This window comes from Bradyrhizobium retamae, from assembly GCF_001440415.1.
In the GTDB taxonomy this organism is placed as follows: domain Bacteria; phylum Pseudomonadota; class Alphaproteobacteria; order Rhizobiales; family Xanthobacteraceae; genus Bradyrhizobium; species Bradyrhizobium retamae.
Map to the genome: position 1 here is coordinate 112,177 of NZ_LLYA01000203.1, position 54,669 is coordinate 166,845.

The 54,669-nt window shown below is 62.7% G+C and carries 58 protein-coding genes, 2 tRNA genes and 2 pseudogenes (2 of these 62 cut by a window edge); 36 read left to right on the forward strand and 26 right to left on the reverse strand.

What is annotated here, in order from left to right; translation table 11 throughout:
• On the forward strand, positions 1–90 hold the final stretch of the coding sequence (locus tag CQ13_RS35135) for a PAS domain S-box protein (protein ID WP_245309537.1). It extends 1,287 nt beyond the left edge of the window; 90 of the gene's 1,377 nt are visible here — the last part of the coding sequence; the start codon falls outside the window, past its left edge; it ends in the stop codon at positions 88–90.
• A 249-nt stretch (positions 91–339) separates the two neighbouring features.
• Here the strand turns inward: CQ13_RS35135 and CQ13_RS35140 are convergent, their stop codons facing one another.
• The 4 genes from CQ13_RS35140 to CQ13_RS35155 all read right to left on the reverse strand — a co-directional run bounded on the left by CQ13_RS35140 (position 340) and on the right by CQ13_RS35155 (position 4,067).
• Positions 340–1,839, reverse strand: coding sequence for a tripartite tricarboxylate transporter permease (locus CQ13_RS35140; RefSeq protein ID WP_057847348.1), 1,500 nt, complete (start codon positions 1,837–1,839; stop codon positions 340–342).
• Positions 1,839–2,339, reverse strand: coding sequence for a tripartite tricarboxylate transporter TctB family protein (locus CQ13_RS35145; RefSeq protein WP_057847349.1), 501 nt, complete (start codon positions 2,337–2,339; stop codon positions 1,839–1,841). Before CQ13_RS35145 ends, CQ13_RS35140 begins: the two co-directional genes overlap by 1 nt.
• Positions 2,336–3,304, reverse strand: coding sequence for a Bug family tripartite tricarboxylate transporter substrate binding protein (locus CQ13_RS35150; protein ID WP_057847350.1), 969 nt, complete (start codon positions 3,302–3,304; stop codon positions 2,336–2,338). The genes CQ13_RS35145 and CQ13_RS35150 overlap by 4 nt, the downstream gene beginning before the upstream one ends.
• Before the next feature lie 118 nt (positions 3,305–3,422).
• Positions 3,423–4,067: a TetR/AcrR family transcriptional regulator gene (locus tag CQ13_RS35155; protein ID WP_057847351.1), complete on the reverse strand. Its 645-nt coding sequence runs from the start codon at positions 4,065–4,067 to the stop codon at positions 3,423–3,425.
• Between the two features lie 107 nt (positions 4,068–4,174).
• On the opposite strand from CQ13_RS35155, the gene CQ13_RS35160 reads away from it, so the two are divergent.
• Complete coding sequence (locus tag CQ13_RS35160; protein WP_197427544.1) at positions 4,175–4,894, forward strand: glutathione S-transferase family protein; 720 nt, start codon at positions 4,175–4,177, stop codon at positions 4,892–4,894.
• A gap of 29 nt (positions 4,895–4,923) precedes the next feature.
• Here the strand turns inward: CQ13_RS35160 and CQ13_RS35165 are convergent, their stop codons facing one another.
• Positions 4,924–7,947: a PAS domain-containing protein gene (locus CQ13_RS35165; RefSeq protein ID WP_057847480.1), complete on the reverse strand. Its 3,024-nt coding sequence runs from the start codon at positions 7,945–7,947 to the stop codon at positions 4,924–4,926.
• A gap of 291 nt (positions 7,948–8,238) precedes the next feature.
• On the opposite strand from CQ13_RS35165, the gene CQ13_RS35170 reads away from it, so the two are divergent.
• The 6 genes from CQ13_RS35170 to CQ13_RS35195 all read left to right on the forward strand — a co-directional run bounded on the left by CQ13_RS35170 (position 8,239) and on the right by CQ13_RS35195 (position 11,375).
• Entirely contained in the window at positions 8,239–8,622 is a 384-nt protein-coding gene (locus CQ13_RS35170; protein WP_057847353.1) for a phasin family protein, read from the forward strand.
• 258 nt (positions 8,623–8,880) lie between these two features.
• A complete protein-coding gene (locus tag CQ13_RS35175) occupies positions 8,881–9,315 on the forward strand; it encodes a phasin (protein WP_057847481.1) in 435 nt (144 codons plus the stop codon).
• A gap of 212 nt (positions 9,316–9,527) precedes the next feature.
• Positions 9,528–9,604, forward strand: a tRNA-His gene (locus CQ13_RS35180).
• 128 nt (positions 9,605–9,732) lie between these two features.
• A complete protein-coding gene (locus CQ13_RS35185; RefSeq protein ID WP_057847354.1) occupies positions 9,733–10,089 on the forward strand; it encodes a hypothetical protein in 357 nt (118 codons plus the stop codon).
• Positions 10,090–10,187: 98 nt separating this feature from the next.
• Positions 10,188–10,517 carry a hypothetical protein gene (locus CQ13_RS35190; RefSeq protein ID WP_057847355.1) on the forward strand — a complete coding sequence of 110 codons (330 nt, stop codon included), beginning with the start codon at positions 10,188–10,190 and terminating at the stop codon, positions 10,515–10,517.
• A 177-nt stretch (positions 10,518–10,694) separates the two neighbouring features.
• Positions 10,695–11,375, forward strand: coding sequence for a ParA family protein (locus CQ13_RS35195; protein ID WP_057847356.1), 681 nt, complete (start codon positions 10,695–10,697; stop codon positions 11,373–11,375).
• Between the two features lie 120 nt (positions 11,376–11,495).
• Here the strand turns inward: CQ13_RS35195 and CQ13_RS46630 are convergent, their stop codons facing one another.
• Positions 11,496–11,627: a hypothetical protein gene (locus tag CQ13_RS46630; protein ID WP_283807561.1), complete on the reverse strand. Its 132-nt coding sequence runs from the start codon at positions 11,625–11,627 to the stop codon at positions 11,496–11,498.
• 232 nt (positions 11,628–11,859) lie between these two features.
• Here CQ13_RS46630 and CQ13_RS43810 point away from each other — a divergent pair, with 232 nt between their 5' ends.
• Positions 11,860–12,000 (forward strand): hypothetical protein, encoded by a 141-nt coding sequence (locus CQ13_RS43810; RefSeq protein WP_156434095.1) that lies wholly within the window; start codon positions 11,860–11,862, stop codon positions 11,998–12,000.
• 48 nt (positions 12,001–12,048) lie between these two features.
• On the opposite strand, the gene dapA is transcribed toward CQ13_RS43810, so the two are convergent.
• The 3 genes from dapA to trxB all read right to left on the reverse strand — a co-directional run bounded on the left by dapA (position 12,049) and on the right by trxB (position 15,378).
• Positions 12,049–12,996, reverse strand: coding sequence for a 4-hydroxy-tetrahydrodipicolinate synthase (gene dapA / locus CQ13_RS35200; protein ID WP_057847357.1), 948 nt, complete (start codon positions 12,994–12,996; stop codon positions 12,049–12,051).
• Between the two features lie 493 nt (positions 12,997–13,489).
• Positions 13,490–14,410, reverse strand: coding sequence for a LysR family transcriptional regulator (locus tag CQ13_RS35205; RefSeq protein WP_028350191.1), 921 nt, complete (start codon positions 14,408–14,410; stop codon positions 13,490–13,492).
• Between the two features lie 2 nt (positions 14,411–14,412).
• Positions 14,413–15,378, reverse strand: a complete 966-nt coding sequence (trxB, locus tag CQ13_RS35210) for a thioredoxin-disulfide reductase (protein WP_057847358.1) — start codon at positions 15,376–15,378, stop codon at positions 14,413–14,415.
• 277 nt (positions 15,379–15,655) lie between these two features.
• Here trxB and CQ13_RS35215 point away from each other — a divergent pair, with 277 nt between their 5' ends.
• Positions 15,656–16,135 (forward strand): Lrp/AsnC family transcriptional regulator, encoded by a 480-nt coding sequence (locus CQ13_RS35215; protein WP_057847359.1) that lies wholly within the window; start codon positions 15,656–15,658, stop codon positions 16,133–16,135.
• A gap of 73 nt (positions 16,136–16,208) precedes the next feature.
• Here the strand turns inward: CQ13_RS35215 and CQ13_RS35220 are convergent, their stop codons facing one another.
• The 5 genes from CQ13_RS35220 to CQ13_RS35240 form a co-directional block, all read right to left on the reverse strand.
• A complete protein-coding gene (locus CQ13_RS35220; protein WP_057847482.1) occupies positions 16,209–16,619 on the reverse strand; it encodes a DoxX family protein in 411 nt (136 codons plus the stop codon).
• Positions 16,620–17,047: 428 nt separating this feature from the next.
• Positions 17,048–17,521 carry a transcription elongation factor GreA gene (greA, locus tag CQ13_RS35225; RefSeq protein ID WP_141686413.1) on the reverse strand — a complete coding sequence of 158 codons (474 nt, stop codon included), beginning with the start codon at positions 17,519–17,521 and terminating at the stop codon, positions 17,048–17,050.
• 209 nt (positions 17,522–17,730) lie between these two features.
• Positions 17,731–21,195 (reverse strand): carbamoyl-phosphate synthase large subunit, encoded by a 3,465-nt coding sequence (carB, locus tag CQ13_RS35230; RefSeq protein WP_057847361.1) that lies wholly within the window; start codon positions 21,193–21,195, stop codon positions 17,731–17,733.
• A 294-nt stretch (positions 21,196–21,489) separates the two neighbouring features.
• Positions 21,490–21,565, reverse strand: a tRNA-OTHER gene (locus CQ13_RS35235).
• Between the two features lie 80 nt (positions 21,566–21,645).
• Entirely contained in the window at positions 21,646–22,350 is a 705-nt protein-coding gene (locus tag CQ13_RS35240) for a class I SAM-dependent methyltransferase (RefSeq protein WP_057847362.1), read from the reverse strand.
• A 121-nt stretch (positions 22,351–22,471) separates the two neighbouring features.
• Between CQ13_RS35240 and CQ13_RS35245 the strand changes: the two genes are divergently transcribed.
• Together CQ13_RS35245 and CQ13_RS43815 are read left to right on the forward strand one after the other, a co-directional pair.
• The gene (locus CQ13_RS35245; protein ID WP_057847363.1) at positions 22,472–23,005 is read left to right on the forward strand and encodes a Dps family protein; all 534 of its coding nucleotides are present in this window, start codon (positions 22,472–22,474) and stop codon (positions 23,003–23,005) included.
• Positions 23,006–23,237: 232 nt separating this feature from the next.
• Positions 23,238–23,579, forward strand: coding sequence for a hypothetical protein (locus CQ13_RS43815; RefSeq protein WP_156434096.1), 342 nt, complete (start codon positions 23,238–23,240; stop codon positions 23,577–23,579).
• 12 nt (positions 23,580–23,591) lie between these two features.
• Here the strand turns inward: CQ13_RS43815 and CQ13_RS35255 are convergent, their stop codons facing one another.
• The 3 genes from CQ13_RS35255 to carA all read right to left on the reverse strand — a co-directional run bounded on the left by CQ13_RS35255 (position 23,592) and on the right by carA (position 26,131).
• Positions 23,592–24,125 (reverse strand): hypothetical protein, encoded by a 534-nt coding sequence (locus CQ13_RS35255; protein ID WP_057847365.1) that lies wholly within the window; start codon positions 24,123–24,125, stop codon positions 23,592–23,594.
• 146 nt (positions 24,126–24,271) lie between these two features.
• Positions 24,272–24,772, reverse strand: coding sequence for a PaaI family thioesterase (locus tag CQ13_RS35260; protein ID WP_057847483.1), 501 nt, complete (start codon positions 24,770–24,772; stop codon positions 24,272–24,274).
• A gap of 168 nt (positions 24,773–24,940) precedes the next feature.
• Positions 24,941–26,131: a glutamine-hydrolyzing carbamoyl-phosphate synthase small subunit gene (gene carA, locus CQ13_RS35265; RefSeq protein ID WP_057847366.1), complete on the reverse strand. Its 1,191-nt coding sequence runs from the start codon at positions 26,129–26,131 to the stop codon at positions 24,941–24,943.
• Between the two features lie 269 nt (positions 26,132–26,400).
• On the opposite strand from carA, the gene CQ13_RS35270 reads away from it, so the two are divergent.
• The 7 genes and pseudogenes from CQ13_RS35270 to CQ13_RS35300 all read left to right on the forward strand — a co-directional run.
• A complete protein-coding gene (locus CQ13_RS35270; protein ID WP_057847367.1) occupies positions 26,401–26,856 on the forward strand; it encodes a GatB/YqeY domain-containing protein in 456 nt (151 codons plus the stop codon).
• 92 nt (positions 26,857–26,948) lie between these two features.
• Positions 26,949–28,475: an FAD-dependent oxidoreductase gene (locus CQ13_RS35275; protein WP_057847368.1), complete on the forward strand. Its 1,527-nt coding sequence runs from the start codon at positions 26,949–26,951 to the stop codon at positions 28,473–28,475.
• Between the two features lie 139 nt (positions 28,476–28,614).
• Positions 28,615–30,225, forward strand: coding sequence for an acyl-CoA synthetase (locus CQ13_RS35280; RefSeq protein WP_057847369.1), 1,611 nt, complete (start codon positions 28,615–28,617; stop codon positions 30,223–30,225).
• A 19-nt stretch (positions 30,226–30,244) separates the two neighbouring features.
• Positions 30,245–30,715, forward strand: coding sequence for a MarR family transcriptional regulator (locus CQ13_RS35285; protein WP_057847370.1), 471 nt, complete (start codon positions 30,245–30,247; stop codon positions 30,713–30,715).
• Positions 30,716–30,795: 80 nt separating this feature from the next.
• Positions 30,796–31,164 (forward strand): YybH family protein, encoded by a 369-nt coding sequence (locus tag CQ13_RS35290; protein ID WP_057847371.1) that lies wholly within the window; start codon positions 30,796–30,798, stop codon positions 31,162–31,164.
• Between the two features lie 2 nt (positions 31,165–31,166).
• Positions 31,167–31,610, forward strand: coding sequence for a hypothetical protein (locus CQ13_RS35295; RefSeq protein WP_057847372.1), 444 nt, complete (start codon positions 31,167–31,169; stop codon positions 31,608–31,610).
• Positions 31,611–31,635: 25 nt separating this feature from the next.
• Positions 31,636–31,872 (forward strand): annotated as a pseudogene (locus CQ13_RS35300) (DUF2189 domain-containing protein); the annotation flags it as partial.
• A 123-nt stretch (positions 31,873–31,995) separates the two neighbouring features.
• Here the strand turns inward: CQ13_RS35300 and CQ13_RS44805 are convergent.
• The 4 genes from CQ13_RS44805 to CQ13_RS35320 all read right to left on the reverse strand — a co-directional run bounded on the left by CQ13_RS44805 (position 31,996) and on the right by CQ13_RS35320 (position 33,914).
• The gene (locus tag CQ13_RS44805) at positions 31,996–32,547 is read right to left on the reverse strand and encodes an ATP-binding protein (RefSeq protein ID WP_057847374.1); all 552 of its coding nucleotides are present in this window, start codon (positions 32,545–32,547) and stop codon (positions 31,996–31,998) included.
• 83 nt (positions 32,548–32,630) lie between these two features.
• Positions 32,631–33,143: an SRPBCC family protein gene (locus tag CQ13_RS35310; protein WP_057847375.1), complete on the reverse strand. Its 513-nt coding sequence runs from the start codon at positions 33,141–33,143 to the stop codon at positions 32,631–32,633.
• Positions 33,140–33,607 (reverse strand): SRPBCC family protein, encoded by a 468-nt coding sequence (locus CQ13_RS35315; protein WP_057847376.1) that lies wholly within the window; start codon positions 33,605–33,607, stop codon positions 33,140–33,142. Before CQ13_RS35315 ends, CQ13_RS35310 begins: the two co-directional genes overlap by 4 nt.
• Positions 33,600–33,914 carry an ArsR/SmtB family transcription factor gene (locus CQ13_RS35320; protein WP_057847377.1) on the reverse strand — a complete coding sequence of 105 codons (315 nt, stop codon included), beginning with the start codon at positions 33,912–33,914 and terminating at the stop codon, positions 33,600–33,602. The genes CQ13_RS35315 and CQ13_RS35320 overlap by 8 nt, the downstream gene beginning before the upstream one ends.
• Before the next feature lie 120 nt (positions 33,915–34,034).
• Between CQ13_RS35320 and CQ13_RS35325 the strand changes: the two genes are divergently transcribed.
• The 3 genes from CQ13_RS35325 to CQ13_RS35335 all read left to right on the forward strand — a co-directional run bounded on the left by CQ13_RS35325 (position 34,035) and on the right by CQ13_RS35335 (position 36,774).
• A complete protein-coding gene (locus CQ13_RS35325; protein ID WP_057847378.1) occupies positions 34,035–35,480 on the forward strand; it encodes an LVIVD repeat-containing protein in 1,446 nt (481 codons plus the stop codon).
• Between the two features lie 10 nt (positions 35,481–35,490).
• A complete protein-coding gene (locus CQ13_RS35330) occupies positions 35,491–36,045 on the forward strand; it encodes a hypothetical protein (RefSeq protein WP_057847379.1) in 555 nt (184 codons plus the stop codon).
• A gap of 111 nt (positions 36,046–36,156) precedes the next feature.
• Positions 36,157–36,774 carry a LysE family translocator gene (locus CQ13_RS35335; protein WP_057847380.1) on the forward strand — a complete coding sequence of 206 codons (618 nt, stop codon included), beginning with the start codon at positions 36,157–36,159 and terminating at the stop codon, positions 36,772–36,774.
• A 22-nt stretch (positions 36,775–36,796) separates the two neighbouring features.
• Here CQ13_RS35335 and CQ13_RS35340 read toward each other — a convergent pair whose 3' ends face one another.
• A complete protein-coding gene (locus tag CQ13_RS35340) occupies positions 36,797–37,648 on the reverse strand; it encodes an N-formylglutamate amidohydrolase (protein WP_057847381.1) in 852 nt (283 codons plus the stop codon).
• 152 nt (positions 37,649–37,800) lie between these two features.
• Between CQ13_RS35340 and CQ13_RS35345 the strand changes: the two genes are divergently transcribed.
• Positions 37,801–38,199, forward strand: a complete 399-nt coding sequence (locus tag CQ13_RS35345) for a gamma-glutamylcyclotransferase family protein (RefSeq protein WP_057847382.1) — start codon at positions 37,801–37,803, stop codon at positions 38,197–38,199.
• A 6-nt stretch (positions 38,200–38,205) separates the two neighbouring features.
• Here CQ13_RS35345 and CQ13_RS35350 read toward each other — a convergent pair whose 3' ends face one another.
• Positions 38,206–38,772 (reverse strand): chlorite dismutase family protein, encoded by a 567-nt coding sequence (locus tag CQ13_RS35350; protein WP_057847383.1) that lies wholly within the window; start codon positions 38,770–38,772, stop codon positions 38,206–38,208.
• A 277-nt stretch (positions 38,773–39,049) separates the two neighbouring features.
• Here CQ13_RS35350 and dnaG point away from each other — a divergent pair, with 277 nt between their 5' ends.
• The 4 genes and pseudogenes from dnaG to CQ13_RS35365 all read left to right on the forward strand — a co-directional run bounded on the left by dnaG (position 39,050) and on the right by CQ13_RS35365 (position 43,886).
• Positions 39,050–41,050: a DNA primase gene (gene dnaG, locus CQ13_RS35355; RefSeq protein WP_057847384.1), complete on the forward strand. Its 2,001-nt coding sequence runs from the start codon at positions 39,050–39,052 to the stop codon at positions 41,048–41,050.
• A 199-nt stretch (positions 41,051–41,249) separates the two neighbouring features.
• Positions 41,250–41,420 carry a hypothetical protein gene (locus tag CQ13_RS43820; RefSeq protein ID WP_156434097.1) on the forward strand — a complete coding sequence of 57 codons (171 nt, stop codon included), beginning with the start codon at positions 41,250–41,252 and terminating at the stop codon, positions 41,418–41,420.
• The gene (gene rpoD, locus CQ13_RS35360; RefSeq protein ID WP_057847385.1) at positions 41,389–43,500 is read left to right on the forward strand and encodes an RNA polymerase sigma factor RpoD; all 2,112 of its coding nucleotides are present in this window, start codon (positions 41,389–41,391) and stop codon (positions 43,498–43,500) included. The genes CQ13_RS43820 and rpoD overlap by 32 nt, the downstream gene beginning before the upstream one ends.
• A 6-nt stretch (positions 43,501–43,506) precedes the next feature.
• A pseudogene (locus tag CQ13_RS35365) lies at positions 43,507–43,886 on the forward strand (thiol-disulfide oxidoreductase DCC family protein).
• Positions 43,887–43,925: 39 nt separating this feature from the next.
• On the opposite strand, the gene CQ13_RS35370 reads toward CQ13_RS35365, so the two are convergent.
• The gene (locus CQ13_RS35370) at positions 43,926–44,162 is read right to left on the reverse strand and encodes a hypothetical protein (protein WP_057847386.1); all 237 of its coding nucleotides are present in this window, start codon (positions 44,160–44,162) and stop codon (positions 43,926–43,928) included.
• Positions 44,163–44,315: 153 nt separating this feature from the next.
• Between CQ13_RS35370 and CQ13_RS35375 the strand changes: the two genes are divergently transcribed.
• Positions 44,316–45,662 (forward strand): MFS transporter, encoded by a 1,347-nt coding sequence (locus CQ13_RS35375; RefSeq protein WP_057847387.1) that lies wholly within the window; start codon positions 44,316–44,318, stop codon positions 45,660–45,662.
• Positions 45,663–45,696: 34 nt separating this feature from the next.
• Here the strand turns inward: CQ13_RS35375 and CQ13_RS35380 are convergent, their stop codons facing one another.
• Positions 45,697–47,280 carry a glycosyl hydrolase family 79 N-terminal domain-containing protein gene (locus CQ13_RS35380; RefSeq protein ID WP_057847388.1) on the reverse strand — a complete coding sequence of 528 codons (1,584 nt, stop codon included), beginning with the start codon at positions 47,278–47,280 and terminating at the stop codon, positions 45,697–45,699.
• A 311-nt stretch (positions 47,281–47,591) separates the two neighbouring features.
• Here CQ13_RS35380 and CQ13_RS35385 point away from each other — a divergent pair, with 311 nt between their 5' ends.
• The 5 genes from CQ13_RS35385 to CQ13_RS35405 all read left to right on the forward strand — a co-directional run bounded on the left by CQ13_RS35385 (position 47,592) and on the right by CQ13_RS35405 (position 51,555).
• Positions 47,592–47,801 carry a cold-shock protein gene (locus CQ13_RS35385; protein ID WP_057847389.1) on the forward strand — a complete coding sequence of 70 codons (210 nt, stop codon included), beginning with the start codon at positions 47,592–47,594 and terminating at the stop codon, positions 47,799–47,801.
• Between the two features lie 232 nt (positions 47,802–48,033).
• Entirely contained in the window at positions 48,034–49,248 is a 1,215-nt protein-coding gene (locus tag CQ13_RS35390) for an acyl-CoA desaturase (RefSeq protein WP_245309540.1), read from the forward strand.
• Between the two features lie 42 nt (positions 49,249–49,290).
• Positions 49,291–49,527: a hypothetical protein gene (locus CQ13_RS35395; protein ID WP_057847390.1), complete on the forward strand. Its 237-nt coding sequence runs from the start codon at positions 49,291–49,293 to the stop codon at positions 49,525–49,527.
• A gap of 195 nt (positions 49,528–49,722) precedes the next feature.
• Positions 49,723–50,523: a lytic murein transglycosylase gene (locus CQ13_RS35400; RefSeq protein ID WP_057847391.1), complete on the forward strand. Its 801-nt coding sequence runs from the start codon at positions 49,723–49,725 to the stop codon at positions 50,521–50,523.
• A gap of 225 nt (positions 50,524–50,748) precedes the next feature.
• Positions 50,749–51,555 carry a lytic murein transglycosylase gene (locus CQ13_RS35405; RefSeq protein WP_057847392.1) on the forward strand — a complete coding sequence of 269 codons (807 nt, stop codon included), beginning with the start codon at positions 50,749–50,751 and terminating at the stop codon, positions 51,553–51,555.
• A 106-nt stretch (positions 51,556–51,661) separates the two neighbouring features.
• On the opposite strand, the gene CQ13_RS35410 is transcribed toward CQ13_RS35405, so the two are convergent.
• A complete protein-coding gene (locus CQ13_RS35410; RefSeq protein WP_057847393.1) occupies positions 51,662–52,504 on the reverse strand; it encodes an SDR family NAD(P)-dependent oxidoreductase in 843 nt (280 codons plus the stop codon).
• A gap of 142 nt (positions 52,505–52,646) precedes the next feature.
• On the opposite strand from CQ13_RS35410, the gene CQ13_RS35415 reads away from it, so the two are divergent.
• The 3 genes from CQ13_RS35415 to CQ13_RS35425 all read left to right on the forward strand — a co-directional run.
• On the forward strand, positions 52,647–53,048 hold the full coding sequence (locus CQ13_RS35415; RefSeq protein WP_057847394.1) for a response regulator: 402 nt from the start codon (positions 52,647–52,649) through the stop codon (positions 53,046–53,048).
• 50 nt (positions 53,049–53,098) lie between these two features.
• The gene (locus tag CQ13_RS35420) at positions 53,099–53,716 is read left to right on the forward strand and encodes a LysE family translocator (RefSeq protein ID WP_057847395.1); all 618 of its coding nucleotides are present in this window, start codon (positions 53,099–53,101) and stop codon (positions 53,714–53,716) included.
• A gap of 663 nt (positions 53,717–54,379) precedes the next feature.
• Positions 54,380–54,669, forward strand: the start of a protein-coding gene (locus CQ13_RS35425; RefSeq protein WP_057847396.1) for a GGDEF domain-containing protein. 934 nt of this gene lie beyond the right edge of the window; only the first 290 of its 1,224 coding nucleotides appear in the window; its start codon is at positions 54,380–54,382; the stop codon falls past the right edge of the window.

Below are 54,669 nucleotides of genomic sequence, written 5' to 3' on the forward strand. Positions count from 1 at the left end.
GACAGCATGATCCGAGGCCAACTGAAGGGTGAGATGCGCTTCGACTGGCGCGCCGAAGGACTCGTGTGCGAAATCGCTCTTCCGACGTGAGGCAGAGCGCCCAACTCCTCTGGCCTCGCCGACGGACCAGCGAGCGGAGCCACGCGATGCCGACTTATCCGGGTTGATAGGCCATGAGTTTCGTTGATGAAGCTCCGGCAGCCTGATGACCGGTTTAGGTCATTCGCTACAGGTGCGACCCAGCGGCAAGTCCAGCCATGTCCGCTGTGACGCCGAAAGCGGAAGTCAATTCAAACTCGCCTCAATTCGAATTTGGCGGCGCGCTAATGAGTCCACGCCCTAGTCTTCGCTCGCCCTGAACCGACCGAGCCCCTTCAGCACGAACGGCGCTACCAGCGCGATCAGCGCAATGCCGAGCAGGGTCGCCGACATCGGGCTCTGCAGCAGCACGATTGGATCGCCGAGGCTGATGGCCAGCGCGCGGCGCAACTGGCTTTCGGCGATGGGTCCTAAGATGAGACCGACGACGACAGGTGCGATCGGGAAGTCGAACCGGCGCATCAGAAAGCCCAACACGCCGAAGGCTGCCAGCATCGACAGCTCGACCACCGAAGGTTTTGCGGCGATGGTGCCCATGGTCGCGAACACGAGAATGCCGGCGTACAGCCACGGCTGCGGGATCGCGAGCAGTCGTACCCATAGCCCGACCAGCGGCAGGTTGAGAATCAGCAGCATCACGTTGGCGATGAAGAGGCTCGCGATCAGGCCCCATACCAGATCGGGCCGCTCGGCGAACAGCAGCGGCCCCGGGTTCAGCCCGTATTGCTGAAAGCCCGCCAGCATCATCGCCGCCGTCGCCGAGGTCGGAAGCCCCAGCGTCAGCAACGGCACAAGGGTGCCGGCGGCGGAGGCGTTGTTGGCAGCTTCCGGCCCCGCGACGCCTTCGATCGCGCCCTTGCCGAATTCCTCCGGATGCTTCGACAGCCGCTTCTCGGTCGAGTAGGACAGGAATGTCGGAATTTCCGCGCCACCGGCGGGCAATGCGCCGATCGGAAAGCCGAACATCGTCCCGCGTAGCCACGGTTTCCACGACCGCATCCAGTCCTGCTTCGTCATCCACAGCGAGCCGCGCACCGGCTCGATCTTTTCCTCGGCGTGATGGCGGCGCGATGCGACGTAGAGCGCTTCGCCGACGGCGAACAGGCCGACCGCCAGCGTCGTCACCTCGACGCCGTCGAGCAGTTCGGGCATGCCGAATGCGAGCCGCGCCTGGCCGGTGAGCTTGTCGATGCCGATCAGCCCGAGCGTCAGCCCGATGAACAGGCTGGTCAGCCCGCGGATCGGCGAATCGCCGAAGGTCGCAGACACCGTCACGAAGGCCACGCACATCAGCGCGAAATAATCTTCAGGCCCGAAGCGCACGGCAAAATCCACCAGCCACGGTGCGAGAAAAGCCAGGCCGATGGTGGCAATGGTGCCCGCGACGAACGAGCCGATCGCCGATGTCGCCAGTGCCGGACCGCCGCGACCGGCCTTGGCCATCTTGTTGCCCTCGAGCGCGGTCGCCATCGACGCGCTCTCGCCGGGCGTGTTGATCAGGATGGCGGTGGTCGAGCCGCCATACATGCCGCCGTAATAGATACCGGCGAACATGATCAGCGAGCCGCCGGGATCGAGCTTGTAGGTCACCGGCAACAGCAACGCGACGGTGAGCGCCGGTCCGATGCCGGGCAGCACGCCCACGGCAGTGCCGAGGAACACGCCGATCAGCGCATAAAGCAGGTTCATCGGCTGGACGGCGACGGCCATGCCATGCGCAAGCGCAGCGAAGGTTTCCATTACAGCAGTCTTTCCAGAGGGCCGGCAGGCAGGCTCAACGTCAACAGCCGATCGAAGGCGAGATAGATCAGCGTGGTCATCACGAGCGCGATGACGAGGTCGGCGAGGATGGCGCGGCGCCCGAACGCCGCCGAGGTGGTGACGAACAGCGCCGACGTCGCCAGGATGAAGCCGCCGCCGAGCCCGATGATGGCGATCAGCAGCGCAAGTCCGCCGAGGATCAGCAGCACGGGCTTGGGATCGGCGCTCTCGCGCGGCGGCAGGTTGCCGCGCAAGGCGTCGATCAGGTTGGCGCTCGCGAGAATGCCGAGCCCGACTGCTACGACGACCGGCATCGCCTCGGGCCCCATGCCGTACATCGAAGTGGATGACAGACGGCTTGCGTCCCATACCAGCACCGCAGCCAGCACCGCGAGGGCCGCGGCAATGACCAGACCGGCGGGATCGATGCGCCGCGAGGCCGGCCGCTGCGGAAGATCGCTGGACGCGCCGTCCGTCATGATTTGACGAGGCCGACCGATTTCAGCACGTCGGTGACCCGCGTCGTTTCCTTCTTCAGGAAGTCGGCGAACGCATCGCCGGATAGATAGGCGTCATCCCAGCCCTTCTGCTTGAGGATGTCCTTCCAGGCGTCGGACTTGACCATCTTCTCGACCGTTTCGCTCAACGTCTTGCGCTGTTCCGGCGTGATGCCGGGTGGCGCAACCACCGAACGCCAGTTGGCGAGCACGAGGTCGATCCCTTGTTCCTTGAAGGTCGGGATGTCGATCCCGGCGATACGCTTCTCCGAGGTCACGCCGAGTGCGCGCAATTTGCCGGATTTGATCTGTCCTTCGTATTCGCTCAGGCCCGAAATGCCCGCGGTGACCTTGCCGCCGAGAATGGCCGCGAGCGACTCGCCGCCGCCGGAGAACGGAATGTAATTGATCTTCTTGGCGTCGGCGCCGATCGTTCCCGCAAACAACGCCGCCATCACATGATCGACGCCGCCGGCCGAGCCGCCGGCAAAGGTCACCTTGGCGATGTCGGCCTTCACGGCCGTGGCAAGATCCTGCGCCGTCTTGAGCGGCGAATTCGCCGGCACCACGATCACCTGGATTTCCTCGGTGAGGCGCGCAATCGGCGTCACCTGTTCGAGCGTCACCGGCGACTTGTTCATGGCGAGCGCGCCGACCATGACGAAGCCGTTCACCATCATCTGGTTGCCGTCACCCTTGGCGCCATTGACGAACTGCGCGATGCCGATGCTGCCGCCGGCGCCGGCCACGTTGGTGACCTGGACGCTACGGGCGATCTTGGCGGCGACCAAAGCCTGCTGCATCGCGCGGGCGGTCTGATCCCAGCCGCCGCCGGGCGCTGCGGGCGCCATGATCTTGAGCTCGAGCTGCTGCGAGAGGGCAGGCGCTGTGGCTGCAAGCGTCAACGCGACGACCGCGCCGAACAGGCGCGCATGAAACGGCATCATGGGATTTCCTCCGGGCTCACGCGGAGCCGCTGTGTGTCAATTCGTCGCATATCAGCCGGAAAACCCGCCGCTGTCCAGAAGGACCTTTGCGTGAGCGGACCGGATCTTTCAGATTTCGCTACCGCTTTGCGGCGCGTGCGCCCTTGGCCTTCGGCATTTGCCTTGACCGAAAGTGAAGCGCCAATTGCTCGGCACACGTTCGGAGCGGGACCGTGCTTTGCTGTGCCTTGGCCTGGGCTATGGCGCCTGAATAAGACGCGATGACGAAGGTGGCCAAGGCCTCCGCATCGAACGCGCCGGCGAAATCCGCGCGCAGTTTGTCTGCAATGACCTTGCGCCAATTGTCATAGATATTCTCGATCGCCTCCCGAAATTCGGAATCTGCCGCGCAAAGTTCGAGCGCCAGATTGTTGAGCGGGCATCCCAGAATGATCCTGGACCGGTCCAGGGCTGAGGCGATCTGCTCGAATGCCGTGCGTATTCCTTCCTCCGCGCCACGTGCTGACCTGACCGGCTCGAGCCAATGCTTGTCGACGGCTTGCGCAACGCGCTCCTGGATCACGTCAAGCGCGAGAACCTTCTTCGTCGGGAAATGATGGTGGAGGGCGCCCGCCGTCACACCGGCCGCTTGAACGATGTCGTGCGTGCTGGTCGAACGGTAGCCACGCTTCTGAAAAGCGTCCGCCGTTGCATCCAGGATGCGTTTTCTGACTCCGGCGGGATCATTCGTTCGCGAGCGGGTGCTGGCTGGCTTTTTGCTCATGAAACGACTCCCGCGGTGCTGTCGAAATCGTGAGCGGTCTATCGGATTGACAAAAACAGGGCAACCTGTTTGTTTTTGGGCGCTGGTCGGTGTGAGGCAAGAAATTGATGCCCGAGAACGTTCAATCCCGTCGAGAAGCGGCTCGAAGCAGCGACCGCAAGATGCGGCTGTTCTCTGGTCCCCTGAGCATGTTCGGCGCCAAGGTTCAGATCGCAGCGCACGAGAAGAACATCGATTTCGAACTGGTCATGGTCCCCTTCACCATGAAGGAGGGGTACGCGCCAAAGCATCCGGAAGTCCTGCGTATCAATCCGAAGCGCCAGGTCCCGGTGCTGATCGACGGTGACCTCGAGATTTTCGATTCCACTCAAATCTTCGAGTACCTGGAAGACATCAAGCCTCATCCTGCGCTGTGGCCCGCTGCTCCTGCGGCGCGGGCGTGGTCTCGCCGCCTTGAGCACGAATCGGACGAGGTCTACTTCCCTCACATCATCAAGTTGATGCAGCTCTGGAAGACGCCGCAAGATCCCGCCGCGGAGCTCGCGCGCGAGGGTGCCGCCGCCTATTATCGAACCATGGAGAGTGTGTTAGGCGATCGCGAATTTCTCGGCGGCACGTATTCCTTTGCCGACATAGCGTTCTATATGGCCCAGCTCTTCGGCGCCCGGATGGGTGCCGACATGACAAAAGAAACGCCGAGACTTCTGCAATGGCGGCAGCGCATGACGGCAAGGCCGGCCGTCATCAAGGTCGTCGGACCGATGGCCGATTACTTGCGTGGCCAAGGCCTCAGTGTACCCGCGTTTCTTCCGTCACAAGCGACGTGATCAACGCTGCGGCTACTGTTCGTCTCCGGCTACGCCCGCACCACCGCGGGCGGAAACACGATCTCGATCAGCGTGCCGGAACGGCCGCCGGTCTTGATCTGGAATTTGGCGCGGTTGGCTTCGACGAGCGCCTTGGTGAGCGACAGGCTGACAGCCGCACTCTCGGACTGATCTGACGGCGCCCGCGTGCGGAACGGCTCGAGGGCTGCGGCAACCTCATTGTCGTTGAGGCCGTGGCCGGTGTCGCGGACCCGCAGCATCACCTCGCCGAAATCGGACAGCGCCGTCGAGACGATGACTTGGCCGCCGGCATTGGCGAGATGGATCGAATTGCCGATCAGGTTCAGCGTGATCTGGCGCAACGCCTGCGCGTCCGCGATCACAGGCGGCAGCGTGTGCGCGAGCGAAGTGCGGATGATGATGCGCTCGCGATTGGCCTGCGGCTGCATCGCCGCCACGCAGCTCTCGACCAGCTCGTTGAGATTCTGGTTGGTGAAGGCGAGGTCGAGTTTGCCGGCTTCGATCCGGCTGAGATCGAGCAGGTCGTTGACGATGGCGATGACGTGTTCGCCGGCGGCGCGGATGTCCTTCATGTATTCGCGGTACCGCTCGTTGCCGAGCGCGCCGAAACGCTCCCCGATCATCACTTCGGCAAAGCCGATGATGGCGTTCAGCGGCGTTCGCACCTCGTGGCTGATCCGGGCCAGCACGTCGGCCTTGGCGTTGGCGGCGCGTTCCGCCAGCCGCCGCGCCTCCCGCAACTCACTCTCGGTCTTCTTGGCCTGCGAGAGATCGCGGAACACCGCGAAGAAATTCGGGCCGTCCGGGCGGGTACGGCCGATGGTCATCGACAGCGGAATGATGCCGCCCTTGCTTTCGCGGCCGAGCACCTCGCGGCCGTGATCGAGCAGGCTTTCGACGCCGGAGGCCTTGATGCCGGCGAGATATTCGAACACGCCGTGCTGGCTTTCGGGCGCAAAGAGATCGGCGAGATTGCGTTGGACCAGTTCGTCGCCGTCATAGCCGAACAGTGCTTCGGCGCTGCGGTTGGCCGCATGGATGTTGCCTTCGGCATCGAACATCAGGAGGCCTTCGGCTGTGGTGTCGAGGATGGCGGCGAGTTCTTCGGCATTGGCATGGCCGACATCGGACGGTCCGGGAATGTCCAACTCCGCTGCCGGCTCGGCTTGCGAGATGGCAGCCGCGATCGCCGCGCCCTCATGGCGCGTGGTCGAGAAGATCAGGGCCAGCGCCGAATCGCCGTCCCATGAAATCGTGTGGAGGCGGGCCTCGGCCGCCGATGATGGCGCATCTGCATTCGCAGGCCCGCTCGCGGAAATAGTCACCGGCCTGCCGGTGTCCGACGTCGAGGACGCATTCGACGTGCCGGATTCGACATAGAGTGCGTCGAGGCCGCCGGCATCTTCCAGCGCATGCAGGCTGGCATAGCCCATCTGCGTCAGGAAGGCGGGGTTGGCATATAGCAGGCGGTCGAGCCGGTAGATCAGGATGCCGACGGGTAAGAGATCGAGTAGCGCCTTGTCGCGCGCGGCTTCGCCATGCGCGGGCGGTTCGGGCGGCGCCAGCCATTCGGGCGGCTCGCCGGCTGGTTCGCGCGCGAACGATGCGACGGTTGGTTCAAAGATCGTTTCACCGGTGACGTTCGGCACCGTCTCGTTGCCATTCTCGGTGTCGAGCCGCGCCGACAATTGCCGCGCGAGTTCGTCGAAGGCGCTGTTTTCGACCGGCGTCAGCGATAGCGGCTTCGCCTCGCCGGGGGCGCGGAATGGCACGACGTTGGGAGCGTCCGCGGGCAATTCCATCACGGTGTCCTTCACGGCTTCGTTGGCGCTTTCCTTGACGCTTTGCTCGACGCTTTCCTCGGGAGGTTCCACGGGGGTTTCCAAATCGTTTTGATGTGAAGTCTCGGCGGCAATCGGTTCGGGCAACTCGTCGACCAAGGGCGGTGCAACGCCCGTCGGGCTGGGCAATTCCGGGGCGGGCGGTTCTTGCAGCATTGCCGTCTCGCCGGACAATTCCACCAGGCGCAGGGCGGCGAGCCGGGCCAGCGCATCGAAATCGCGGCAGACGCCAAAGCCGCGATAACCGATGAAATTCCGCTGCCCATCGAAAATCGGCAAACCGGACAGTTCAACCGGCAGCGTGCCGCCGCCATCGACCGGCCAGTTCAGCAAGATGCCGCTCCAGGTCGCGCATGTGGCGAACGCCTTCATCACCCGCCCGTCGGGATCGAGCGCAAATCTCTCGGCGATCTCGCGCCATGGCCGCCCGAAGCCGGCCGTGGTGCGCGGGCCGATCAGGCCGGTGAATTCGTCGGTGCCGAGCGTGAAGCGGCCTTCCCGATCCATCTGCCAGGTGAAGCGCAGCGGCAGGCGGCGCGTCGGCTGGCCGGCGAATGCGTCGAGCGCCGGGAATGGCGTGCGTGGAGGAGGCTCAGTCGCAGCCGGCTCCTCCGCGGCGGCAGGCTCGGCAAACGCATCGAACAATGCAAACTCGGCGGGCGCTTCGCCCGATTGCGCGGGCTGTTCGTAATCGGGAGCCGGCTGCGGCGCTTGCTCCGTGACGGGCGCGCTCTGCTGCGGGGCTGGCATTGACGCTGTGGCCTCGGGCTGCATCTCGTTCTCGGGCTGCTCATGCGCCCGCGCCGGTCGCGGCGCGATCAGCGCGATGTCGCCGGCTGCGATCAGAACACCATGGCTGCCATTGGGAAAGTCGAACCGCGAACAGCCGCAGGTCGCAAGCATGCCGGGCGCTGCGCCAAACCCCTGTAACCGCTCCAGGCGGATGGCGCCGTTGGCGAGCAGCCGCCCTGCGAGCCGCGCGATCTGCCGCCGGTGCCGGTCGGCCGGTCCGAAGGTCTTCTCTGTAAAGGCTGCGGCGCTGGCGGCGCCGAACAGGCGGGCGCCGGCCGGATTGGCCCACAGGATCCGCCTGCCGTCGGCCGTCCACAGCCATGCAGGCAGGCGGCTCGCCGCATAGGCCGCCAATCGCGGATCGCTCTGCGTCCGCCACTGAAATTCCGCGTCCTTCATCGCAACTACAAGACCGTTCGGCGTCACGATCGGCAGCCAGAATGCCGACAGCGTTAAGGAATCGTTACTATCGCAAGCCGGCGGCGGCAGGTCCACGGCCCGGCGGGCCGGCGGTAATCTAAGCGGCGGATAACCTTAACCCCGGCTGGACCCTTCGGCTGGTCGCCGCGTTGGGTGGTTGCAGACGGCCGTCAAGGGTTCAACGGGGAACCTTCCCGGCGCCGCATCCGTTCCCGGAGCGGCCCCTGACAGTATCCGGACGCAATCCCAGCCAATGCAAAGGAACGCACCATGAGTGACGACGTGCGAGACCGTTTCGAGATACCCAAGGAAATGCGATCGATGGCGGAAGCGAGCCTGGAGCAGGCCCGCAAGACGTTTGAGAAATTCGTCGCCGCCGCGCAGACCACCGCCGATACCATCGAGGAGCGCAATGCCTCGATGCGCGAGGGCGCCAAGGACGTCAGGCAGAAGGCTGTCGCCAATGCCGAGAAGAACGTGCAGGGCTCGCTCGATTACGCGCAGTCACTTCTGAAGGCCAAGGATCTGGCCGAGGTAACGCGGCTGCACAGCGAATATGTGCAGGGGCAAATGCGTGCGCTGGCGGAGCAGGCCAGTGAAATGAGCCAGATCGTCGGCAAGGCCGCCCTGGATGCGGCGAAGCCGAAAGCCTGACACCGCCCGCAGCAGCAGTATTGCAGCCGCGAAATGGACCGGATGGAAAGCGCATCCGGTGCGGGTTGCCGATGTGGCGTCGCACCAGAAATTGCAGTGCGCTGCACAAATTTGACACGATATGGGTGCTTATTGGGCGAGCCCGTGGATGGGCAACTTCCGTGAGTGCGTGTGTACGTGATCCCTTTCGGCGTTCCGGTCATCCGCCCGGCACCGCCAGGGGAACATCGATTAACCCCATTGTGAAGGATGCAAGCCGTGACCAGCTCCACCGATCCCTTCTCCGCCGCCATCATTCCCTTTGAAGTTCCCGAGCAGATGCGCGCACTCGCCGAAAAGGGCGTTTCGCAGGCCCGCGACAGCTACGCCAAGTTCAAGGATGCAGCCGAAACCCATAACGGCACCATCGAGGCCGTGTTCACCACCGCCAGCAAGGGCGCCGGCGAGTACAACGCCAAGCTGATCGAGTTCTTCAAGGCCAACACCTCGTCCTCGCTCGATTTCGCGCAGGAGCTGCTCGGCGTGAAGACGCCGGCAGCAGCGCTTGAGTTGTGGACCGCGCACGCCAAGAAGCAGTACGAGACCTTCACCGCGCAGGCCAAGGAGCTTGCCGAGCTTGGCCAGAAGGTTGCGACCGAGACCGTCGAGCCGATCAAGGCCTCCGCCTCGAAGTACTACAAGCCCGCCGCCTGATCGGCCCGCATCGCCGACGAAAAGCCCGGGCGAAAGCGGCCCGGGCTTTTTGCTGTCACGGGGACCATTTTGCGGGCCCGGCGCGATCCGCGTTTGAACGCAACACGCGCCCAAAACGACTATAATGAGACGCTTCCCGGCCTTGCCAAAGGCCGGCGTTGCACCTAGTTTCCGGCCCATTCGCGCCCCCTTTTTGGGGCCCCGCAAAGGATGCAGTTGTAGCTCAGTTGGTTAGAGCGCCTGTCTGTGGAACAGGAGGTCGGTGGTTCGAGCCCACCCAACTGTACCAGCCTTCACTCCCCTGAATTGCCGCCGGCCCGCCGCGACACTTGTGCTGTGGCGCGTTGTCCAGCCGTGCTTGCCAAGCCCCACCCGTTCACCCACTATTTCGGGAATCGTTACGGCTTGGGGGAATTCATGGCGATCTTTCGGATCGAAAATTTTCAGCTCGGATTGTTGCTTGCCGCCGCACTCGCGGTTTCGATCTCGCCCGCCGTCAGTCAGACCTACACACCCGAACAGGAGCAGGCTTGCACTGGCGATGCATTCCGGCTCTGCAGTTCGGACATCCCGGATGTCAGCCGCGTCACCGCCTGCATGGTGCGCAACAAGTCGCAGCTCTCGCCGGCTTGTCGGGCGCACTTCCGTCCCGAGTCCGATGAAATCACGGCCCGGCCGGTGGGCCGGCCGACCATCATCCGGCCGGCAGCCCCGCGCAAGGCCGCTGCCGCCAAGCCGCGCAACGTCAAAAAGCCGAAAAAACCCGCGCTTTGACGGCGGCGCACCGTTTCAAGGCCTCTTTTCGCGACAGACTGACGCTTGCTAGCGGCCGATTCAGTGAACATCTCCCATGGGGAAGAGGAGAGGGTTCATTGATAAATCACGGTAAAGAACTCGACCGGCATTTTGCCTGGTTCGAGAGGAAGCTGCCGCCGGGGCCGGCGAAGTTCGTCGGCTGGGTGCGCAAGCCGTCGTCGATCTACGTCCGAGTACCGCTCGCCATACTGCTGGTCGCCGGCGGCTTTCTCAGCTTCCTGCCGGTGCTCGGCCTCTGGATGCTGCCGCTCGGACTCCTTTTGTTCGCGCAGGACATCCCGCCGCTGCAGAAGCCGTTGTCGCTGGGGCTTGGATGGATCGAACGCAAATGGCTCGAACGGCAGCGCGCAAAGCTTGAACGCGAGCGCACAAAAGGCGCGCAGTGAGCCAGGCAAAGCGGGCTTTTCCGATTCCTTCTCGCGTCACCGGGGCTGCACGGTGTGACTCAAAAACCAGCCTTATGGGCAATTAAGTGGCTTCATCGCGGCGGGTGATAAATTTTTCTTTCACGAATCACCGCGCTGATTCATTTTCGGCTTCTGGGGTCAACTGGAGGCCAAGGTATGAACGTAATTGTTTTCGCATCACGTAAGGGGGGCTCGGGAAAGAGTACCCTGGCTGCTCACCTCGCTGCCCATGTTCACAAGGCAACGAAGCCCATCCTGCTCGTCGATGCCGATCCGCAGGGCTCACTTACGCTCTGGCACAAATTGCGCGGCACCAACGAGCCGCCGATCAAGCCCGCGGTGAATTCCGTCAGCGGCATCGTCGCTGCCGCCAAGCGCGACGGCATCGAATGGGTATTCATCGACACCCCGCCGAATTTGTCTGCCGTCGTCGACGATGCGATCCGTAACGCCACCATGGTGATCATTCCGGCGCGGCCCGGCGTGTTCGACGTAAACGCGGTGCAGGAAACCATTCAGACCTGCCGTTCGGCGCGCAAGCCCTACGCGGTTGTGATCAACGGTGCGCCTGCCGAACGCGACGGCGCCGAGAGCCGCATCGTCAGCATCGCGCGTGAAGCGCTGGCGAAATTCCGCGCGCCGGTGTGGAGCGGTCAGATCACCAACCGCGCCGATCTGATCATGGCGCTGAGCCAAGGCGAAGGCGCCCGCGAATACTACGCGGAAGGCCGGGCGGCTGCGGAGATCAGCAGGCTGTGGGGCGCGATCGAACGTTCGATCAAGGCGATTCGCGGGACGGCGTCGGCATCGGGCGCCATGCACAAGCAGGCGGCGTAACAACGCCGCTCTCGATCTGCCGGCTGATAAAGAACGCGCGGGCTCCGCGCGTTTTTCTTTTTGATGGTTCGTCGTCATTCCGGGATGGTGCGTTAGCACCAGACACGGAATTACAGTCTGTTACGCCACCATCAGCACGTAGAACACGACGACCGGCGACAGCGTCAGGATCACCGACCAGACGCCGACGGCCCACAGAATGTCCTCGGTTGAAAAGCCCTGTTCAGGAATGCCGTTGTTCTCGAAATGCACGACGCGGCCCCGCGTTTTCTGTTGTATGGGGATGTTGAATACGGGAACGGCTTTAAGAAGCCGGTTGCGATTTCGCTTGCATTTGACCGCACCTGCTACCGCCGATTAACCACCGCCATGTCTGGTTAACATTCCGTGACCGCATGGCGTCAAAGTCGATCGAACCCTCGCCCGTAGCGTTGGATTTTATGCGTATGGATCTCCCGCTCAGAAAAACGACGGGGGAAAAGCGATGAGCGCTCACGAAAAGAAATTTCCGATTGCCGAGTACGCCCAGAGCATGCACGACGTTTTTCTGGTGTCGTCATTCGCCTCCTGGGCGATGCTGCTCGGCTTCGCGCCCGTGATGGCCTATCGCCTGCTGGTCAGCTAATTCCATTTCTCCCTCTCGCCATCGGGCGAGAGGGAGCCGATGCCATCCTTAAGCCCGCCGCAAAAGCTGTGGGCTCCGCCGCTCGATCTCCTCGTCGAGCAACGCTGCCAGCTCTGCGCTTATCTCCACCATCGGCAGGCGAACCTCGGCGCTGTCGATCAGTCCGTTGCGCGCCAGCCAGTATTTTGCGGGCGCCGGGCTCGGCTCGGCAAACAACAGCCGGCTCAGCCGGGAGAGTTCCTTCCAGCACGCCCGCGCGCCGTCGCGGTCGCCCTGCGCGAGCAGCGTGCGCAGCGATGCGAAGGCTTCGGTCTCCAGATGCGCCGACAACAGGATCGCGCCATCGGCTCCGTCGGCGAGCGCGTCGTGATACTCCGCGTCTTCGCCGGTCAGCACGCGAAAGCCTGCTGGCCGTCTCGCCAGAAAGTCAATCGACTGCGCGCGGTCGGCGCCGCAATCCTTCATGCCGACGATATTTGGATGCAAGGCAAGCTGCAGCAGCGTCTCGTTGGTGAGGCTGACGCCTGTCCGGTAGGGAATGTTGTAGAGCACGATCGGCCATGAAGCGTGATCGGCGAGCGCGATGAAGTGCTGCACGAGGCCGCGCTGCGACGGCCGGATGTAATAGGGGCTCGCGATCAGATAGCCGTCGATCGGCCAGGTCGCCGTCTCATCCAGCGCATCGAGCATCTTCGCGGTGGAGGCGCCGGACAGGCCGAGCAGGATCGGCAAGTGGCGCCGGCTGGCGGAGAACTCGCTCTGCGTCAGCGTCACCAGCCGCTCCAGTTCGCCTGCGCGGAGCGACATGCCTTCGCCCGACGTCGCCGCGAGAATGAAGCCGTCGACGGGGCCAGCCGCATAGTGTCGGACGAGCCGGCGCAGCGACGCCTCGTCGAGTTCGCCGTCGCGAAATGGCGTGATCAGCGGCAGCCACAGGCCCTGCAGCCGGCTTGCCAGGTCGTTGCTTGCCAGGTCGTGGGTCGAAGGGGCAGTCATCGTTCCATCTCCTTGTGGATAAGCGCCGGAGACGGGACCAACAAAAAACCCCGTCCAGACGGCGGGGTTCGGGATCGTGGGTTCGCTACAGACTAGCGCGCGCGTCGATCTCGGGCCCCCGGATGGGGACCTTTTTTCGACGACAGTGCTGCGCACGAACTCGTGATCATGTGCGGATGATGGAGGCCGAGAACCTCAATGTCAATCTGTGCGGGAACATGACGCTGACGCGAAAAAAAGCCGGGCCCAAAAGAGCCCGGCTTGAGGTATTGGCCACGTGAGGCCGACACAATCACCTTCCAAGAGGGATTACTGAACCGCCGCGTCACTGGAGGAGGGGGACATATGCGCGACGCGACCGCTCAGCGTTTAAGCACTATGATCCTCATCAGTGCCCTGCAGCAACCATCCAAGCCGCATGTCAGTCATGCGGAGAGCGGGGCCTCTATAAAATAGGCTAATCCGGAAAGCGGAAGAACGAGCGCCACCGTTTTTACGAGGGCCAGCGCTGCGCCTTGCTCACCACGAAGTCGCGAAACACCTGCACGCGTGCGACCGTCTTCAGTTCCTCAGGGTAAACGAAATACGTATCCACCGCGATCGAATCGGTTTCGCCGAACAACTGCACCAGGCGGTTGTTCTCCTCGACCAGATAGTCGGGCAGGGCGGCGATGCCGAGCCCCTGCTGGCAGGCGCGAACGAGCCCCAAGATGTTGTTCACCTTGAAGTAGGCCTCGCGCGGGCCCGAGCCGTTGCGGCCGGCGTCGATCAGCCAGCTTCGGTTCTGCAGATGCGGCGGCACCTGCGCGTCGCCAAGCATGATGATGCGGTGCGAGTCGAGGTCGTCCAGCGTCCGCGGCGTACCGAAGCGCTTGATGTATTCCGGCGAGCAATAAGCATGGAAGCCGATAGAGAACAGCTTGCGCTGGATCAGGTCGGGCTGGGTCGGCTTTCGGGTCCGGATCGCGACGTCGGCCTCGCGCATCGACAGGTCGAGATCCTCGTCGGTGACGATCAGCGAGATGCGGATATCAGGATAAAGCGCGGTGAATTCATCGAGCCGCGGGATCAGCCAGTTGATGCCGAGCGCGGGCGGCGTCGTGATCTTGAGGTCACCGCTCGGCCGCTCGCGGCTGTCGGTGAGTTTTGCGCGCGCCGCCTGCAACTGCATGAAGACATCATGCGCCGTGCGGAACAAAAGATCGCCCTGCTCGGTGAGGATGAGCCCGCGCGCGTGGCGGTGGAATAGCGACACCGCAAGCTCCTGCTCCAGCGCGCTCACCTGCCGCGATACCGCGGATTGCGAGAGCCCCAATTGCTCGCCGGCATGGGTAAAGCTTCCCGCTTCCGCCGCCGCGTGAAAGACCTTCAGCTTGTCCCAGTCCATGTCAAATCCGTCTCGTGTTCTAGGCATGACTATTCAGCCGCCGCGCGATCGCTCGCGCGCAAAGCCAGGAAGCGTTCGGCCTCAAGGGCTGCCATGCAGCCGAGGCCGGCAGCCGTAACCGCCTGGCGGTAGGTTTCGTCAGCCACGTCGCCGGCGGCGAATAGGCCGGGGATCGAGGTTGCGGTCGAGTTCGGCGCCACCTCGACATAGCCTGATGGCCTCAGCTTGATCTGGCCTTTGACAAGGTCGGTTGCCGGCGCATGCCCGATGGCGATGAAGACGCCGTCGGCCGCAACACTCGTGAGTGTGCCGGTCTTGACGTTCTTCAGGCGCACATGGGTGACCTTGCTCGGGTTCTCGGCGCCGCAGATCTCGTCGATCGCCGAGTCCCACACCACCTTGATCTTCGGATTCTTGAACAGCCGGTCCTGCAGGATGCGCTCGGCGCGGAAATGATCGCGGCGATGCACGATCGTGACCTGCGAGGCGAAGTTGGTCAGGTACATCGCTTCCTCGACCGCGGTATTGCCGCCGCCGACCACGATCACCTCCTTGCCGCGGTAGAAGAAGCCGTCGCAGGTCGCGCAGGCCGAGACGCCAAAACCCTTGAACTTTTCTTCCGAGGGAATGCCGAGCCAGCGCGCCTGCGCGCCAGTGGCGAGGACCACGGTTTCCGCCAGATAGACATCGCCGCTATCGCAGGTCAGGCGGAACGGCCGCTGCGCCAGTTCGAGTTTGTTGACGAAATCGGTGACGATTTTGGTGCCGACATGGGCCGCCTGCTTCTCCATCTGCTCCATCAGCCAGGGGCCCTGGATGACGTCGGCAAAGCCCGGATAGTTTTCCACGTCGGTGGTGATGGTGAGTTGTCCGCCGGGCTGGATGCCCTGAATCAGCACCGGCTCCAGCATCGCGCGCGCCGCGTAGATCGCCGCGGTGTAGCCGGCGGGGCCGGAACCGATAATGACGACCTTGGCATGAATAGGCGCAGGCATCGGCGGATCCCTCTCTTATTCGGGGGTTTGTTTTGACTTTGAGCAGAAGCGCCTGGAAGGAGGTCGACGGCGCTGAAAGTGTCAAATCCAAGTCTAAGATATCTGGGTAGCTATGCAAGAATTGCAATTCATCCCAGCGAATTTTCCCCGGAACTGAAGTAACAATCGCGAAATATGGCGTCGCGCGCGCAATAAAATTGCGCAAGCTGCTCGGCGTGCGCTAAGAGAGTTGCCAGTAGGCCAGCCCACGCGGCCAGAATTAGGGAACCCGACGCGCGTGTCGAAGAATCTTGACGAAATCGACCTTCGAATCCTTGCCGAAATCCAGGCCGACGGCCGAATCACCAACGTGGAACTGGCCAAGCGCGTCGGTATCTCGCCGCCGCCCTGCCTGCGCCGGGTTCGCACGTTGGAGGAAGAAGGCTACATCCAGGGCTACCGGGGCCTGTTGGATCCGCGTCGGCTAGGCTTCGACGTCACCGTGTTTGCTTCGGTCCATTTGTCCAGCCAGGCGGATGCGGATTTGCGCGCGTTCGAGGATTTTGTCCGCGCCGAGCCGCTGGTGCGGGAATGCTGGATGCTGTCGGGCGAAGTCGACTTCATCCTCAAATGCGTCGCGCCCGACATGGCGACGTTTCAGGATTTCGTCACGCACCTGACGGGCGCGCCGCATGTGCGCAACGTCAGGACGTCGCTGGTGCTGCACAATTCGAAATATGAAGCGGCCGTGCCGCTCGATGTGAAGGTGGCGGGGTGAGATTGAGAGTCATTCCGGGTTCGCGTCTTTAACGCGCCCCGGAATGACGTGCTTAGGAAACTGCGCTCAGCTTTTATTTCTTCCGCATCGCATCGACGCTGTACGGGCCGCCGCCTGCAGTGGAAAGATAAAGGCAGGCGAAGCAGAACAGGATCGCGAGCGTGCCGCCGTTGATGAGCGGAAAAAAGCTCCTCGGCGCATGACCGATGAAATAGGCAAAGGCCATCTCGCCGGCGAGAATGAAGGCGACGGGCTGCGTGAACAGTCCGAGCAGCAAGAGCCCGCCTAGAATCAACTCAATCGCACCGGCGGCTCCCGATAGCGACATCAATTGCACCTTGTTGAGGAAGGCGTAAGCGTTACCCTCCGGAATTGTCGGAAACTTCAGAATCTTCGCGACACCGTACTGAAACAGCAATAGCCCGGTGATGAAGCGAAACAGGCTCAGCGCCGGCGGTTGCCATTTCGCGAGCATCTTGTCGATTTGTTCCATGTCATAGTCCCCCTTTGTTTGACGCGCTAAAACTTAGCGCCACGAGATTACACGGTCTTGTCGGATCGCGTGTGATGCCGACACAACACCCCTGAGATTGAATCATTCCCCTTCACCGCGCCGCTTCGCGACATTGTTGCGATTGCAGCGCAGCGCGATGCCGCCTCGGCAACAGCCTGCAGCTCATCGCCGCGGATGCTTCGCAACGCCGGCATGCTCCGGTCTAGTTAGTTATAATCTATAAACATTGTCCGGGATTCGGATATTCTGAAATCCGCCGCACCACTACTCACATTCCTGTCAGTACAGCAGCAACAAAAAAGCCGCGTGGAAAACGCGGCTTTGTCGCAACAGTAACTTGCAGGTGACTACAGCATGATCCGGAAACGTGGATATCGGATTTCCGAAGAGATCATGCTCTAGCGCCACTCGACCTTGGTGATCTCGTAGGCCTTGGCGCCGCCGGGAGCCACGACCTCTACGGTCGAGCCCTTCTTCTTGCCGATCAGGGCGCGAGCCAGCGGCGAGGTGATCGAGATGCGGCCCTTCTTGGCGTCGGCTTCCGGTTCGCCGACGATCTGCCACACCGCTTTCTTTTCGGTGTCCTCGTCGACCAGTGTGACGGTCGCGCCGAACTTGACGGTGTCGCCGGACAGCTTCGAGATGTCGATGATGTCGGCGCGCGCGAGCTTGTCCTCGAGCTCGGCGATGCGGCCTTCGTTGTGCGACTGCTCTTCCTTGGCCGCGTGATATTCCGCGTTCTCGGAGAGATCGCCATGCGAGCGCGCCTCGGCGATATGCTCGATGATGCGCGGACGCTCCACCGACTGGCGCTGCTTCAATTCGACCTCCAGGGCGGCATACCCGCTAGCAGTCATCGGAACCTTGTCCATCATCTCTTTCCGTCCTTCCCTCGTGCGAGCCGCCAGAAGTTGCGCGCACGAGCCATGCTTTCGATTTCGATCAGGAACTCGACACACAAACCCGCCAGCCCGTTGATTTTAGGCCCCGTCAGGGGCCTTACAACATCAAACGGGCGGTGGGTTCCAGCCATGCCGGCTTATTGCCGATCGTTTCGCGGGCATTTTCGCCCGGCAAACGATCAGTTTTCGGAAAAATAGCTCTGTAGCGTGCGGACCTCAAGGTCCCCGCCCAGATAGGCGCGGATGCCCTGGGCGGCCGCAACAGCACCCGAAAGAGTGGTGTAATACGGCACTTTATGCAAGAGGGCAGCCCGCCGCAGCGAACGGCTGTCGGCCAGCGCCTGCGGTCCTTCGGTGGTGTTGAAAACGAGCTGAATGTCGCCATTGGTGATGGCATCGACGATGTGCGGCCGCCCTTCCAGCACCTTGTTTACCTTCTCGGTCGGAATGCCCTTGTCGGCGAGGAAGCGCTGGGTGCCCGATGTGCCCATCACCTTGAAGCCGAGCGAGTGCAGAAGCCGGACCGCCTCGGCGATACGGGTCTTGTCGGTCTCGCGCACCGAGACGAAGACGGTGCCCTTGCGCGGCACGCGGGTGCCGCCGCCGAGCTGGCTCTTGGCAAAGGCAATCTCGAACGAGCGGTCGATGCCCATCACCTCGCCGGTCGAGCGCATCTCCGGACCGAGCACGGTATCGACGCCGGGGAAGCGCGCGAAGGGGAAGACCGACTCTTTGACGCCGACATGTCCGAGCTGCTTCTTCTTCAGCTTGAAATCGGCGAGCTTCTCGCCGGCCATGATCCGTGCCGCGATTTTCGCCACCGGCGTGCCGACGACCTTGGCGACGAACGGAACGGTGCGCGACGCCCGCGGATTGACCTCGAGCACGTAGATCTCGCCGTCCTTGATCGCATATTGCACGTTCATCAGCCCGACCACGTCGAGGCCGAGCGCGAGCTCGCGGGTTTGCCGCTCGAGCTCCTCGATCATCTTCGCATCCAGCGAATGCGGCGGCAGCGAACAGGCGGAATCGCCGGAGTGAATGCCGGCTTCCTCGATATGTTCCATGATGCCGACGATGAAGGTGTCGTTGCCGTCGCAGAGGCAATCGACGTCGATCTCGGTGGCATCGGACAAATAGCGGTCGAACAGCAGTGGGTTCTTGCCGAGCACGGTATTGATCTGCCCGGTCTTGTCGTTGGGGTAGCGTGCCTTGACGTCGGCCGGCACCAGCTCGGGCAGCGTCCCGAGCAGGTAATCGTCGAGCTGGGTTTCCTCACGGATGATCTGCATCGCGCGGCCGCCCAGCACGTAGGACGGGCGCACCACCAGCGGCAGGCCGAGATCAGCCGACACCAGCCGCGCCTGCTCGACCGAATAGGCGATGCCGTTCTTCGGCTGCTTTAGTTTCAGTTTGTCGAGCACGCGCTTGAAACGGTCGCGGTCCTCGGCGAGGTCGATGGCGTCGGGCGAGGTGCCGAGGATCGGCACGTCTGCGGCTTCCAGCGCGCGCGCCAACTTCAGTGGGGTCTGGCCGCCGAACTGCACGATCACGCCGTGCAGCGTGCCGTTCTGCCGCTCGGTGGCGACGATTTCCAGCACGTCCTCGGCAGTGAGCGGCTCGAAATACAGCCGGTCGGCGGTGTCGTAGTCGGTCGACACCGTCTCCGGATTGCAGTTGATCATGATGGTTTCATACCCGGCATCGTCGAGCGCGAAGCAGGCGTGGCAGCAGCAATAGTCGAATTCGATGCCCTGGCCGATCCGGTTCGGGCCACCGCCGAGAATGATGACCTTCTTGCGGTCGGAGGGCGCGCTCTCGTCGGCCAGCGTGCCCGCAAACGGCGCTTCATAGCTCGAATACATGTAGGCGGTGGGGGAGGCGAATTCGGCGGCGCAGGTGTCGATGCGCTTGAAAGCGGGGCGTACGCCGAGCGCGTGACGCTTCGCGGTGATCTCGGCTTCGGTGGACTCGGACAGTACGGCAAGCCGTGCGTCGGAAAAGCCCATCGCCTTCAGCATGCGCATGCCATAGCCGTTCGGCGGCAGGCCGTGCGTCCTGATCTTCGTTTCCATGTCGATGATGCCGCGCATCTCGGCGAGGAACCACGGATCGATCTTGCACGAATTGAAGATGTCTTCGTTCGACCAGCCGAGCCGCATCGCCTGCGCCACCTGCAGGATGCGGTTCGGCGTCGGCGTGCCCAACGCGGCGCGGATCGCGTTCTTGTCGTCGCCGCGGCCGAGCCCCTCGATCTCGATCTCGTCGAGCCCGGTCAGTCCGGTCTCGAGGCCGCGCAACGCTTTCTGCAGGCTCTCCTGGAACGTGCGGCCGATCGCCATGACTTCGCCGACCGACTTCATCGAGGTCGTCAGCGTGGTGGAAGCGCCGGGAAACTTTTCGAACGCAAAGCGGGGGATCTTGGTCACCACATAGTCGATGGTCGGCTCGAACGAGGCGGGCGTCGCGCCGCCGGTGATGTCGTTGGCGATTTCATCGAGCGTGTAGCCGACCGCGAGCTTGGCGGCGACTTTTGCGATCGGAAAGCCGGTGGCTTTTGATGCGAGCGCCGAGGAGCGCGACACGCGCGGGTTCATCTCGATCACCACCATGCGGCCGTCGTCGGGGTTGACGCCGAACTGCACGTTGGATCCGCCGGTCTCGACGCCGATTTCGCGCAGCACCGCGATCGAGGCATCGCGCATGATCTGGTATTCTTTGTCGGTCAGCGTCAGCGCCGGCGCCACGGTGATGGAATCGCCGGTGTGCACGCCCATTGGATCGAGGTTCTCGATCGAGCAGACGATGATGCAATTGTCCTTCTTGTCGCGCACCACCTCCATCTCGAACTCTTTCCAGCCGAGCACGGATTCCTCGATCAGCACTTCGTTGGTCGGGGAGGCGTCGAGGCCGCGTTCGATGATGTCGAGGAATTCTTCCTTGTTGTAGGCGATGCCGCCGCCGGTGCCGCCCATGGTGAAGGAGGGGCGGATGATCGCCGGCAGCCCGATTTCGGACAGCGCCATCAGCGCCTCGCCGAGCGCATGCTCCTGGTAGCGCTTGCGGCGCTCGTTTTCGCCGAGCGTCCATTGCCGTTCGAGCTCATCTAGCGCGTCGCCGGATAGCTTCTCGCGTTCGGCGAGGTATTTGTCGCGATAGGACTTTTTCAGCGCCGAGGCATTGGCGAGCCGCGATTTCGGCGTCTGAAGACCGATCTTCTCCATCGCGTTGCGGAAAAGCTGGCGGTCTTCTGCCTTGTCGATCGCGTCAGCGGTGGCGCCGATCATCTCGACGTCGAATTTGTCGAGCGTGCCCTGACGCCGCAGCGACAGCGCACAGTTCAGCGCGGTCTGGCCGCCCATGGTCGGCAACAGCGCAAAGCCGCCGGGGATGACGTAGCGCTCCTTCTCGATGATCTTGGCGACGATTTCGGGCGTGATCGGCTCGATATAAGTTGCATCAGCCAATTCCGGATCGGTCATGATGGTGGCCGGATTGGAGTTGACGAGGACGATACGGTAGCCCTCTTCCTTCAGCGTCTTCACCGCCTGGGTGCCGGAATAATCGAATTCGCAGGCTTGGCCGATCACGATGGGACCGGCGCCGATGATCAGGATGGTGGAGATATCTGTTCTTTTGGGCATCAGCTCTCAGACTGGATTTTGGGCACAAAAAAAGGGCGCGCAGCCGCGCGTCCCCTAAGCCAAGAGCGCGGGTCACCCTCGCGCGCGGGTGGTCTTTAGACCAGATTCCGCACCCGCGAAACCCCCAAAAACGGGCCATCAACGGAGAATTCAGGGATTGGCGCTCGGTCCGTCTTCGCTCTACGGGGGGCCCAGTCCGTCTACGCTTTCGCTTTGCTCAAGCTACGCCGGACACGCTTTGCCCCGCCGGTCTCCGGCGTGGCTGCGCCACGCGTAGCCCGTCAGGGCGAAGCGTGGAGGCCCGGCCTGGATTTGAACCAGGATAAAGAGCATTGCACTGCTCCCGCGTCGACGCTTCCGCCACCGGGCCGTAGCAATCATTGCCCATCACGGCGCGGTGAACCATACCTTACCGCGCTTTAGGGTTAACAACCTTAACGCGCGTGGAACTCAATTGCGTTGGAATGCGTGCCGCGCGACGAACGTCATCCGCCACGGGTTGTGGCCGATGTTCTGATGCGCGCGGGAGGCGGTGAAGCCTGAGGCGGCGAGCTTCTCGATCATCTCGTCCTCGCTGTAGCGCTGCAGCCCGACGCGCGTGCGCAGTTGGCGGTAGTCAGACAGCGCCGTGCTCGCAAGGCCATAAAGCGCGTCTTTCAGGAAGCCGTGCGCGGCGGCGAATTTCAAGAGCGCCAGCACGTCTTTGGCCATGCCGACTTCCGGCCGCAGGATGTCGCCGAGCACCAGGCGACCGTTGGGCTTCAACAACCGGCGAATGACGGCAAGCGCCGAATCCAGCTCCCCTGGCGTCATGTATTGCGCGACCGAATTCATGACGACGAGGTCGACCGAGCTTTCCGCCATTCGCGTGAGATCCTCGAGCGAGCGGACGCGGATCTTGGTGTTCGGTGCAAAACGCGCGATCAGCCGGCCGCGGACGCCGGGCGCCGGTTCGGCCAGATAGAGTTTTGCGCAGGCGTCCGCCACCTTGGCAGCCGACAGCGCTTCGCCGCAGGCATAGTCCAGCACGACCGCGTCGGGCGAAGCGATATAGCCGATGATATCGCGCGCGATGACCTGGAAATGCAGGTCGCGATGCAGCCTGCTCGCATAAATCGTATGCGTGGAATCGTAGTAGTCGATCCATTCGTCCATCGCAGTCGGGTCCGGCAAAACTGGGGGTTCCGGTTAGGAACCGGTACTTAGGTGGGGCGTTAGACGGTCCGGCGCTCCCTGCCAATGCCGTCGTGTCCAATTCCTAACAGGAAGGTTCAACGTGAGCAAAACCAGCAATAAATCCGACAAGGTATCCGCCGACCTCGATACGCCGACCGACCTGCCGCCGGCCGCCGTGGACAAGATCTCGGCCTCGCTCAATACGCTGCTGGCGGACGCGTTTGCGCTCTATCTGAAGACCAAGAACTTTCACTGGCACGTCAGTGGCCGTCATTTCCGCGACTATCACCTTATGCTGGACGAGCAGTCGGAAGCGATCTTCGCCACCACCGACCAACTCGCTGAACGGGTCCGCAAGCTTGGCGGCACCACGCTGCGTTCGGTCGGGCAGGTCGCCAAGCTGCAGACCATCCAGGACAATAACGAGGACTACGTGCCGCCCCGCGAAATGCTGCGCGAGCTGATGGAAGACAACAAGCATGTGGCGGCGGCGATGCGCAAGGCGCACAAGCTCGCCGACGAGCACGAGGATTCCGGCACTGCGGGCCTGCTCGAGACCTTCATCGACGAGACCGAGCGCCGCACCTGGTTCCTGTTCGAGGCCAGCCGCCAGGAAGGCGCCAACGTGGCGTGAGCGGCTGGAGTAGGGCGGGTTAGCGGAAGCGTAACCCGCCATGTCCCCACAGCGCGGCGGATTACGTCGCGCTAATCCACGTGCGCAAAGAACGTGCTGCTGCGCGATTCCGATAATTAATTTAAGCGGGCCTGCGCGAGAGTGCCTCTATGCTGTATAGCGGCCGGCGAATTGGATGTCCGGCGACATAAAGACACCTTTAAAGAGCAAGCTGTAAATTTGGAATCCAGCGATGATGCAGAAAATTGTCGAATTCCGTGACGCGGCATCGTCCAGCCGTCGTGTTGGCCCATCCGGCCAGCGGGCCGGCGATATGCCGGGCGGGCGATCGACGCCGCCGTCGATCGAGCCGATCTGGGCGGTGGTCGATTCATTGTCCCGCACACTCGAATGCATCAAGACCATGTGCGCGACCGAGCCGCACGGGCCGATCCGCGACAAGCTGGAGATCGAACGAACAAATCTCGTCATCGGGCTTTTTGTCGCGCGGATCGCGGCGATGCGGGTTTCGTCGAGCGAACCGATGCCGGAGGCTCTGTCCGAACCTAATGCCCCGATTGCCAGGCGCGGATGACGGCGCTCCGTTTCATCGCGTGCCGCGCTTCCACAGCCGGACCAGCGGCCCGTCTTCGCCCAGCACCGGATCGGTCTTCGGCAGCTTCACTTCCGGGATCGTCTTCAGCGCCTTGGCGTGGTTCTCCGGCGTCGGGCGCGTGATCTGCATCGGCGGTCCCGGCGGATAGGCGCCGACCACGCAGAAATCGGGGCTGGCGAACATGCATTGATGCCCGGTGCCGGCGGGAAGGATCGCGACATCGCCGGGCGTGATTTCGAGCTCCTTGCCGCTGATACCACCGAAGCGGACGCGGGCCCGGCCGCGGGCGACGCCGAGCGCCTCATGCACCGTGGCGTGGTAGTGCACATAGTCGTAGACACCGTTGCGCCACATCGCGCCCCAGCCATTGCCGCCGAACAGCGCCTCGATGGTCTTTTCGGGGTGATCGTTGGCGACATAGACCGCACCCTTGTAAACCAGCAGCGGCAAAGGATTGTTGGGCACGAGGCCGTCATCCTCGAACACGAAGGTGAGCGGCTCGACATCGGCGCTGACGACGGACATGGTTGTTCTCCACAAATCGCCGCAGATCGTAGAGTGGGCAAAGGAGCGTTAGCGACGTGCCCACCATTTCGAGCGCGGACGTGAATGGTGGGCACGGCGCAAGTGCGCCTTTGCCGACCCTACAATTCAAAACCGCCCGCCGCGCTTCACGTTCCCTTCGGAATCTCGAAAACCAGACACGTCGTCGTCGCATGCGCGAGCAGGCGGCCGTTGGCGTCGGTGATCCGCGCCTCCGCGGTGGCGGCGCGGCGGCCGACATTGAGTGTCTTGCCCTCGGTGCGGACAGGCCCGGTATCCTTTGTTATGCCCTTGATGAATGAGATCTTGAATTCCAGCGTGGTGTAGCCGGTGCCGGCGGGAAGGGCGGTATGCACCGCAAGGCCCATCGCGGAATCCAGCAGGATCGCGGCATAGCCGCCATGCACCGAGCCGATCGGATTGTAATGCCGGAAGCCGGGCACGCTGTGAAATACGACGTGACCCTTTTCGGCGGTGGAATTGAACGGCTCGACATTCTGCATGATGGGCGGCGTTGGCAGCTTGCCGTCGAAGATGGCGCGCACGAAATCGAGGCCGGACATCGAGGCCATGACGTGCGTCGGTGCCACGCCGTATTCGACATTGGTGGCGGCGGATTTGTCGCCCATTGAGAACGCGTCCTGTAATTTATAATGATAGTCATCATAATAAACCGCGCCGGAAGTCATAGCGCTTTCGGCACATACCAGCCGTCATTGCCGGGCTTGACCCGGGCGTCCATCGCTCTTCAAGAAGATGGATTGCCGGGTCAAGCCCGGCAATGACAAGTGGCCGGCTTACGCCCGCTTCTTCTCTCGCATTAGATCCGCAAACCGCTTGAACAGGTAATGCGAGTCGCGCGGCCCCGGCGAGGCTTCCGGGTGATACTGCACGGAGAACACCGGCTTGCCCTTGAGCTCGATGCCGCAATTGGAGCCGTCGAACAGCGAGATGTGGGTCTGCATCGCGCCCTCAGGCAGCGTAGCCTGGTCGACGGCAAAACCGTGGTTCATCGAGGTAATCTCCACCTTGCCGGTGGTTTCGTCCTTGACCGGATGATTGGCGCCGTGATGGCCCTGGTGCATTTTTTTGGTCTTGGCGCCGACGGCCAGGCCCAGCATCTGATGACCCAGGCAAATACCGAACGTCGGCGTGCCGGACTGGATCACCTGCTGAATCACCGGCACTGCATATTTGCCGGTCGCGGCCGGGTCACCCGGGCCGTTGGAAAGAAACACGCCGTCCGGCTTCATCGCCAGAATGTCTTCGGCCGAGGTCGTCGCCGGCACCACCGTGACCTTGCAGCCTTCGCCGGCCAAGAGCCGCAAAATGTTGCGCTTGACGCCGTAGTCGATCGCGACCACGTTGAACTCAGGTTTGCTCTGCCGGCCAAAGCCGTTCTGCCAGGCCCACGGCGTCTCGTCCCAGGTAAAGCGCTGGCCCGACGTCACCATCGGCACCAGATCCATGCCTTCCAGGCCGGGCCATTCGCGCGCCTCTTCCTTCAGGCCGTGCAGGTCGAACACGCCGTTCTTGGCATGCGCAATCACCGCGTTCGGCATGCCCTTTGAGCGGATCAGCGCAGTCAGCGCCCTTGTATCGATGCCCGACAGTCCGATGATGCCGCGGGCGCGCAGCCACTGGTCGAGATGGCGCGTGGCGCGGTAGTTCGAGGGATTGGTGATGGCCGTGCGCAGGATAACGCCGCGCGCGCCTGGCGTCGCCGCCATGTTCACCGTCTCGATATCCTCGTCGTTGGTGCCGACATTGCCGATATGCGGGAAGGTGAAGGTGATGAGCTGCCCGGCATAGGAGGGGTCGGTGAGGATCTCCTCATAACCGGTCATCGCGGTGTTGAAGCAGACTTCGCCGACGGCGTGGCCTTCCGCGCCGAGGCCAAATCCCTCCAGCACGGTACCATCGGCAAGCACGAGGAGCGCGGTCGGTTTATGGTCCGGCCAGGCTGAAGCGTTTTCAGATGTTGTCATGAGCGCACTTCATAGTCGCAAGCACCCCCGCGCGTCAAAGCCGGAAGGCCAAGAAAAGCCAAAGAAACCGGCTATTCACATGCGTTTGCCGCATATTTGACAGCCGGTTCTGTGGACTTGAGCCGGGTTTTCCGGTTTTTCACCAAATCCGGTCGAATCTGGAACCGGCAGGGCAATTCGACTGCCGATCCTGGTCGTTCCCGTCCTATATAGGGGGAATCGTTACATACCCGGCATCTTCCGGCGGCACCATTTTTAGTGAGGCAACCATGCTGCGCGACGACATCAACAATGCGGTCAAGGACGCCATGAGGGCGAAGGACGAGCGCAAGCTCTCGACGCTGCGCATGGTCAATTCGACCATCAAGAATGCCGACATCGATGCGCGCGGGCAGGGCAAGCCGCCGCTGTCGGACGCCGACGTGCTCGGCGTGCTGCAGAAGATGATCAAGCAGCGCCAGGAATCGGTCGAGCTCTACGACAAGGGCGGCCGCGCCGAGCTCGCCGCGCAGGAGCGCGAGGAGATCGCGGTGATCTCCGCCTATCTGCCGAAGCAGATGTCGGATGACGAGGTGAAGGCCGCGATCTCGGCTGCCATCGCCGAGACCGGCGCCGCCAGCATGAAGGACATGGGCAAGGTGATCGGCGTGCTGCGTGCGAAATTCGCCGGGCAGATGGATTTCGGCAAGGCCAGCGGTTTGGTGAAGGCGGCGCTGACTGGATAAATTTTTTACGCTCGGGAACCTTCGCGCTGATGAAACATCGAATGAGTTCAAACTCGGAGTGATGACGTAGCGCAACGAGAGCGGAGGAAGGCATGGCTGATCAGCAAGCTCTGCCCGCTGGTCCCGATCTGTCAAAGGGCGTAGCCCCGTCCGAGTTCGCAGGGGATATGTTGCTCGGCCATGTCGGCGACGATGAAGTGCTGCTGGTGCGTTCGGGCTCGGAGCTCTTCGCGATCGGTGCGCATTGCACCCATTATCACGGGCCGCTCGCGGAGGGCCTCGTCACAGGCGAGGGCATCCGTTGCCCCTGGCACCACGCCTGTTTCGATTTGCGCACCGGCGAGGCCGTCCGGGCGCCGGCGCTCAGTCCGGTCGCGGTGTGGAAGGTCGAGCAGCAAGACGGTCGCATCTTCGTTCGGGAGAAGCGTGAACAGCCCAAGCCACAGGTGAAAGGCGTCACCGATGCGCCCAGCCGGATCGTGATCATAGGTGGTGGCGCGGCGGGCTTTGCCGCCGCCGAGATGCTGCGGCGGCAGGATTATCACGGCAGCATCGTGATGCTGAGCCATGACGCGGCGGCACCGGTAGACCGGCCGAACCTGTCAAAAGACTATCTCGCCGGCAGCGCGCCGGAGGACTGGGTGCCGCTGCGGCCGAATGATTTCTACGCCGAGGCGAAGATCGACCTGCGGCTCAACACCGAGGTCACATCAATCGATCCCAACGCGCGCCATGTCGTCACATCAGGCGGCGAGACCATCCCCTACGACCGCTTGCTGCTGGCGACCGGCGCGGAGCCGGTGCGCCTGCCGATACCGGGCGCAGATCAGCCAAACGTCCACGTGCTGCGCTCGCTGGCCGATTCCCGCGCCATCATTGCATCGGCCGGCGGCGCGCGACGCGCGGTCGTGATCGGCGCGAGCTTTATCGGGCTCGAAGTCGCGGCGTCGCTGCGCGCCAGAAATATCGAGGTTCATGTCGTAGGCCTCGAGCAGCGGCCGATGGAGCGCGTGCTGGGGTCGGAGATGGGCGACTTCGTTCGTGCCCTGCATGAAGAGCACGGCGTCATCTTCCATCTCGGCGACACCGTAACCGGGATCGACGGCAAGCGCGCGACGCTGAAAAGCGGCGGCGCGATCGACGCCGATATCGTGATAGTCGGCGTCGGCGTGCGTCCGCGCCTTGAATTGGCCGAGCAGGCCGGGCTGGCGGTCGATCGCGGCGTCACGGTCAATGCCTACCTGGAAACCAGCGTCCCCGGCATCTATGCCGCGGGCGACATTGCGCGCTGGCCCGATCCGCATTCCCTTGAGACCATTCGTGTCGAACATTGGGTAGTGGCCGAGCGTCAGGGCCAGACCGCGGCACGAAACATGCTCGGGCAGCGCGAGCCGTTCCATGCGGTGCCGTTTTTCTGGAGCCAGCACTACGATGTGCCGATCAATTATATCGGTTACGCCGAGAAGTGGGACGAAATCACCGTCGACGGCGACATCCCCCGCAAGGATTGCCTGCTGCAGTACAAGCGCAACGGCCGCGTGCTCGCCGTCGCCTCGATCTATCGGGACGTCGCAAGCCTCGAGGCAGAGCTTGCGATGGAGAAGGCGCGGGCGCCATAAGTCAGGGCTGCAAAACCTCGCTCCGCGTCATGCCCGGGCTTGTGCCGGGCATCCACGCCTTTAAACTCGCGGCAAGCAAGAACGTTGATGGCCGGCAACAAGCCGGTCCATGATGGACGTTAGGGATGGGTCGCCCAACATGCTCACCGAAGCCTCAACCTACGACGAGCTCTACCGCAACTTCCGCTGGGACATTCCCGCTCGCTTCAACATGGCAACCGCGTGCTGTGACCGGCATGCCGATGGCTCAGGCCGGCTGGCGCTGATCTATGTCGACGAGGGCGGCGCCACGACGCGCACATCCTTCGACGAGGTCGCCGAGCAGTCGCGCCGTTTTGCCAACGTGCTGAAGGCCGACGGCCTGTCGCGCGGCGACCGCGTGGCGGTGTTCCTGTCGCAATCGCTTGAATTGCCGATCGCGCATTTCGCCGCGTTTCGCTCCGGCATGATCTCGATCCCGCTGTTCGCGCTGTTCGGCGAGGACGCGCTCGAGTTCCGCCTGTCGAATTCCGAGGCCAAGGCTGTCGTTACCGACGAGGCCGGCTGGGAGAAGCTTGCGAAAATCCGCGATCGTCTTCCCGAGCTAAAGAACGTTTACGTCATCGGCGACCGCGCGCCTGCCGGCACAAAGCCGTTCTGGTCCTCGCTGAAGGCCGCGTCGCCGGATTTTGCCTCCGTGGATACCGCAGCCGACGATCCCGCCTTGATCATCTACACCTCCGGCACCACAGGCAATCCGAAGGGCGCGCTGCATGCGCATCGCGTGGTGCTCGGCCATCTGCCGAATGTCGAGATGTGCCACAACTTCTTGCCGCGGCCCGGCGACCTGATGTGGACACCGGCCGACTGGGCCTGGATCGGCGGGCTGATCAACGGCCTGCTGGCGTTCTGGTATCACGGCATTCCCCTGGTCGGCCATCGCGCGCGCAAATTCGAGCCGCAGGCAGCGATGGCGATGATGGCGGACTTAAGCATCCGCAACACGTTCCTGCCGCCGACCGCGCTGAAACTGATGCGGCAGGCCGGCGTGAAAAATTCCGGCGTAAAACTGCGCAGCATTTTTACCGGCGGTGAATCGCTCGGCGGCGAATTGCTCGGCTGGGTGCGCGAAACTTTCGGCATCGACGCGCATGAAGTGTTCGGCCAGACCGAATGCAACCTCGTGATCGGCAGCAACTCGAACCTGTTTCCGATCCGCCCCGGCTCGATGGGCAAGGCGACACCCGGCTTCGACGTCCGCATCGTCAACGATCGCGGCGAGGAATTGCCCAGGGGTGAGCGCGGCGTCATCGGCGTGCGCCAGCCGTGCCCCTGCACCATGCTCGAATATTGGAAGAATCCGGACGCGACCGCGAAGAAATATGCCGGCGAATTTTTGCTGACCGGCGATCTCGGCGTGCAGGATGAGGACGGCTATTTCTGGTACGTCAGCCGCGAGGACGACGTGATTACCACCGCCGGCTATCGCGTCGGCCCTTCCGAGATCGAACATACGCTGATGAAGCATCCGGCCGTGGCGATGTCGGCGGTGGTCGGCATACCCGATCCGATCCGTACCGAATCCATCAAGGCCTGGATCGTACTGCGCCCGGGCTTTGCCGCGAGCGATGCGCTGGCGCGCGAAATCCAGGAGTTCGTGAAAGTGCAACTCGCCGCCCACGAATACCCGCGCTTCGTGCAGTTCGCCGACACGCTGCCGATGACTGCGACGGGAAAGGTGCTGCGGCGCGAGTTGCGGGCGCTGGGATGATTTCGGCTTCGAGGGACGAATGAAGAAAGCCGCTAAGCGCGCTGCGGGCCTGCATCGCGCCTCGCTCACGAAGCTCCACGATTTGGACGCTGCGCTCGAGCTCATGTATTACGGCTGGCGCGGCATGACGCTCACGGCCGACCAGTATCTCGCGACGCTTGGCCTGTCGCGCCCGCATCACCGCATTCTCTATGTCGTTGCGCGACAGCCAGACATCTCGATCGGCTCGCTGATTGAGATCCTCGGCATATCCAAGCAAGCCGTGAACCGGCCGCTCAACCTGTTGCTGCAGCGTAAACTGCTGACATCGAAGCGGTCGCCCGAACAGCATCGCTCCAAATTGCTGCGGTTGACGGAAGCAGGAAAACAAATTGAGCAACGGGCGTCGGGCTACGAGCGCAAGGTCCTGCGCGAAGCGTTTGATCGTGTCGGCCCGCCTGGCGCTGCCGCGTGGATGGCCGTCATGGGTGTCATCGCCGACAATAACTGATCGGCTCTCAGGTCAATATAGTTGACGTTAGAATTGCCCTGTGCCATCTTCCCGGCAGTACGCCGAGGGAGGGCGCGAGCATGAGCGGACAGGTAATGGACCGGGCGGCCGTGGCACGTTTCGTCGAGGCGTGGTGTACGAACTGGTGCAACGTCGATATCGACGCTGTCGTCTCGCACTTCGCCGAGGACGCAGAGATGCGCAGCCCCTTGGCGCTCAAACTGACGGAGTCGCCGGTGGTCGCGGGCGCCGAGAACATTCGCGCCTACTGGCAGAAGGCTTACGGCGGCATCAAGAGCGCCGATCTGAAAATTTTGAACTGGAGCTGGGACGATACGATCGCGCGCCTGACGGTCTGGTGGCAACTTGGCGACACGCGCGCCAGCGAGTTCATGGATTTCGACGGTACCGGTCGTGTGGTGCGTAGCGAGGCCTTCTACGGAAAGTAGCCATGCGATTTTCGGATTTCGCCCTGCTCCTCAACACGCTGTGGTTCGGCGCCGCATTCATCCAGTTCAGCATTGCCCAAGGCAATACGCTGAAGATACTGGTGCCCCGGGAGGAGCGCGGAAATCCGATCGCGCCGACCTTGTCGGCCAGCGTGGCGTTTCTGGGCGGGATCAATCTGCCGATCGGCCTTCTGTCGTTGTATCTGCTGCTGTTGCGGCCGCCCTTCTTTCAGGCGCATGACGCGCAGCTGGCGTTGTTCCTGTTCTTCGCCGCGTGTCACTTCAGCCAGTTCGCCTACAACCTTCCGGTCCTGGTGCGCGGTGGACGCGTCGGGGTGGCATATTGGCCGGTGTTGAAAGGCCCGATGCTCAGAATTTTTGTCATTGATGCGTTGCTGTTCGTGACGAATCTTGTCGTGGCCCTTCTGCTGGTGTCCCGATCCTGACCAGCGAAACCGCCGCTGCCGTCCGCTGGTGTCGTTTCCGCTGCTGCTCGACCGCGACGTCGAATTCGTCGCCGCGATGATCACGAGCGTGCGCGCGGTGGTGACCAGTCCGGTACCGATGATCGGCTGGGCAGCCCTCATCGTGGTGCTGCTGGCGGTATCGGCGATGCCGTACTTCCTCGGCCTCGTGGTGACGCTGCCGGTGCTCGGCCACACTACGTGGCACCTCCACCGCCGTATCATCGCGCCGGTGGCAGCGTAGGGCAGCGATCAACTCGCCTTCAAAACCGAACGCAGCACCGATGCCAGATCGTGCCGGCGGTAGGGCTTGTTGAGGATCCGCACGTCGCGGCCGCTGCCGTCCGTCGCCTCGACGGGATGTTCGCTATGGTCGGAAGTCAGGAGGATCTTCAAGTGAGGCCGCAGGCGGGCTGCTTGCTTCGCAAGCTCGGTTCCGAACATGCCGCCGGGCATCACGACATCCGTGAACAGAAGATGTATGTTCTCCGGGCTGCGCAATATTTCGAGCGTCGCGCGCATTGGGCGTGACGATGACGCGATAGCCGAGCGCTTTCAATTCACCTTCAACATAGCGGCGCACCATGTCGTCGTCCTCGACGACGAGAATGGTCTCGCTGCCGGTTGCCGCGGCCGGCTGTCCGGCGGACGGCGCGGCGGTCGTCTGGATTGTCCCAACGCGGGGGAAGAACAGCTTGACCGCGGTGCCGTGCCCCGGTTCGGACCGCATCTGCATCGATTCGCCGGATTGCTGGGCGAATCCGTAGACCATGCTCAGGCCGAGACCCGTGCCTTTGCCCACCTCCTTGGTGGTGAAGAACGGCTCGAAGGCGCGGCTGGCGACTTCGGCCGTCATGCCGGTGCCGGTGACGGCGATCATCACATAATCGCCGGGATGCGCCTCGCCGTTGACGTCCACGTCGGATTCACCGAGTGACGTATTCTGCACCTCGACCGTCAGCTTGCCGCCGAGCGGGGGACGACGAAAAGCTGATGACGAGCCTACGGCGTCCCGATCCCCAATTCCTTCAGCGCGGCCAGCATCCGCTCCGGCGGCTCCATCTTTATTGTCAGCGCGTTGCCGGTCTCCAGCAGGCTCTTCAGGCTCGACAGGATTGCGGGCCAGCCTGTACGTCCGCCGGACAGGATGTCGTCGCTGATCTCCCGGTCATGCGATTGTAGCATCGTCAGTTTGACCACATCGCCGGCCTGCTCGATCTCGTAGGTGACGAGCGTCGGCCCGAGCTTTTCGAGCAGCGCCGGCCAGTTGACGTTGAAGGTGACGGTGAGCTTCCTCAGCGGTTCGCACTCGATCACCTCGCCCGAGATATGCAGCGCGCCGTCCGGCGTGCGCATGATGAAAGCGCCGCCGACCCTGAGATCGACCTCGACCGCCTGGCCGGAGAAGTACTGCCTGGAAAACTCCGCTTGCGTCAGCGCCTCCCACACTTTCTCCGGCGTCGAGGCGATGTAGATGGTGTAGACAATGGCAGGCTTGAAGTTCTTGACGTTCATGACACACCTTCGATGCCGAGAGCGGAAACCGGAATTTCGAGCGCAGTGCCGGATTCCAACAGGCTCTTGAGGCTGGACATAATGGCCGGCCATCCCTTGGAGATGCCGTCCAACAGCTTGCTGCCCTCTGCAAAACCTTCATGCGTGAGCGTGAGCTTCACGAACCTGCCGTGCTGCTCGATGGTGAAGACCACCTTCGTAGCCTTCTCGTTGCGATACGCCTCGTTGGTCACGTGCTTGAAAGTGTAGGAGAGCCGCCGCGGCCGATCGACCTCGAGAATCTCCCCGGTATCGGTCGTGGTGCCGTTCATGACCAGCGCCAGCGACGAACCAACCTTCCAGTCGGATTTCAGCTCGGTGCCGAACCAGTAGCGTTTGGAGAACTCGCTGGACGTCAGTGCCTCCCACAATTTCTCCGGCGTGGTCTCGATATAGATGACGTAGACGAATTCCGGCTTACTCATCACGCTTCTCCAACCGTCGTTTCAACTCAGAGAGCGCGGTGAGTTTCCCGCGCTCGAATTTCTTGATCCAGCGTTCGCCGATCTGATGGATCGGAACCGGATTGAGGTAGTGCAGTTTCTCGCGGCCGTGCCTCAGCGTGGTGACGAGGTTAGCCGCTTCGAGAACCCCAAGGTGTTTTGTAACCGCCTGCCTTGTCATGGCGAGGCCGTCACAGAGCTCGTTCAGCGTCTGTCCGTTTTTGGCGTGAAGCCTGTCGAGCAGCGAGCGCCGCGACGCATCGGCAAGCGCTTTGAAGACTTCATCCATGGCTTGGATAATAGGCAACCAAATGGTTGCATGTCAAGAGCGTGTGTTGGGCGCGGACCACAGCCTATGTTATCGTGCAAGCAGCCAGCGCAGATTGGCCGTGAACAGTCGGGGTGGAACATGAGCGGTCGCCTCAAACTCGCAGCCTTGTTCTCGATTTATCTCCTTGCAGGCTCAGGCATTGCGAATGCGCAGCAGCAAGTGATCGGCGCGCCTCCCGAAGCGCTCAACATGAAGCTGGTTGGAGCCAGCGATCTGCAGGCGCGTAGCGCCTATCAGCCGACCATTCATCATCAGGGCGACCGCTGGATCGCCTATATCGGCCATCACGGCGGCAGCGACGAGATTCCAGCGCCGGTCAATCCGCAGACCGGCAACGCCGAGCCGAACGGCACGTCGGTCGTCGATGTCACCGATCCATCGCAACCCAAATATTTGCGCCACCTGCCGGGCCAGGAAGGCAAGTATGAAGCGGGCGGCGCACAGATGGTGCGGATTTGCGACGGCAAGGCCCTGCCAAAGGGCGATCGCAATGCGGTCTATATGCTGCGGACCTTCGGCGGCGCGGCACATGAGATCTGGAACGTCGCCGATCCCGCCAATCCCGTGCTGGTCACGCGGATTGCGGGATTAAAGGACACGCACAAGAACTGGTGGGAGTGCGACACCGGCATTGCTTTCCTGGTGTCGGGCGCGCCGGACTGGCGAACGCGCCGCATGACGCAAGTCTATGATCTCTCCGATCCCGCGAACCCGCAGAAGATCCGTGATTTCGGCCTTCCCGGCCAGGAGCCCGGCTCGACGGGCGCGGTGCCGACCGAACTGCACGGGCCGATCTCGACGGGGCCTTCCGGCAACCGGGTCTATTTCGGCTACGGCACCAACAAGGGCGGAATCCTGCAGATCGTCGATCGCGAGAAACTGCTGCGCGGCCCCAAGGAGCCGACCCCAGGCAATCTGCGTTCGCCGGAAATTGGGCGACTGTCGACGTCGGCTTTCAACGGCGCCCACACGACGTTTCCGATGCCGGGCATGCCGATTGCGGAATTCGCGAAAGACAAAGACGGCAAGACCCGCGACATCGTCATGATCGTCAATGAGGCGATCCTGAACGAATGCAATGAGCCGCGGCAGATGGTGTGGTTTGCCGATATCACGGTCGAGAACCGGCCGATGATGATCTCGAACTATACGGTGCCGGAGGCGAGCGGATCGTTCTGCTCGCGAGGCGGGCGGTTCGGCGCGCATTCCTCCAACGAGAGCATGGCGCCGGTTTTCTACAAGAAGATGGCCTTCATCGCCTTCTTTAATGCCGGCGTTCGCGCGCTCGACATTCGCGATCCCTATCATCCCAGTGAGCTCGGCTATTTCATCCCGTCAATCACGGCCGCGACCGACAAGCGCTGCGTCAAGATCGACGACAAGGATCGCTGCAAGGTCGCGATCCAGACCAACAATGTCGAAACCGACGCGCGCGGCTACATCTACATCGTCGATCGCGCCAATACCGGCCTGCACATCCTGGAACTGACCGGCCCGGCGCGCGCCGTCGCCGGCCTGCCGTGATGAGACGGTGATGCGTCGATGGCCTGTCATCGTTGTTGCGGCCGCCGCGCTCGGCGCGTTGTCGGGCGCCGCGGCCTACCAGCACATCGTGCCGCGCCAAGGCGAACAGAAAGGCTCGTGGCAGGAGATCGCCTGGTCGTTCCCGCGCGATGGCTGGCCCGCGGGACGCGCCTTTCGTTGCCGCGGCGCGTCGTGCGGCGATGGCATCGAGGTATACGTTCGGCCGAAAATCGGCTTCTGCAATTGCGACCGCGGCGTCGCCGACGACGACGAAGTCGACCGCGTCGCGGATGTTGATTTGATCAGCGAACACTTTACGCCGATCCAAGCGGGCGATGTGATCAGTGTCGCCGATATGCCGGGACGTAGCCGCGCCTATGACCTCAAAATGACCGGTGGCACGCGGCATGCCGCCATCGGCATCGCGGTGTCGCGCCGCTGCGACCTGCTTGTCGCAGTCGCGCATGGCAAGGGCAACGCGGTGAGAGTGCGGCGGGAGGCGCTGGCGTTGCTTGGCGAAACTGAAATGACGCGGTGGATGATGGCCGCGATGGAGGGACGGTAGCGCCGCGCATTCTCGTCCCCGCGAAGAGCGGGGAGAGGGAGCAGAAGCGCGGCTTCCATCTTTCGCGCCCGCATGCATAATGACGTAACCGCTCACCCACCGAGTTCCCTCATGTCCCTTCAGGTCTATCTCGCCTTCGTCGCCGCCTGCATTGCGCTCGCGCTGTTGCCGGGTCCCGTCGTCACGCTGCTGATCGCGAACGGCCTGCGGCACGGCACGCGCGCGGCGCTGATCAATTGCGCCGGTGCGCAAACGGGCCTTGCCATCGTGATCGGCATCGTCGCGGTCGGGCTGACGTCGCTGATGGCGACAATGGGCTACTGGTTCGACTGGGTGCGCTTTGCCGGCGCCGCCTATCTGATATGGCTCGGCATCAAGATGATCTGGCAGCCTGCGGAAGGCGTCAACGCCGACGAGCCGCCACCGCCGCCGCGCGGCGGATTTTTCCTGCAGGGCCTTCTGGTGCTGCTGTCCAATCCGAAGGTGCTGGTGTTCTTCGGCGCGTTCATTCCGCAGTTCATGGACATGGAGAAGGACCATTTCCCGCAAGTGGCGCTGCTCGGCATCACCTTCATGGTGATCGCCGCCTCGACCGACGCCGTCTACGCGCTATTGGCCGGCCGCGCGCGAATGTTCTTCTCCAAGCAGCGGACGCGGCTGGTGTCGCGCGTCTCCGGCGGCTTCATGATCGGCGGCGGCATCTGGCTAGCGCTGACGCGGGCGCGGTAAGCTCGCGATTTATGTGATGTAGCTAGTCCCGATCGGCCGCGAGCTGCAAGGGAACGCGACCATTGCCTTGGCGAGACGCGATCAATTGCTGCTTGCGCAACATCTCCTCGACCTCCCCCAGAATCCGCGCCAACCGCTCCGCCCAGGCTTTCTCGCCGGCGGGATCCGAGATCAAATCCTGACGGATTTCGATCCCTGTATTCATCAGCCCGCGCGCCTCGCCATGCACGGGGATCGTGTAGTCGGTCTCGTCGCTGACCGCATAAGGCTCGTTGTCGCCGACCACCAGATCGCCCTCGGCGCGCAACGCTTGCAGCAAGCGCGGCGGCAGATGCTTGTCGCGGTGGTAGAGCGTGCCGATGTGCCAGGGCCGTACAATCCCGGCATAGACGGGCGTGAAACTATGCAGCGCCACCAGCACCGTCGGCATGGCAGCGTTTCCGCGCTGGTCGATGATTTCGTCGATGCGCCGGTGGTAGGGATCGAACATCTGCGCGCGCCGTATCGCGGCGGCCTCGCGCGAAATGCCTTCATTGCCGGGGATCGTGGTCGCCTCGCTGATGCGCGGGATCGAACTTGCGACGTGCGGCGGGCGGTTGCAGTCGATGACAAGCCGTGAGTAACGCTGCACGATCAGATGGGCATCGAGATGTCTTGAGAGCGCTTCCGCGACGCCGGCAATGCCGATGTCCCAGGCGATATGGCGTGTCAGTTCGCGCTCGGGCAGGCCGAGGTCACCGAGCACGCGCGGAATGAGTCTTCCATAATGATCGCATGTGAGCAGAAAGGGCGAGCGGCCGGCGGCGTTAAATTCATGGACCGGAGGAACGTCCTCGGCGCTGAGGAGCAAAGCGGGGCCGGCGGCGTCGTTCAACGTAGTTCCCTCGGAGAGCGTTGCTGCTCGATGAGACGTATCAGAATCGATGATCGTTGACGATGCGCTCCGGATGCTTCCCCACAACGCCGTTTCGGTGACAGGCCGCCCGGCGGATTGCATCGCTTCGCGCGCAATGACATAGAAATTCCATGATTTCAGATCGACTGTTCGTCTACGGCACGCTGATGCGCGGCTTCGACCATCCGATGGCGCAGCTATTGTCGCGCAGTGCGGATTTTTTGGGCACCGCCACCTGCCGTGGCCGGCTCTATCTCATCAAGCATTATCCGGGGCTGGTGCTGTCGGATGACGCCAACGACGTCGTGTTCGGCGAACTCTATCGTTTGCGCGATCGCGACGCGTTGCTGGCTGAGTTCGACATGTATGAGGCCTGCGGCGCCGGGTTTCCGGAGCCGACCGAATACATCCGCCGCATGCTGCCGCTGTCGCTGCAAGACGGCACTGCCGGCGAGGCGTGGACCTATGTCTACAACTGGCCGGTCGCCGGCCTGCCGCGCATCGCCTCGGGGAAATTTCTGGAGAACTAGGACGAGTCAGCCCGCATCAAGCCGCTCGCGCTCCAGTCTGATATCGACCTCGCGCTCGACATAGCGCCATTCCTCGGTCGCGCGCAGCATGCGGACCAACTCCTCGAACGCGTCGGCATCCCCGGGCGCGTATTCGAACCAGGTCAGGAAGTCGAAGGGCTCGCCGAGGTCGCGGCTGTGATAGAGTTGGCGGGCAATCGCCGGCAGGTATTTCAGGCTGTCGGCGATGTGGTGGGATCGGTCCTCAAAGATCTGCCGCCGCTCCTCCTGCGTCAGCTCCCACCACGCCGCCGATTTCTTGATCGGGATCAGCGCCGCAAAAGTCGCCTCAGGTCGGCCGATCTCGGCCCGCACGGCGTCAAGCTGCGTCTTCTCGGCGCGCTCGGTATAGCGCAGATGGCTGGCGAAGCCGGCGAGCCGCCACGAGGTCGGCGAGGGCAGGATCGGTAGCGTGATCGACAGCGAATGCACGACCGATAACGAAGGCGTCGGCGAAAGCGACGCGCCCTTGACCGGCGCAAACCGCGTCACCCGCCACGCCCCGCTCCTGCCACCCCGGAAGATCGTGAACATGCGGACATGGAAGCGCGGAACTGGCGGCGATTCAAGCGCCGTCGCGGGCCGCACACTCCGTCATGCCCGGGCTTGTCCCGGGCATCCACGTCTTTCTTGCCACTGGTGAGCAAAGACGTGGATGGCCGAGACAAGCCCGGCCATGACGAGGAGAGATTTGCCGAATTCGGTCCTGTGAATAGCGGGCGCGAATCCCGACAAACTTCGTATTTTAGCGGCCCGGCCCTATATCCATGGTCGGTTGGCACGGCCCTGCGATTCGGCAAAAACTCCATCCATGCGCTTCACGCCCCAATTTCTCGAAGAACTGCGCGCCCGGCTTCCGGTTTCGGAAGTCGTGGGCCGGCGCGTCAAGCTGAAGAGGGCAGGGCGGGAGTTTAAGGGGTTGTCGCCGTTCCAGCAGGAGAAGACACCCTCCTTCACGGTCAACGACCAGAAGCAGTTTTACCACGACTTCTCGACCGGCAAGCACGGCAACATTTTCGACTTCGTCATGGAGACGGAAGGCGTCTCGTTTCCCGAGGCTGTCGAGCGCCTCGCCGCCATGGCCGGCCTGCCGCTGCCGGCGGCAACGCCAGATGCCGCGCGCCACGAGCAGCGCCGCAAGACGCTGCATGACGTGATGGAACTCGCGGCAAAATTCTTTGCCGATACGCTGGCCTCGCGAAACGGTGCCAAGGCGCGCGGCTATCTCGGCGACCGCGGCATTTCGTCGGCGACGCAATTGCAGTTTCGCCTCGGCTATGCCCCGGGCGAGCGCTTTGCGCTGAAGGAGCATCTGGGCGCGCAGGGCATTTCCACCGAGGACATGGTGGAAGCGGGGCTATTGATCGGCGGCGATGATATTCCCGTTCCTTACGACCGCTTCCGCGACCGCGTGATGTTTCCGATCGCCGACGCCAGAGGCCGCGTTATCGCCTTCGGTGGCCGTGCGCTGGAAAAGGACGTTCCGGCAAAATATTTGAACTCGCCGGAAACCCCGCTGTTTCACAAGGGCGACAATCTCTACAACCTTGGCCCCGCGCGACAGGCGGCGCATGACGGCTCGCCGCTGATCGTGGTCGAAGGCTATGTCGACGTCATCGCCATGGTCACCGCGGGCTTTGCTGGTGCGGTGGCGCCGCTTGGTACGGCCTTGACCGAAAACCAGCTCGCGCTGCTCTGGAAGATGGCGGACGAGCCGATCCTCTGCTTCGACGGCGACCGCGCCGGGCAAAAAGCAGCGTACCGCGCCGCCGACCTCGCGCTGCCCAATCTCGCGCCCGGCAAAAGCCTGCGCTTCGCGCTGCTGCCGGAGGGGCAGGACCCCGACGACCTCGCCCGCACCGGGGGCCGGGTCGCAGTCGAGGAGGTGATCGGTGCCGCGCGCGGGCTCGCCGACATGATCTGGTCGCGCGAGATCGAGGGCGGCACGTTTGCGACTCCCGAACGGCGCGCCGCGCTGGAAGCGCGTATCAACGAACTCTCTAACGGTATCCGCGACGAGGTCGTGCGCCGCTATTACCGCCAGGATCTCGCCGAGCGCCTGCAGCGCACCTTTGCGCCCGATGCCGGCCGGGGCGGTTACGGCCGGGGTAATTTCCGGACCGGCCGCCCCGAATCACCCCGCACGTTTGCCCCGCGCGGGGCGGGCTCGGCCGGCCGATTCGCCCCCCGCGGCCGCCCGCTGGGGATAGCTTCAGGAATTGCCCCCGGCCCCTACCAGGCGGCGAGCCCCCAGCTTGCGACCAGCCCGATCATGCGCGGCCAGCGCAGCGCGATGTCCCGCCGCGAGGCCTTGATCCTGCAATCCCTGATTAACCATCCCTGGCTGCTGCACGATCATCTGGAGGAAGTGGCCGCCCTGGAACTGGCGCATCCCGAAGCCAACAAGCTCCGCGCCGGCATTATCGCCGCCTTCGCCAACGACCATCACCATTCTCCCGACGTCGAGGAGCAGGCCGAAAAAATGCGCGCCGATCTCGAGGCCCGAGGATTAGGCGAGGTTCTTCAACGAGTTGAGCGGGCGATCACGACGGTGGCGGTGTGGGCCGCGAGGCCCGGCGCGGCCCGCGAGGACGTTTTGGCCACTTGGCAGCAACTCGTTGTCTTGCATCAGAAAACGCACGCCCTACTTAGGGAGAAGAAAGATGCCGAACTGGCATTGGCCGAGGAGACCAGCGAGGCCAATCTGGCGTGGCTGAAGGATGTCGGCGCCCGGCTGGACTCCCTCGACGGCACCGAGGCCCTGATTGAGGGTTTTGGCGAGCTTTCGGGCCGGTTCCGCAAAAGCGTTTGACGATTGAAAAAATGATGCGGACGGCCTTGGCTGAGCCCGCGAAAAGACTCGCCAAATCCATGATTTGGCGGCAAAAACAGGGTTAAGCAAAGCTTAAGGGCGTTCGGGCTACGAAAGACAGAACCGGTGATGCGGAAGGCAGGGGTGGCGACGGTCTGCGCCGCCCTTTGCGCGTCGTAACCATGGTGCGGAAAAGCGGGTGCCGCTTTCGACCGATCATGCGAAGGCGAATGAACAGAGCGAGATGACGATCGAACGACGTCATCTCGAACGAATTGAGTTGAAGAGCGCGGGCGGCGACGCACGCCCGCATGAAGCGCGTTTCGGGAGCTTGATGAATGGCCACCAAGGCAAAGACGCTGCAGGTTAAGGACAAGGAAAAAGACGACAAGGCAGCGGACGCCCCTGAGAAGGATAGCCCCGATGCGCCGTCGCCGTTGCTCGACCTGACGGATGCCGCGGTCAAGAAGATGATCAAGCAGGCCAAGAAGCGCGGCTTCGTGACCTTCGATCAGCTCAACGAAGTATTGCCCTCCGACACCACCTCGCCCGAGCAGATCGAGGACATCATGTCGATGCTCTCGGACATGGGCATCAACGTCTCCGAGGCCGAGGAGGCCGACGAGGAGGCCGAGAAGGAAGAGGCCGACGACGACACCGACAACGAGCTTGTCGAGGTCACGGCGAAGGCTGTCACCGAAGTCAAGAAGTCCGAGCCCGGCGAGCGCACCGACGATCCCGTCCGCATGTATCTGCGCGAGATGGGCACGGTCGAACTCTTGTCGCGCGAAGGCGAAATCGCGATCGCCAAGCGCATCGAGGCCGGCCGCGAGGCGATGATTGCGGGTCTCTGCGAGAGCCCCTTGACCTTCCAGGCCATCATCATCTGGCGCGACGAGCTCAACGAAGGAAAGATCTTCCTTCGCGACATCATCGATCTCGAAGCCACCTACGCCGGCCCTGACGCCAAGAACAACATGAACCCGGCGATGATCGCCGCCCCCGCAGGCGACGGCCAGGCCGCCAACGGCGAGGCCGCGCCCGCGCATGTCGCGCCGCCGGCAGCGCCCCCCGCGCCGACCCCGTTCCGTACAGCCCCTGCGGGCGATGCGGAGACCGAGGAGAAGGATCCCGCGGAAGCTGCCGCCGAAGGCGACATGGACGACGACGAGTTCGAAAACCAGATGTCGCTGGCTGCCATCGAGGCCGAGCTGAAGCCGAAGGTGGTCGAGACCTTCGACAAGATCGCCTCCGAATACAAGAAGCTGCGCCGCCTGCAGGAGCAGGATATCGCCAACCAGCTTCAGAGCGAGTCGCTCTCGCCCTCGCAGGAGCGCAAGTACAAGAAGCTGAAGGACGAGATCATCGTCGAGGTGAAGTCGCTGCGGCTGAACCAGGCCCGCATCGATTCCCTCGTCGAGCAGCTCTACGACATCAACAAGAAGCTGGTCTCGTTCGAGGGCCGCCTCTTGCGCCTCGGCGACAGCCACGGCGTCGCGCGCGAGGACTTTTTGCGCAACTACCAGGGCTCGGAGCTCGATCCGCGCTGGCTCAACCGTGTCTCGAAATTATCGGCCAAGGGCTGGAAGAATTTCGTCCATCACGAGAAGGACCGCATCAAGGAGCTGCGCCACGAGATTCAGTCGCTGGCGGCGCTGACGGGTCTTGAGATCGGCGAATTCCGCAAGATCGTGCACGGCGTGCAGAAGGGCGAGCGCGAGGCGCGCCAGGCCAAGAAGGAAATGGTCGAGGCCAATCTCCGCCTCGTGATCTCGATCGCCAAGAAGTACACCAACCGCGGCCTGCAGTTCCTCGACCTGATCCAGGAAGGCAACATCGGGTTGATGAAGGCGGTTGATAAATTCGAGTATCGCCGCGGCTACAAGTTCTCGACCTACGCCACGTGGTGGATCCGGCAGGCGATCACGCGCTCGATCGCCGATCAGGCCCGCACCATCCGCATCCCCGTGCACATGATCGAGACCATCAACAAGATCGTGCGCACCAGCCGCCAGATGCTCAACGAGATCGGCCGCGAGCCGACCCCGGAAGAGCTCGCCGAAAAGCTCGGCATGCCCCTGGAGAAGGTCCGCAAGGTTCTGAAGATCGCCAAGGAGCCGCTCTCGCTGGAGACGCCCGTTGGTGATGAAGAAGATTCACACCTCGGCGATTTCATCGAGGACAAGAATGCGATCCTGCCCATCGATGCCGCGATCCAGTCCAACCTGCGCGAAACCACCACGCGGGTGCTGGCCTCGCTCACCCCGCGCGAAGAACGCGTGCTCCGCATGCGCTTCGGCATCGGCATGAACACCGACCACACGTTGGAAGAAGTCGGCCAGCAGTTCTCGGTAACGAGAGAGCGTATTCGTCAGATCGAGGCGAAGGCGCTGCGCAAGCTGAAGCATCCGTCCAGGAGCCGGAAGCTGCGGTCGTTCCTCGATAACTAATCGATCATGACGGGGCATCGCCTTGTTGTCTGGTACAACACGCGCTGCCCCGTCTGCGACGCCGGCATCGACTGGCAACGCAACAAGCTGCTTCAGGCCGTCCGCGCCGGCCACATCTCCTTCGAGGATATCAACGAGTAACCCGACGCGCTCGTAGCATACGGCGCGTCGCTCGACGACGTGCGTCGCCGCCTGCATGCGAGGGATGAGACCGGCCGCCCGATCGTCGGCGCCGATGTCGCGATCGCGACTTGGCGGATAACGCCGGGCGAGAGATGGCTGGCCTCGCTGTTCGGCATCGCCTGTTGCTGCCGGTCACGCGGTTTATCTATGACCGGTTTGCCGACCTGCTGTTTGCCTGGAACAAGCGGAAGGGGCGTTGGTGAGCGCCGCCGTTGCTCCCGAATGGCCTAGGCCGCGGCGCCCTACTTCTTCTTCGCCCCGACCCGGCTGATGCTCTTGATCGCCAGTGGCGTGCGGCCGGATTTCTCGGCGATTTCGCGGTCCTGCTCCATGATGTAGCCGCGCGCCGGCTCGTCGCCATCGAGCCCGCCGAGCAATTCGGCAGGCACGCGTCGGTTGGAGCGTTGCGAGTCATCCTCATAGACGACATTGAAAAAGGCGAACTCGCCTTTGGGATTGGTCCCGGGTTTCTTGGCCATGCGGGCTTGTCCTCGATAGAGCCGCCGCTGTCAAAGCAAATCACCCTCGCTGCGCGCCGATCTGGGCCCTGCGGCCACGCCGGTGAGGCGATTTGTCTATAACCGCCTTGCCGGCATACTGTTCGCCTGGAATAAGCGGAGGAGGCATTGGTGATGCCGGCAGCCTTCAACACCAAGAGCGACCTCGGACCGGTGCTGATAGCCTGCTGCCTTGCCATGCTGGCGGTGGGCGACAACAGCACGGCGATCATGGCCGGGCTGCCCGAAATGAAAGCCAGCCTGCAACTTGGTCCGGCGGAGGTCGAATGGGTGGTCAATGCCTATCTCCTGACCGCCGCGATATTCATCATCGTCGGCGGCGGCGCGGCGGATCGGCTTGGGGCACGAAGGTCCTCGATTGCCGGCATTGTCTTGTTCGCTCTCGCCTCGCTGATCATTGCGCTTGCACCAGCCGGATTCGTGGTGGTCGGCGCACGTGCGCTGCAAGGGCTGGGAGCCGCGTTCGCCGTGGCCGGCACACTTGCCGCGCTGACCGAAGCCGCGCCCGACTCGCGGCGGGCGGAGGCGATCGGCGCCTGGACCGGCTTCCTGATGCTCGGCTTCAGCATCGGTCCGCTCGTCGGCGGGGCCGTGACGCATTACGCCGGCTGGCGCTTTATCTTCTGGTTGAACGTCGCCGCCATGGTGCCCGCAGCGCTGATGTTGCTACGGCATCCCGGCGCGCAAGGCGGTCGCACGATTTCGATGGACTGGATGGGCCTTGGCATTCTCGCCGTCTTCATGGTGACGCTGATATCGGGGTTGCAGGCGTTGGCGCATATCCGCGTCCACCCGCAAGCCGCAATGGTCCCGCTCGCGCTGGCGGTGATTGCGTTCGGTGGACTGATCTGGACCGAGACGCGGCGCCGTCAGCCGCTGGTCGACTTCGGCCTGTTCTCGAACCGCAGTTTTGCGATCGCCGCCGGCCTCCTGTTTCTCGTGATGTTCGACATCATGACGCTGCTGCTCTACTACAACCTCTTTGCACAATCCGCAGGCGGACCCGGCATGTCCGCCGTTGCGGCTGGCCTTTCGCTGCTGCCGCTCTCGGTTGCGCTGTTTGCCTTCGCGCGAGCGGCTCCCTCCATTGGAATGCGGATCGGCGTGCGGCGCATGCTGACGGGTGGATCGCTCCTGCTTGCGCTCGGCTGCGCGATCATCTGGTCGTCGTTTCAGATCGAAGCAAGATTCGCTCTTCTGATGCCCGGTCTCTTTGTCGCCGGCGCTGGAATCGCGCTCACTTACGCCTCGGCGCCGCGGCTCGGACTTGCAACGCTGCCCCAATCGCAGGCGGGAAAAGGCTCTGGACTACTCAATTCGTGCAGCTTTCTCGGCGGCACGGTCGGGGTGACCTTTGGCGGTATCGTCTTCGCGCTCACCGGATTTCCCGGCGTGCTGGTGCTGGTGGGAGTTTCAGCGCTGGCCAGCGCGGTGCTCTGCTTTCGGCTGCACGTGGATTGAAAGTCCATTTGTACGGCCGGCATCCGCAAGAGGTTCAAGCGCATGCCGGGTTTCTCGCATCCGCGACCGTGAGGAAAGCAATCGTGGCCGGCGCGATCTCGATCGAACCCGGCGGCGATGTCACCGCGGCGAGCCGCGGAAGATCGTCATTTGGGCCGAGCTCCAAAACCCTTCCATTCAGGGTCACGTCGGCGCTTTGCAGATGATCCGCCGACAGCGTGTACCGCTCGCTGGCCGCGGGCAATCGCAGCATTGCGGCGTTCGTCCTGTCCGTATTGATGGCGAGCAGCGTGACGGCGCCACGCACGCCTCGTCGGCAATGCGCGTAGAGGTGAATCCCCTTATGCACGCCGGCGTCGAGAACGGTCGTTCCCATCAGCCTGCGCCAAAGCAGCGCCGCCCAGTAGTTTGGCCGCGGCCGCAACGTCGTCTCGTCAAGCAGGCCGTAATCGCTGGCAGCCAGCGTGTTGTGCGCCACCATCTGGACGCCAGCCCTGGCAAGTCGGCCAAGTTGATCGAGATATCGGAACGTATCGAGGAAAGTGGAAGCCCAGGGATTGCCGCCGCAGGCGGCCTCGGCGGTTTCGGTCAGCCACATCGGCTTGTCAGGCGCAAACTCGTCCCTCAGCGATTGGTAAAACGCGAGGGTCTGCTCGGTGCTCGCCAGCCAGCCTTCCGAAAGCGCGGCCTCTGGTGTGGTCTGGCCCGGAATCCCGGAGCATCGCTGCGAGAGGGCGCCGTAGTGATGATAGGAAAAGGCGTCGATGCCGGGGCCGGATGCGGCAAGCAGATCCCGCGTACGGAGAAAATCGGAGCTGGATTGCGGGGGTGATTGCGACGCAGTTGTCTCGCCGATCGAACCAGGGCCCAGAACAATCACATCTGGTTGGCTGTTCCTGATGAACGCAACAAAGGCTTTGAAGTCCCGTCCATAAGCTGCCGCGTCGTATCCTTTCGGTGCGCCGCCCATGGCCGCCAGCGTCGGCTCATTCATGAATTCGGCGGCGGCAATCCTGCCGCCGATGGATTTGGTGTAGGCAAACAGCCGACGCGCCTGATCGCTCCGCCAAAGACCTGCTGCGTCGCGGACGCCGGGGCTTATCGCCATCGACGTCACGATCTCTGCGCCGGCCGCGCGGGCAAAGTCGATGACGCCTTTCCAGCGCTCGCGGCTTAATACCGCACGGAAGCCGTTGGGCGGCGTCGAGGGCTCATCGCTTTCTGCAAAGTAAGTGCTATTGGCCCAGGTGCCGCTAACGCGCAGATAGGCTGGGGCCAGCGCCGCGGCCAATATACGCAGCCGGCGGGTCGACAGGTCGATCGGCTCTCGATACGCGTAGAGGTCGGGGTTCGCACTCGCCGGCATATTTTCGGCGTTATCGGCGCCGCGAGCCGATGGCGCTGAGGCACTCGACCTGTAGGGTTTCCAGAAGCGTCCGCCCGTGACCTTAACCATTTCCACATTGTACGATTGAAAGCGCTCGTCGATGGTGCCGAGACGGGGCAATCGTGAAGGATCGACGGAAAGCGTTGGCGCCTGGGCGGCCGCCTTCGGGATTGCCGCGAGCGCGGCGATCACAATGCCCATTCCGACTTTGAAACCACTGGACCTGGTCATGGCGTGTCCCTGGAGGAGCGCCCGGCGAGCAACTCGTAAGGCACGCGCCGGTGGGCGATGCCGACCCCCGCAGCATTCTCTTCCGCGGAGCGAAGGGAACAATTGCAGTTGGCTCATTGCCAAAGAAACTGGAAGCCACTTGCGAAATGATCAAATAATAGCCATGTATAGTCAATCGAGTTTCGGCCGAACGACTTGGCCTTGCCGCTCATAGCGCCTGACTGACGACCCTCCCCCAAACCTCGAAAACTAGCCTGCTGCGTTCTCGAGCGCGGTTCCAAACATACATTTATCTTGAAGGACGATCTCCCATGAATACGGGAACTGTGAAGTGGTTTAACAGCCAAAAGGGTTTCGGTTTCATTCAGCCGGACCAGGGAGGCCCAGATGTTTTCGTTCATATCAGCGCTGTCGAACGCGCCGGCATGAGTGCCCTCAACGAGGGACAGAAGGTTTCCTTTGACGTCGTTGCAGATCGCCGGACCGGTAAATCTGCCGCGGAAAATCTGCGCGCCGCGTAAGCTGCCGCAATCGACGCCATGCTGCTTTGACCACGGATGTACTGGCAGAGCCTTTGGCTTTCGCGACTCCGCGCCGGGTTTACCGGCCGCGGAGTTCTTTTTTTGAATATCGCGGGCAATGCCGCCAAGGCTCGGCCTTCAAGACTCGGCCTTCAAGACTTGGCCTTCAAGACTTGGCCTTGAGCAGTCTGTTGGCGGTGACCTGCCCGTTGAAACAACTGAGGTTGGGAACGTGCCTACCAATATCAATCCAGATCAGGAACATGATGACATCATGTACCCGCAGGTCCTTCCGTTTCTTTTGGTCCACGCAGGGTGTGTCGCGGCGTTCTGGTCGGGCATCACATGGCAAGCGACTGCAATCTGCGTCGTTTTATATTGGCTGCGTATGTTTGCGATCGGTGCCGGGTATCATCGGTATTTCTCACACCGAGCCTACTCGACAAGCCGGGTGTTTCAATTCATCCTTGCATTCCTTGCCCAAAGCAGCGCTCAGAAAAGCGTGCTTTGGTGGGCTGCGAAACACCGGCATCACCATCTTCATTCAGATTCCGAGCTAGATGTGCATTCACCCCGGCACAAAGGCTTCGTGCACAGTCATGTCGGCTGGATCTTCTATCGACAGCACGATGCAACCGATCTGGTAAAGGTTTCGGATTTTGCATCGTATCCCGAGTTGATGTGGCTGCATAAATTCGAGGTTTTGCCAGCGGTCATGATCGCTGGCCTCTGCTTCCTCATTGCCGGATGGCCGGGCTTGGTGGTCGGCTTCCTCTGGAGCACCGTCGTTCTGTATCATGCAACGTTTTGCATCAATTCCCTGGCACATGTTCACGGACGCAAGCGGTATGTTACGGGCGATGATTCCCGCAACAATTGGCTGCTGGCTCTCGTTACGATGGGTGAGGGCTGGCACAACAATCATCACGCCTACCAGAGCAGCGCTCGGCAGGGCTTCCGTTGGTGGGAGATTGATGTGACCTATTATGTTCTGGTGGGCTTGTCCTGGCTCGGGATCGTCTGGGATCTAAAGAGGCCGCCGGAGCCGGTTCTGCGCAATGAGCAGCGATTGGGATCACGAATACTAAGCCGAACGGCTGAGCAGCTCGCTAGACGCTTCAACCCCGAACACATCGCGCAGGCTATCAAGTCATCAGTCCACGAGACCGAATTGTCGTCGGTGCGGGACGCGCTGCTTCTATTGCAGCAGCGGGCCGATCTGCGTTGGAATCTGCATCCGCCTCACATGCCAACTCGTGACCAGCTACTCGCTGCAGCCCAGGAGATGTTCGCGAAGACTAGATTTTTGGACGACATCGTCGAGCGTGCATATGGGGTCCTGATCGAATCTGTCGGATCTCTATTGATCAGTCCACCTCGGTTGGCAGTGGCAAATTCGAAATCGCAAGCGAGCATGAATAGCGGACACCCGTCCTCAAACGGCTGATGTCTCTATTCTTGTGTAACAATTTTCATAAGGAGCTAGTGTATGCGCAAACTTCCCAAACCTACCGAACAAGAGATCAATGAGGGACCCCAAACTGTATCTTTTCAGATTGCGAATGGAAACGCGCGGCAGGGCTGCATACTGCAAACCAGCTTTCCTACGAAGGCACGGGCGCAGAAGTACCTTCTCGCGAATTGGCCGACCATCGAAAAGATGGCTCGCGACGCTCTCGCGACGGGGACCGTTGAAGGTGGCCAGCTCAAGCTCACCATGATCTAAACAGCCTATGCGGACGGAGCAGGCACCGTTACGTCGCTATCATGATCGATCTTGATTCATAACTGGCCTCGTGGGTAAAACCGACATGTGGCCGCACGCGCCATACCCGGATTTATGAGTAGACGCCCTAGACCGCCGCCAACCTTCCGTTAAGCTGGCCGCGCGAGCGAAAGTCGGTAAGCCGAGGAACTCCGGATGTCCAAGAGCAAGAGACTTACGACGGCCACTTTCCTGACCTTGGCTATCTTCGCATCTGCAGGACCCTACGCTCACGCCGCCCAATGCGGCACCTCCGCCGCCGGCTATGAGTCCTGGAAGCAGCAATTCGCCGGCGAGGCCCGCGCCAAAGGCATCAGCGCCTCGACCATCCAGGCCCTGATGGCGACGAACTATGCGCAGGCGACCATCAATGCCGACCGCGGCCAGCGCAGTTTCAAACTCTCGCTCGATCAGTTTCTCGCCAAGCGCGGCGCCACAACCATCGTCGCCAGGGGGCGCCAGCTCAAGCAATCGCAGGCCGCGCTGTTCGCCTCCATTCAGAGCCGCTACGGCGTGCCGCCGGGGCCGCTGCTCGCGATCTGGGGGATGGAGACCGGGTTCGGCAGCCAGCGCGGCAATCAGAACATGCTCGCCTCGATCGCGACGCTCGCCTATGACTGCCGGCGCTCGGAGTATTTTACGGAGCATCTCTACGCGGCGCTGCAATTGATCGATCGCGGCGCGCTTCCTGCCAGCCAGCGCGGCTCGATGCATGGTGAGGTTGGCCAGACGCAGTTCATGCCAAAAGCCATTTTGGCTTACGGTACCGGAAATCTCGAAAACGCGGCCAACGCGCTGATGTCGACCGCGAACTTTTTGAAGGCGCATGGCTGGCGCGCGGGCGCCGGCTATCAGCCGGGCGAGCCGAATTTCGCCGCCATCCAGGCCTGGAATGCCGCCGGCGTCTACCAGAAGGCGATCGCGCTGATGGGCCGCCAGATTGATGGTGGGGAGTAGCGAGTAGGGGGCATTCCCGTCGTCCACGCGAACGCAGGGACCCATAGCCACTGGAATCAATTGTTGAAGCGAGATCATCGACCAGTCCGCTCTAACAAGATCGGCCGCGGCGTATGGCTCCCGGCGTGCGCGGGGACGACGAGGTCTCGACGAAATCCGCGCAAGCACCTGCCGCGCGGCATCTTCCCATGGCATAACGGACGCGGGAATGAACAAGGGATTCGCATGCGCATATTTCGTTGGGCCATTTTTCTCGTCGCCGTCATCTTCTCCACCCCCACTTATGCCGCCCGCTGTGGCGGCGATTTCAACACCTTCGTCTCGGCGATGGCGGCAGAGGCGCAGGCGGCCGGCGTGTCGCAAGCGGTGATCGGCCAGGCCTTTGCCGGCATCACGCAGGATCCGGCGGTGCTCGCTTTCGACCGCCGCCAGCGCGGCACCTTCAACAAGACGTTCGAGCAATATGTCTCCACCCGCGTCGGCCCCGGACGCATCAACATCGGGCGGCAGATGCTGCTGAGGCACGCGTCACTGCTGGCGCGCATTGAGCAGAAGTTCGGTGTGCCGCCGCAGATCATCGTCGCGATCTGGGGGCTGGAGAGCGATTACGGCAAGGGCGACATCGGCAAGATGCCGGTGATCCGCACGCTGATGACCATGGCGCATGATTGCCGCCGCACCGAATTGTTTCAGGGCGAATTGCTGGCTGCGCTGAAAATCGTGCAGCGCGGCGATCTCCCGCTGCGCGACCTGACCGGCGCTTTCGCCGGCGAGATCGGCCAGACGCAGTTCCTGCCGTCGTCCTACATCAAATACGGCATCGATTTCGACGGCAACGGCCATGTCGACCTGCGCCACAGCGTGCCCGACGTGCTCGCTTCCACCGCGAACCTGCTGCACGTTTCGGGCTTCAAGAATGGCGCGCCATACGGCGAGGGCACTGCGAATTTCGAAGCCATGCGGGAGTGGAACAGGGCGACGATCTACCGCAAGACGATTGGCTACTTCGCGGACCGGCTGGTGGGGCGTTGATCTGATCTGTCGCCACACGAACGGTGTGCTCCCTCCCCCCCTGCGGGGCGCCGCAAGAGGAGGGAGCCGACCACCTGAGCGTCGACAGTGTCACGCGAGAATGAAATCACTTTCCCGCCTGCGCGCCCATCTTCTCGATCCGCTTCGCCAACACCGCCCAATAAGTCGCCGGGCGAAACCGCTGCAAGAGGTCCATGAACTTTGCGTCGTTGCCGATCAGAATGCGCGGCTGGTTTTTCTCGATGCCGAGAATGATGCGTTGCGCCGCGGCCGGCGGCGTGGTCCTGGCGATCGCGTCGAAACGCTCGATCGATTCGGCGCGGCGCGCATTGTCGGCGATGCCGTTTCCGGTGCGGGAGTTGCGCACGATGTTGGTCAGGACTCCGCCGGGATGCACCACCGAGAGCTTCACCGGGCTGTTCGCCATCGCAAGCTCATGCCGCAGGCTTTCCGAAAATCCGCGCACCGCGAACTTGGCGGCGCAATAGGCGGTCTGGCCGGGCGGAGCGACGATGCCGAAGATCGAGGAGAGGTTGACGATATGCGCCTCCGGCCTCGTCGAAAGATGCGGCAGGAAGGCGCGCGTGCCGTGCACCACGCCCCAGAAATTGATGTTGATCAGCCATTCCATCTGCGCCTGATCGACCTCGTTGAAGGCGCCGAGCAGCGCGACGCCGGCATTGTTGATGACGATGTTCAGCTCCGGATGCGCGGCGATCGCGTCGGCAAACTCCTGGATCCGGGCGGGCTCGCCGACATCGACGCGGTGGATCGTTACCTTGCGCTTGTTCGCTTTTCCGATCTCGGCGGCCACCTGCTGCAGCCCGGCCTCGTCGCGGTCGGCGAGCGCGAGATCGCAGCCGCGCGCGGCCAGTTCCAGCGCCAGCGCGCGGCCGATGCCGCTGGCGGCGCCGGTCACGGCGGCCGCGCTTCCGGATATCGCAGTCATGTCGGATCGAACTCCTTGCAGGTCGAAAAACAGGTGGGTTCCTGCAAACTTTCGCAAATTGGAACTGAACCATAAAGCGGTTTCCGCGCTTAGTGTCGAATACCCGACAGAGGCGGCGACGCGATTCTGAGAGGAGATTCACATGGGACAATCCAAACCCCATCGCGCAACGGCCCTCATTGTCGAGGACGACCCGATGCAGCGGAACATGATCTGCCTGCTGCTGGAGGAGAGTGAGGTCGATGTCATCGAATGCGAGAGCGCCGAGGCCGCTGAGCTGGTGCTGGAGCGCGCGGCCGGCAATCTGGTCTTGATGATGACCGACGTGCAGCTTGCCGGCAACATGGATGGTGTCGAACTCGCGCACATCGCAAGGAAATACAATCCCGAGATGGGCGTGATCGTCACCTCGGGCAAGCCGCTGTATCAGGAATTGCCCGACGGCGTGCAGTTCTGGGCCAAGCCTTGGGCGCCGCTCGACGTGATCCGCGAGGCGGAGCGCATGGTCTATGCACGGGAGCACGGCGGCGAACCGCGCCCGTGAGCGCCGCCGCCCTGCTTTCGCGCCAAATGTCGTCGTGTTAATAGTAGGGCATGACCCTGTCGTTCCTGTTGACCTCGCTGATCGTGGTCGCTTCCCCCGGCACCGGCGTGCTCTACACGCTGGCGGTGGCGCTGACACTGGGTGCACGGCCCGGTATCGCGGCGGCCTTCGGCTGTACCCTCGGCATCGTGCCGCATATGCTGGCCGCCATGCTCGGGCTCGCCGCCGTGCTGCACACCAGCGCTCTGGCTTTTGCCGCGCTGAAATGGTGCGGCGTGGCGTATCTGCTTTACATGGCCTGGCAGGCGTTGCGCGAGACCGGCGCGCTCGCGATCGACACGCGCCCGGCCGCGAAAGTGCGCTCCAGCCGGCGCGTCATCGCGACTGCCGTCCTGGTCAACATCCTCAATCCAAAGCTCTCGATCTTCTTCCTGGCCTTCCTGCCGCAATTCGTCGCGGTCGACGAGCCGCATCCCTTGGCGCGGATGCTGGAATTGAGCGCAGCGTTCATGGCGATGACGTTTGCGGTGTTCGCGCTCTATGGCCTGTTCGCGGCCGCGATGCGCGACCGTGTCATCACCCGGCCGAAGGTGATGGCCTGGCTGCGCCGCAGCTTTGCAGCGGGATTTGCCGCGCTCGGGGCGAAGCTGGCGCTTGCGGAGCGCTAGATTTTTCGCGCGACCGTCATTGCAGGCGCGGCCAACGCGATCGATATCGAGTTCGCCGCGCGCGCAAATAAAAAGGCGGACCCGCGGCCCGCCATTTTCCAAAATTCACCCGGAGTTGGGAGCCCGGGCGGAGCTGAGCACTCCACCCGGGCCGAAATTCACTTCTTCTTCGACTTCTTGGCTTTCTTGGCCTTCGCCTTTTTCGCCTTCTTCGCTTTCTTAGCCATAGTATCCTCTCAAGGTTTTCATGGATTGAAACGCGACACCGAGGCATGCTTGGCGGAGGGCCAGCCTCGCAACATCCTCACACACGATCCCAGCAGATTCGCAGGCCGCTGCCGCGTGCCGTCATGGCGGTGTCATCACGTTATCCACAGTTGTTATGCATTTTGATGCGATTTTTGCCGAAATGAGCGTCGCCGCCGCCGCTCGCATGCGTGCGCATCATGCTTAACGATGTCCGAACGCGCGCGATCTTCATCAATTCAAAACCACGGCTTGGATTGACCGGCGGCCATCAGGGTCCGTTAAGGGCGCAGATGCACTTTGTCCCGTAAGACGACGGGGATTGTCGCGGGTGAAGGCTCTGGGCGCGCGCGCGGAAGTCCCAGGCGGTCGTTAGACAACAGGGGAGACGGGACGCGTGCGTGTCTTGAGTTCACGATGCTGAGCGTTCCGACGCTGTGGACGGTGTTCGTCATCAATTTTCTCGCGCTAGGCCTGATCTGGGCCTACGTCATGCGCTGTTATCCGTCGTTCGAGGCCGCGCGGTTCTGGACCGGCTCGGCGTTCACGGCGGCGGCGGGCGCTGCGATGGCGACGCTGCGCGTAGTCTTCCCGGACTCTCTCGTGCCGTTGCTGTTCGCCGGCACCACGCTGGTACTGGCGATCTGCCTTGCCACGATGGGAATTCAGAGATTCTTCACCCGGCCGGTTTCGTGGCTTCGTACCGC

Bases quoted from the DNA above. Each gene is read 5' to 3' on its own strand.
- CQ13_RS35140 (WP_057847348.1), bottom strand. From the start codon at position 1,839: ATGGAAACCTTCGCTGCGCTTGCGCATGGCATGGCCGTCGCCGTCCAG.
- carA (WP_057847366.1), bottom strand. From the start codon at position 26,131: ATGACAACATCTGAAAACGCTTCAGCCTGGCCGGACCATAAACCGACC.
- CQ13_RS35150 (WP_057847350.1), bottom strand. From the start codon at position 3,304: ATGATGCCGTTTCATGCGCGCCTGTTCGGCGCGGTCGTCGCGTTGACG.
- rpoD (WP_057847385.1), top strand. From the start codon at position 41,389: ATGGCCACCAAGGCAAAGACGCTGCAGGTTAAGGACAAGGAAAAAGAC.
- CQ13_RS43815 (WP_156434096.1), top strand. From the start codon at position 23,238: ATGATGCAGAAAATTGTCGAATTCCGTGACGCGGCATCGTCCAGCCGT.
- CQ13_RS35375 (WP_057847387.1), top strand. From the start codon at position 44,316: ATGCCGGCAGCCTTCAACACCAAGAGCGACCTCGGACCGGTGCTGATA.
- CQ13_RS35420 (WP_057847395.1), top strand. From the start codon at position 53,099: ATGACCCTGTCGTTCCTGTTGACCTCGCTGATCGTGGTCGCTTCCCCC.
- CQ13_RS35345 (WP_057847382.1), top strand. From the start codon at position 37,801: ATGATTTCAGATCGACTGTTCGTCTACGGCACGCTGATGCGCGGCTTC.
- CQ13_RS35415 (WP_057847394.1), top strand. From the start codon at position 52,647: ATGGGACAATCCAAACCCCATCGCGCAACGGCCCTCATTGTCGAGGAC.
- CQ13_RS35270 (WP_057847367.1), top strand. From the start codon at position 26,401: ATGCTGCGCGACGACATCAACAATGCGGTCAAGGACGCCATGAGGGCG.
- CQ13_RS35400 (WP_057847391.1), top strand. From the start codon at position 49,723: ATGTCCAAGAGCAAGAGACTTACGACGGCCACTTTCCTGACCTTGGCT.
- CQ13_RS35320 (WP_057847377.1), bottom strand. From the start codon at position 33,914: ATGGATGAAGTCTTCAAAGCGCTTGCCGATGCGTCGCGGCGCTCGCTG.
- CQ13_RS35370 (WP_057847386.1), bottom strand. From the start codon at position 44,162: ATGGCCAAGAAACCCGGGACCAATCCCAAAGGCGAGTTCGCCTTTTTC.
- dapA (WP_057847357.1), bottom strand. From the start codon at position 12,996: ATGACTGCCCCTTCGACCCACGACCTGGCAAGCAACGACCTGGCAAGC.
- CQ13_RS35255 (WP_057847365.1), bottom strand. From the start codon at position 24,125: ATGTCCGTCGTCAGCGCCGATGTCGAGCCGCTCACCTTCGTGTTCGAG.
- CQ13_RS35350 (WP_057847383.1), bottom strand. From the start codon at position 38,772: ATGTTCACGATCTTCCGGGGTGGCAGGAGCGGGGCGTGGCGGGTGACG.
- CQ13_RS35240 (WP_057847362.1), bottom strand. From the start codon at position 22,350: ATGGACGAATGGATCGACTACTACGATTCCACGCATACGATTTATGCG.
- CQ13_RS35170 (WP_057847353.1), top strand. From the start codon at position 8,239: ATGAGTGACGACGTGCGAGACCGTTTCGAGATACCCAAGGAAATGCGA.
- dnaG (WP_057847384.1), top strand. From the start codon at position 39,050: ATGCGCTTCACGCCCCAATTTCTCGAAGAACTGCGCGCCCGGCTTCCG.
- CQ13_RS35385 (WP_057847389.1), top strand. From the start codon at position 47,592: ATGAATACGGGAACTGTGAAGTGGTTTAACAGCCAAAAGGGTTTCGGT.
- trxB (WP_057847358.1), bottom strand. From the start codon at position 15,378: ATGCCTGCGCCTATTCATGCCAAGGTCGTCATTATCGGTTCCGGCCCC.
- CQ13_RS35395 (WP_057847390.1), top strand. From the start codon at position 49,291: ATGCGCAAACTTCCCAAACCTACCGAACAAGAGATCAATGAGGGACCC.
- CQ13_RS35330 (WP_057847379.1), top strand. From the start codon at position 35,491: ATGCGTCGATGGCCTGTCATCGTTGTTGCGGCCGCCGCGCTCGGCGCG.
- CQ13_RS35205 (WP_028350191.1), bottom strand. From the start codon at position 14,410: ATGCCTAGAACACGAGACGGATTTGACATGGACTGGGACAAGCTGAAG.
- carB (WP_057847361.1), bottom strand. From the start codon at position 21,195: ATGCCCAAAAGAACAGATATCTCCACCATCCTGATCATCGGCGCCGGT.
- CQ13_RS35195 (WP_057847356.1), top strand. From the start codon at position 10,695: ATGAACGTAATTGTTTTCGCATCACGTAAGGGGGGCTCGGGAAAGAGT.
- CQ13_RS35405 (WP_057847392.1), top strand. From the start codon at position 50,749: ATGCGCATATTTCGTTGGGCCATTTTTCTCGTCGCCGTCATCTTCTCC.
- CQ13_RS35260 (WP_057847483.1), bottom strand. From the start codon at position 24,772: ATGGGCGACAAATCCGCCGCCACCAATGTCGAATACGGCGTGGCACCG.
- CQ13_RS43810 (WP_156434095.1), top strand. From the start codon at position 11,860: ATGAGCGCTCACGAAAAGAAATTTCCGATTGCCGAGTACGCCCAGAGC.
- CQ13_RS35155 (WP_057847351.1), bottom strand. From the start codon at position 4,067: ATGAGCAAAAAGCCAGCCAGCACCCGCTCGCGAACGAATGATCCCGCC.
- CQ13_RS35380 (WP_057847388.1), bottom strand. From the start codon at position 47,280: ATGACCAGGTCCAGTGGTTTCAAAGTCGGAATGGGCATTGTGATCGCC.
- CQ13_RS35275 (WP_057847368.1), top strand. From the start codon at position 26,949: ATGGCTGATCAGCAAGCTCTGCCCGCTGGTCCCGATCTGTCAAAGGGC.
- CQ13_RS35160 (WP_197427544.1), top strand. From the start codon at position 4,175: ATGCCCGAGAACGTTCAATCCCGTCGAGAAGCGGCTCGAAGCAGCGAC.
- CQ13_RS35295 (WP_057847372.1), top strand. From the start codon at position 31,167: ATGCGATTTTCGGATTTCGCCCTGCTCCTCAACACGCTGTGGTTCGGC.
- CQ13_RS35310 (WP_057847375.1), bottom strand. From the start codon at position 33,143: ATGAACGTCAAGAACTTCAAGCCTGCCATTGTCTACACCATCTACATC.
- CQ13_RS35410 (WP_057847393.1), bottom strand. From the start codon at position 52,504: ATGACTGCGATATCCGGAAGCGCGGCCGCCGTGACCGGCGCCGCCAGC.
- CQ13_RS35165 (WP_057847480.1), bottom strand. From the start codon at position 7,947: ATGAAGGACGCGGAATTTCAGTGGCGGACGCAGAGCGATCCGCGATTG.
- CQ13_RS35280 (WP_057847369.1), top strand. From the start codon at position 28,615: ATGCTCACCGAAGCCTCAACCTACGACGAGCTCTACCGCAACTTCCGC.
- CQ13_RS35325 (WP_057847378.1), top strand. From the start codon at position 34,035: ATGAGCGGTCGCCTCAAACTCGCAGCCTTGTTCTCGATTTATCTCCTT.
- CQ13_RS35185 (WP_057847354.1), top strand. From the start codon at position 9,733: ATGGCGATCTTTCGGATCGAAAATTTTCAGCTCGGATTGTTGCTTGCC.
- CQ13_RS35335 (WP_057847380.1), top strand. From the start codon at position 36,157: ATGTCCCTTCAGGTCTATCTCGCCTTCGTCGCCGCCTGCATTGCGCTC.
- CQ13_RS35145 (WP_057847349.1), bottom strand. From the start codon at position 2,339: ATGACGGACGGCGCGTCCAGCGATCTTCCGCAGCGGCCGGCCTCGCGG.
- greA (WP_141686413.1), bottom strand. From the start codon at position 17,521: ATGGACAAGGTTCCGATGACTGCTAGCGGGTATGCCGCCCTGGAGGTC.
- CQ13_RS35315 (WP_057847376.1), bottom strand. From the start codon at position 33,607: ATGAGTAAGCCGGAATTCGTCTACGTCATCTATATCGAGACCACGCCG.
- CQ13_RS35285 (WP_057847370.1), top strand. From the start codon at position 30,245: ATGAAGAAAGCCGCTAAGCGCGCTGCGGGCCTGCATCGCGCCTCGCTC.
- CQ13_RS35290 (WP_057847371.1), top strand. From the start codon at position 30,796: ATGAGCGGACAGGTAATGGACCGGGCGGCCGTGGCACGTTTCGTCGAG.